Origin of the sequence: Serratia microhaemolytica (assembly GCF_004011885.1) — a bacterium.
GTDB lineage: Bacteria > Pseudomonadota > Gammaproteobacteria > Enterobacterales > Enterobacteriaceae > Serratia_G > Serratia_G microhaemolytica.
Genome location: NZ_SBEF01000032.1, coordinates 1 through 43,729 on the forward strand (window position 1 = coordinate 1; position 43,729 = coordinate 43,729).

Annotated in this window: 42 protein-coding genes, 1 pseudogene and 1 riboswitch; of the genes and pseudogenes, 33 read left to right on the top strand and 10 right to left on the bottom strand. The window is 45.9% G+C overall.

The genetic code is table 11. The features are described from left to right. Positions 1-111, top strand: a pseudogene (locus EOJ37_RS10545) (IS5 family transposase); the annotation flags it as partial. Positions 112-137: 26 nt separating this feature from the next. Here the strand turns inward: EOJ37_RS10545 and asnA are convergent. Then, complete coding sequence (asnA, locus tag EOJ37_RS10550; RefSeq protein ID WP_127959880.1) at positions 138-1,130, bottom strand: aspartate--ammonia ligase; 993 nt, start codon at positions 1,128-1,130, stop codon at positions 138-140. Between the two features lie 188 nt (positions 1,131-1,318). Between asnA and asnC the strand changes: the two genes are divergently transcribed. The 15 genes from asnC to glmS all read left to right on the top strand — a co-directional run bounded on the left by asnC (position 1,319) and on the right by glmS (position 16,354). Next, a complete protein-coding gene (gene asnC / locus EOJ37_RS10555) occupies positions 1,319-1,780 on the top strand; it encodes a transcriptional regulator AsnC (RefSeq protein WP_127959881.1) in 462 nt (153 codons plus the stop codon). 44 nt (positions 1,781-1,824) lie between these two features. Continuing rightward, positions 1,825-2,265: an FMN-binding protein MioC gene (gene mioC / locus EOJ37_RS10560; RefSeq protein ID WP_127959882.1), complete on the top strand. Its 441-nt coding sequence runs from the start codon at positions 1,825-1,827 to the stop codon at positions 2,263-2,265. A gap of 381 nt (positions 2,266-2,646) precedes the next feature. Beyond that, positions 2,647-4,539 (top strand): tRNA uridine-5-carboxymethylaminomethyl(34) synthesis enzyme MnmG, encoded by a 1,893-nt coding sequence (gene mnmG, locus EOJ37_RS10565; RefSeq protein WP_127959883.1) that lies wholly within the window; start codon positions 2,647-2,649, stop codon positions 4,537-4,539. A 31-nt stretch (positions 4,540-4,570) separates the two neighbouring features. Then, positions 4,571-5,194, top strand: a complete 624-nt coding sequence (gene rsmG / locus EOJ37_RS10570; RefSeq protein ID WP_127959919.1) for a 16S rRNA (guanine(527)-N(7))-methyltransferase RsmG — start codon at positions 4,571-4,573, stop codon at positions 5,192-5,194. Positions 5,195-5,833: 639 nt separating this feature from the next. Next, complete coding sequence (gene atpI, locus EOJ37_RS10575; RefSeq protein WP_127959884.1) at positions 5,834-6,226, top strand: F0F1 ATP synthase subunit I; 393 nt, start codon at positions 5,834-5,836, stop codon at positions 6,224-6,226. A gap of 21 nt (positions 6,227-6,247) precedes the next feature. Then, positions 6,248-7,024, top strand: a complete 777-nt coding sequence (gene atpB / locus EOJ37_RS10580; RefSeq protein ID WP_127959885.1) for a F0F1 ATP synthase subunit A — start codon at positions 6,248-6,250, stop codon at positions 7,022-7,024. 48 nt (positions 7,025-7,072) lie between these two features. Beyond that, positions 7,073-7,312: a F0F1 ATP synthase subunit C gene (gene atpE / locus EOJ37_RS10585; RefSeq protein WP_127959886.1), complete on the top strand. Its 240-nt coding sequence runs from the start codon at positions 7,073-7,075 to the stop codon at positions 7,310-7,312. 58 nt (positions 7,313-7,370) lie between these two features. Further along, the gene (gene atpF / locus EOJ37_RS10590) at positions 7,371-7,841 is read left to right on the top strand and encodes a F0F1 ATP synthase subunit B (protein WP_127959887.1); all 471 of its coding nucleotides are present in this window, start codon (positions 7,371-7,373) and stop codon (positions 7,839-7,841) included. A 14-nt stretch (positions 7,842-7,855) separates the two neighbouring features. After that, positions 7,856-8,389, top strand: coding sequence for a F0F1 ATP synthase subunit delta (gene atpH, locus EOJ37_RS10595; RefSeq protein WP_127959888.1), 534 nt, complete (start codon positions 7,856-7,858; stop codon positions 8,387-8,389). Between the two features lie 12 nt (positions 8,390-8,401). Then, positions 8,402-9,943 carry a F0F1 ATP synthase subunit alpha gene (gene atpA / locus EOJ37_RS10600; protein ID WP_127959889.1) on the top strand — a complete coding sequence of 514 codons (1,542 nt, stop codon included), beginning with the start codon at positions 8,402-8,404 and terminating at the stop codon, positions 9,941-9,943. A 58-nt stretch (positions 9,944-10,001) separates the two neighbouring features. Next, complete coding sequence (atpG, locus tag EOJ37_RS10605; RefSeq protein ID WP_127959890.1) at positions 10,002-10,865, top strand: F0F1 ATP synthase subunit gamma; 864 nt, start codon at positions 10,002-10,004, stop codon at positions 10,863-10,865. Between the two features lie 93 nt (positions 10,866-10,958). Then, entirely contained in the window at positions 10,959-12,341 is a 1,383-nt protein-coding gene (gene atpD, locus EOJ37_RS10610; protein ID WP_127959891.1) for a F0F1 ATP synthase subunit beta, read from the top strand. 20 nt (positions 12,342-12,361) lie between these two features. After that, on the top strand, positions 12,362-12,781 hold the full coding sequence (locus EOJ37_RS10615; RefSeq protein WP_127959892.1) for a F0F1 ATP synthase subunit epsilon: 420 nt from the start codon (positions 12,362-12,364) through the stop codon (positions 12,779-12,781). A 248-nt stretch (positions 12,782-13,029) separates the two neighbouring features. Next, positions 13,030-14,415, top strand: coding sequence for a bifunctional UDP-N-acetylglucosamine diphosphorylase/glucosamine-1-phosphate N-acetyltransferase GlmU (gene glmU / locus EOJ37_RS10620; protein ID WP_127959893.1), 1,386 nt, complete (start codon positions 13,030-13,032; stop codon positions 14,413-14,415). A gap of 109 nt (positions 14,416-14,524) precedes the next feature. Continuing rightward, positions 14,525-16,354 carry a glutamine--fructose-6-phosphate transaminase (isomerizing) gene (gene glmS, locus EOJ37_RS10625; RefSeq protein WP_127959894.1) on the top strand — a complete coding sequence of 610 codons (1,830 nt, stop codon included), beginning with the start codon at positions 14,525-14,527 and terminating at the stop codon, positions 16,352-16,354. 113 nt (positions 16,355-16,467) lie between these two features. On the opposite strand, the gene EOJ37_RS10630 is transcribed toward glmS, so the two are convergent. Further along, positions 16,468-16,764, bottom strand: coding sequence for a FaeA/PapI family transcriptional regulator (locus EOJ37_RS10630; protein ID WP_127959895.1), 297 nt, complete (start codon positions 16,762-16,764; stop codon positions 16,468-16,470). 665 nt (positions 16,765-17,429) lie between these two features. Here EOJ37_RS10630 and EOJ37_RS10635 point away from each other — a divergent pair. The 12 genes from EOJ37_RS10635 to EOJ37_RS10690 all read left to right on the top strand — a co-directional run bounded on the left by EOJ37_RS10635 (position 17,430) and on the right by EOJ37_RS10690 (position 28,767). Further along, positions 17,430-18,029, top strand: coding sequence for a hypothetical protein (locus EOJ37_RS10635; protein WP_127959896.1), 600 nt, complete (start codon positions 17,430-17,432; stop codon positions 18,027-18,029). A 94-nt stretch (positions 18,030-18,123) separates the two neighbouring features. Continuing rightward, entirely contained in the window at positions 18,124-18,843 is a 720-nt protein-coding gene (locus tag EOJ37_RS10640; RefSeq protein WP_127959897.1) for a fimbrial biogenesis chaperone, read from the top strand. 177 nt (positions 18,844-19,020) lie between these two features. Continuing rightward, on the top strand, positions 19,021-19,638 hold the full coding sequence (locus tag EOJ37_RS10645; protein ID WP_127959898.1) for a hypothetical protein: 618 nt from the start codon (positions 19,021-19,023) through the stop codon (positions 19,636-19,638). 59 nt (positions 19,639-19,697) lie between these two features. Beyond that, positions 19,698-20,270: a hypothetical protein gene (locus EOJ37_RS10650; RefSeq protein ID WP_127959899.1), complete on the top strand. Its 573-nt coding sequence runs from the start codon at positions 19,698-19,700 to the stop codon at positions 20,268-20,270. Between the two features lie 87 nt (positions 20,271-20,357). Continuing rightward, the gene (locus tag EOJ37_RS10655; RefSeq protein ID WP_127959900.1) at positions 20,358-20,945 is read left to right on the top strand and encodes a type 1 fimbrial protein; all 588 of its coding nucleotides are present in this window, start codon (positions 20,358-20,360) and stop codon (positions 20,943-20,945) included. 191 nt (positions 20,946-21,136) lie between these two features. Beyond that, positions 21,137-21,778: a hypothetical protein gene (locus EOJ37_RS10660; RefSeq protein WP_127959901.1), complete on the top strand. Its 642-nt coding sequence runs from the start codon at positions 21,137-21,139 to the stop codon at positions 21,776-21,778. Positions 21,779-21,892: 114 nt separating this feature from the next. Continuing rightward, positions 21,893-22,717 carry a fimbrial biogenesis chaperone gene (locus tag EOJ37_RS10665; protein WP_162473688.1) on the top strand — a complete coding sequence of 275 codons (825 nt, stop codon included), beginning with the start codon at positions 21,893-21,895 and terminating at the stop codon, positions 22,715-22,717. Positions 22,718-22,774: 57 nt separating this feature from the next. Beyond that, positions 22,775-25,381, top strand: a complete 2,607-nt coding sequence (locus EOJ37_RS10670) for a fimbria/pilus outer membrane usher protein (protein ID WP_127959903.1) — start codon at positions 22,775-22,777, stop codon at positions 25,379-25,381. A gap of 83 nt (positions 25,382-25,464) precedes the next feature. Beyond that, entirely contained in the window at positions 25,465-26,085 is a 621-nt protein-coding gene (locus EOJ37_RS10675) for a fimbrial protein (protein ID WP_127959904.1), read from the top strand. 90 nt (positions 26,086-26,175) lie between these two features. After that, a complete protein-coding gene (locus tag EOJ37_RS10680; RefSeq protein WP_127959905.1) occupies positions 26,176-26,802 on the top strand; it encodes a fimbrial protein in 627 nt (208 codons plus the stop codon). 417 nt (positions 26,803-27,219) lie between these two features. Then, complete coding sequence (locus EOJ37_RS10685; RefSeq protein WP_127959906.1) at positions 27,220-27,891, top strand: hypothetical protein; 672 nt, start codon at positions 27,220-27,222, stop codon at positions 27,889-27,891. A 159-nt stretch (positions 27,892-28,050) separates the two neighbouring features. Beyond that, positions 28,051-28,767 (top strand): fimbrial biogenesis chaperone, encoded by a 717-nt coding sequence (locus tag EOJ37_RS10690; protein WP_127959907.1) that lies wholly within the window; start codon positions 28,051-28,053, stop codon positions 28,765-28,767. Between the two features lie 164 nt (positions 28,768-28,931). Here EOJ37_RS10690 and phoU read toward each other — a convergent pair whose 3' ends face one another. From phoU to pfkA, 7 genes are all read right to left on the bottom strand, one after another. Next, the gene (phoU, locus tag EOJ37_RS10695; protein ID WP_127959908.1) at positions 28,932-29,663 is read right to left on the bottom strand and encodes a phosphate signaling complex protein PhoU; all 732 of its coding nucleotides are present in this window, start codon (positions 29,661-29,663) and stop codon (positions 28,932-28,934) included. 12 nt (positions 29,664-29,675) lie between these two features. Next, complete coding sequence (gene pstB, locus EOJ37_RS10700) at positions 29,676-30,452, bottom strand: phosphate ABC transporter ATP-binding protein PstB (RefSeq protein ID WP_420820633.1); 777 nt, start codon at positions 30,450-30,452, stop codon at positions 29,676-29,678. Between the two features lie 51 nt (positions 30,453-30,503). Beyond that, positions 30,504-31,382 (bottom strand): phosphate ABC transporter permease PstA, encoded by an 879-nt coding sequence (gene pstA / locus EOJ37_RS10705; protein ID WP_127959909.1) that lies wholly within the window; start codon positions 31,380-31,382, stop codon positions 30,504-30,506. Positions 31,383-31,385: 3 nt separating this feature from the next. After that, the gene (gene pstC, locus EOJ37_RS10710) at positions 31,386-32,342 is read right to left on the bottom strand and encodes a phosphate ABC transporter permease PstC (RefSeq protein ID WP_127959910.1); all 957 of its coding nucleotides are present in this window, start codon (positions 32,340-32,342) and stop codon (positions 31,386-31,388) included. Positions 32,343-32,503: 161 nt separating this feature from the next. After that, positions 32,504-33,553: a phosphate ABC transporter substrate-binding protein PstS gene (pstS, locus tag EOJ37_RS10715; RefSeq protein WP_127959911.1), complete on the bottom strand. Its 1,050-nt coding sequence runs from the start codon at positions 33,551-33,553 to the stop codon at positions 32,504-32,506. Positions 33,554-34,240: 687 nt separating this feature from the next. After that, entirely contained in the window at positions 34,241-35,230 is a 990-nt protein-coding gene (locus EOJ37_RS10720) for a sulfate ABC transporter substrate-binding protein (RefSeq protein WP_127959912.1), read from the bottom strand. A 377-nt stretch (positions 35,231-35,607) separates the two neighbouring features. Continuing rightward, a complete protein-coding gene (gene pfkA, locus EOJ37_RS10725) occupies positions 35,608-36,570 on the bottom strand; it encodes a 6-phosphofructokinase (protein WP_127959913.1) in 963 nt (320 codons plus the stop codon). A gap of 470 nt (positions 36,571-37,040) precedes the next feature. Here pfkA and oxyR point away from each other — a divergent pair, with 470 nt between their 5' ends. The 3 genes from oxyR to EOJ37_RS10740 all read left to right on the top strand — a co-directional run bounded on the left by oxyR (position 37,041) and on the right by EOJ37_RS10740 (position 39,100). Beyond that, positions 37,041-37,964 carry a DNA-binding transcriptional regulator OxyR gene (gene oxyR, locus EOJ37_RS10730; protein WP_127959914.1) on the top strand — a complete coding sequence of 308 codons (924 nt, stop codon included), beginning with the start codon at positions 37,041-37,043 and terminating at the stop codon, positions 37,962-37,964. 133 nt (positions 37,965-38,097) lie between these two features. Further along, positions 38,098-38,766: an HTH-type transcriptional repressor FabR gene (fabR, locus tag EOJ37_RS10735; protein WP_127959921.1), complete on the top strand. Its 669-nt coding sequence runs from the start codon at positions 38,098-38,100 to the stop codon at positions 38,764-38,766. Beyond that, positions 38,744-39,100 (top strand): YijD family membrane protein, encoded by a 357-nt coding sequence (locus EOJ37_RS10740; protein WP_127959915.1) that lies wholly within the window; start codon positions 38,744-38,746, stop codon positions 39,098-39,100. The genes fabR and EOJ37_RS10740 overlap by 23 nt, the downstream gene beginning before the upstream one ends. Positions 39,101-39,187: 87 nt before the next feature. On the opposite strand, the gene trmA is transcribed toward EOJ37_RS10740, so the two are convergent. Continuing rightward, positions 39,188-40,291, bottom strand: a complete 1,104-nt coding sequence (gene trmA / locus EOJ37_RS10745; RefSeq protein WP_127959916.1) for a tRNA (uridine(54)-C5)-methyltransferase TrmA — start codon at positions 40,289-40,291, stop codon at positions 39,188-39,190. A 144-nt stretch (positions 40,292-40,435) separates the two neighbouring features. Beyond that, positions 40,436-40,647: riboswitch (cobalamin riboswitch) on the top strand. 71 nt (positions 40,648-40,718) lie between these two features. Here trmA and btuB point away from each other — a divergent pair. Both btuB and murI read left to right on the top strand, forming a co-directional pair. Continuing rightward, entirely contained in the window at positions 40,719-42,605 is a 1,887-nt protein-coding gene (btuB, locus tag EOJ37_RS10750) for a TonB-dependent vitamin B12 receptor BtuB (protein WP_127959917.1), read from the top strand. Continuing rightward, positions 42,550-43,413: a glutamate racemase gene (murI, locus tag EOJ37_RS10755; RefSeq protein WP_127959918.1), complete on the top strand. Its 864-nt coding sequence runs from the start codon at positions 42,550-42,552 to the stop codon at positions 43,411-43,413. The genes btuB and murI overlap by 56 nt, the downstream gene beginning before the upstream one ends. Positions 43,414-43,729 lie beyond the last annotated feature (316 nt).

A 43,729-nucleotide genomic window follows, 5' to 3' on the forward strand; every position in this document is an offset into this window, starting at 1 on the left:
TTAAAAGAACATCGTCGCATTGCCACTCGCTCGGAGAAAACCGCCAGAAATTACCTTTGCATGCTTAAATTAGGCTCTGTTCGGTTGTTTTTAAAGCGGTTATTGGGTTAAGGGACACAGCCTAGTTTACCGTTGGATTAAAGCAAGCCATCAACGTTGGCGTAAACTTCCGGCGCCCAGACGCCACACTGTACTTGACCAATATGTGATAGTTGCAGCAACAGCATCACCAGACGTGATTGGCCAATGCCGCCGCCAATGGTTTGTGGCATCTCACCACGCAGTAGCGACTGGTGCCACTCCAACTGCAACCGGTCAAGATCATCGGTTAATGTCAGTTGATGTTGCAGTGCCGCAGCATCGACTCGTATTCCCATTGACGACAGCTCAAATGCGTCTTGCAGTACAGGGTTCCAGACAATGATGTCACCATTTAGCCCTGCCAAACCATCTTGCGCTGGAGTAGTCCAGTCGTCGTAATCTGGCGCACGCACATCATGGTAGCTGCCGTGGGATAATTTGCCACCAATGCCAACCAAGAATACCGCACCAAGCTCTTTGGCTATTGCTCTTTCACGCCCTTTGGCATCTAGCTCTGGGTAGAGTTGTAGCAGGGTTTCAGTGTGTACAAAGTGGATTTTTGACGGTAAGAAGGGCTTCAATCCATACTCACGGCTGACTGCCGCTTCGCTCTGTTTGATACAGTCATAGATAGATTCAACGGTTTGTTTCAGGTAGGCCAGGTTGCGCTGGCCATCACCCATAACACGCTCCCAATCCCATTGATCGACATACACTGAGTGGATCGGTGTTAACCGATCTTCATCTGGCCTTAGTGCTTTCATGTGGGTATATAACCCCTCTCCAGCCGCGAAATCGTGGCAACCGAGCGTTTTACGTTTCCACTTAGCTAATGAATGCACCACTTCAAAGGTGGCTTGTGGCAGGCTTTTTACTTTGACTTGTACCGCTTTTTCACTGCCTGACAGGTTATCTTGTGTACCGTCACCCAATCGACTAAGAATTGGCCCCTGGACTTCGATCAATCCCAAGCTGTTTTCTAGCTGTTTTGAAAAGAATGACTTAACGAAACTGATCTGTTGCTGTCTGTGAATAAACTGTTTTTTCATCGCGATGTCTCTTCAACCACTTGTCTGTTGAACCGTTCAGGCTGTTAGCCACTCGGCCTTGTTTTAACTGATTAAGCAACAAACAGGCAGATGAATTCAATATACAATAATAAATATTGCCTTTTTGCTTTTGATTACTCATTTTTATAGCTATAAAAATCAGTAATCATCATTTTAAAGGGGGTTTTATGGCCGAAATTTATCAGATCGATAATCTCGATCGTGGCATTCTGAATGCACTGATCGAAAATGCACGTACACCTTATGCTGAGTTGGCGAAAAATTTTGCCGTCAGCCCAGGTACGATCCATGTACGTGTTGAGAAAATGAAGCAGGCTGGCATCATCACCGGAGCACGAGTAGACGTTAACCCAAAGCAGCTCGGTTATGATGTCTGCTGTTTTATCGGTATTATTCTAAAAAGTGCCAAAGACTATCCTACTGTACTGAAAAAATTGCAAAATTTGGAAGAGGTGGTTGAAGCCTACTACACAACTGGGCATTACAGCATATTTACCAAGGTGATGTGCCGTTCAATCGATGGTTTGCAGCAGGTGTTGATCAACAAGATACAGACAATTGATGAAATCCAGTCAACGGAAACACTGATTTCACTGCAAAACCCAATCATGCGCTCAATTACGCTCTAAATATATCTATTAATCAATAATTTAATACTAAATAAGGGGAAGCAATGGCTGAGATTACCGTAATCAGTGGCAGTACCTTAGGTACTGCGGAATATGTTGCAGAGCAGTTGGCAGAAGAACTGGAGAACGCCGGTTTTTCAACCAGTTTGATCGAGGGTGCTGAGTTACATCAGTTGCCACTTTCTGGTCTATGGATTGTCGTTTGCTCGACTTACGGTGCAGGTGATTTACCAGACAATTTACAGCCGCTGTTTGAACAGATTAAACAGCAGCAGCCAGATCTTTCATCAGTACGTTTTGCCGCAATCGGGTTAGGCAGTTCCGATTACGATACCTTCTGTGGAGCGATCAGACAGATTGACGTTTTGCTACAGGATCGCGGTGCGATCAGGATCGGTGATCGAGTTGAGATCGACGTGATCGAGCATCCGTTACCTGAAGAATTTGCCTGCCAGTGGATCAAAAAGTGGCTTTTTTTACTTTGATTGATGAAAAAAACACCGATCAGTTGTGTATAAATCAGGGTACACTCAGTGTAAAAGCAGTAGTTATCCAAAGGACAACCTTGATGACTCATGCTGGTTGTGTATAACTACCCGTTTAGATCCCAGCTTATACCGCGCAGGATCACGCACGATCCACAGCAAATGATCCTGCTCAACGATATGATCAAAAACCCGAATTTTGACTTTTCCACAGAAGATCGTCTGCTTAATAAAAGATCCAATAAGAGATCTTTAAATAAAAAAGATCTTCTTTTTACTAACCACCGATCCTGCTCACTTGGTCGATCGACTAAATTTGAGTAGAATCGCCAGCCTGAACTGTTGCCATAAGCCAACCACTCCTTTTGAGGTGCTGTTTACATGTTTTATCCAGATCGATTTGATGTCATTGTTGTCGGTGGTGGCCATGCTGGCACCGAAGCTGCTATGGCGGCAGCACGCATGGGACATCAGACACTGTTATTGACTCATAACATTGATACTTTGGGTCAAATGTCCTGCAACCCTGCCATCGGTGGTATCGGAAAAGGACATCTGGTCAAAGAGATTGATGCACTGGGTGGATTAATGGCACATGCAATTGATCATGCAGGTATTCAATTCAGAACACTTAATGGCAGTAAAGGCCCGGCAGTAAGGGCCACTCGGGCACAGGCTGATCGTGTTCTCTATCGTCAGGCAGTACGCTGTGCACTGGAGAATCAACCCAATCTGATGATCTTTCAACAAGCAGTTGAGGATCTTATGGTACAAAATGATCAGGTTACTGGGGTTGTTACCCAGATGGGGCTGAAATTCCAGGCTAACGCCGTAGTGCTGACTGTCGGCACCTTTCTCGATGGCAAGATCCATATCGGTCTGGAAAATTACAGTGGTGGTCGGGCTGGAGATCCGCCAGCGATCGCGTTATCACGTCGCTTACGTGAACTGCCGTTGCGCGTTAATCGGTTAAAAACCGGGACTCCCCCGCGCATTGATGCTAGAACTATCGATTTCAGTCAGTTAACTGCACAACATGGTGATACACCAACACCGGTATTCTCTTTTTTAGGTGAAGTGAGCCAGCATCCACAGCAATTACCTTGCTATATCACTTATACCAATGAAAAAACGCATCAGGTGATCCGTGATAACCTCGATCGCAGCCCGATGTATGCCGGGATCATTGAAGGGATCGGCCCACGCTACTGCCCTTCGATAGAAGATAAAGTGATGCGTTTTGCCGATCGTAATGCGCATCAGATCTTCCTGGAACCAGAAGGTTTAACCAGTAATGAAATTTATCCCAATGGTATCTCTACCAGTTTGCCATTTGATGTACAGATGCAAATTGTTCACTCAATGGCAGGGATGGAGAATGCGCGTATTGTGCGCCCAGGTTACGCGATTGAGTATGATTTCTTTGATCCACGCGATTTAAAACCGACCTTAGAGAGTAAATTTATCCAAGGGTTATTTTTTGCTGGCCAAATCAACGGCACTACCGGTTATGAAGAGGCTGCTGCACAAGGTCTGCTGGCGGGATTAAATGCTGCACGTTATGCCAACCAGCAACCAGGTTGGTTCCCACGCCGTGATCAAGCCTATTTGGGTGTGTTGGTGGATGATCTGAGTACCCTGGGTACCAAAGAACCATACCGTATGTTTACCTCAAGAGCTGAGTATCGCCTGCTGCTACGTGAAGATAATGCAGATCTGCGTTTAACTGAACAAGGGCGTGAACTGGGGCTGGTGGATGAGCGTCGCTGGGTGCGTTATTGTGAAAAGCTTGAGCATATCGAGCAGGAGCGCCAGCGATTACGTGATATCTGGCTACATCCGCATTCAGAACAGGTTGAACAGGTGAATGCACTGCTGAAATCGCCACTATCACGCGAAGCCAATGGGGAAGATCTGTTGCGTCGGCCAGAAATGGATTATCAGCAACTCACTACACTTGCTGCTTTTGCACCGCCATTAGCTGATAAGCAAGCTGCTGAACAGGTAGAGATCCAGGTTAAATATCAAGGCTATATTTTGCGTCAGCAAGATGAGATCGAGAAACAGCAACGTAATGAAAATACCTTGCTGCCAGCCGATCTTGATTATCGCCAGGTTTCAGGGTTGTCAAACGAAGTGGTAGCAAAACTTAATGATCATAAACCGACGTCTATTGGCCAGGCATCACGTATTTCTGGCATCACGCCAGCGGCCATCTCGATTTTACTGGTTTGGTTAAAAAAACAGAATTTGCTACGCAGAACAAATCAGTAGGTTGCATGAGTCAATTGGGGATAACGGTATGATGCAACAAAAACTGGATCTGCTGCTTTCTGAAGCAGGAATAGTGCTTGGGCAGCAACAAAAACAGCAGTTGTTGGGCTATGTCATGCTGCTCGACAAGTGGAATCGTGCCTACAACCTGACTTCAGTGCGTGATCCACTGCAGATGTTGGTGCGCCATATCATGGATAGCATTGTGGTCAATCAGCACCTACAAGGTTCACGCTTTATTGATGTTGGAACCGGTCCTGGATTACCTGGCATCCCATTGGCGATTGTACGCCCGGAAGCACACTTTACCCTGCTGGATAGCCTAGGCAAACGGGTGCGTTTTTTACGTCAGGTGCAACATGAGTTAGCGCTGGATAACATTGAACCAGTACAGAGTCGGGTTGAAGTTTTTACACCGCAAGAACGGTTTGATGGCGTTATTAGCCGTGCTTTTGCCTCGTTGCAGGATATGCTCTCTTGGTGTCACCATTTGCCAAAAGTGGAGCAAGGGCGTTTCTATGCACTGAAAGGGGTTTCTCCACAACAGGAGTTGGCAGAACTACCCGCTGATGTTTTTCTGGAAGCATTAATCCCGTTGCAAGTACCCGAATTAGATGCTGAACGACACTTAGTGGTTTTACAGGTTAAACATTAAATAAATCAGTTGATTAGTTGAATTTTTACTGTTCGATAATCTAGTTTTTCAGCGATAAGTAGAAACCATCGCATTGATGATGTTATTAAAATTATAAATATGTAAAAAATATTAAAGTGATTGTACTGGGAATGCTGTTTTTTTAACTTTATGATGTGCGCCCTGGCTTGCTGTTGACGTGGTTAGTGGCGAGTGACAGCAGCTAGGTTGTCAGATCAATCACTGTTGCTTCCGTTTGCTGAACATGACAGTTCACACTTATCACTGATGTTGTGTGGTTAGGTTAGTGCTATCCTAGCGACCAGAAAAAACTGCCAAGTGATGATTACAGTGCAATTGAATTATTTATTGCTTTAAACTGTTTAATTAACCGTCAAGCAGTTGGGTTAATAACTGTGATGTATATCGCAATTATTTCTGTAATAGAGAAATAATCACCTAATAGATGTCTTGGTGTAGTGTTATCTGTCGATAAAAACGGATAAAAAAGCAGCATGCAAGTTGCTATTCGCATTTTCGTTAGTTATAGATTGAATTCGTTTGAGTGGTTCGTATAATTTTCTTGCTTTGCTGCTTGACTAGCATCACCAAACGCAGTTTTATACGTGATTCAAGATACCTCTTTAGGGTAATTAAACAATGACAACACTCTCTGTCTCGGCTGACAACAGAAAGTTTGCATTTCGTCTGTTGTTGCTACAGTGGGTGGTGGTGATTGTCATCAGTGCAGCTTTTGCTCTGAACAGTGTGCAATGGGGCTGTTCGGCGTTGGCAGGTGGTGTTGCTGCCTGGTTTCCCAACGCGTTATTTGTGCTCTATTCCTTGCGTTACCGACCCCAAGGGCAAGTGCCCAGGCGGGTTGTTTTGTCCTTAGCGATTGGCGAAGGAATAAAAGTCATGATCACCATTGTGTTGCTGATCTTGGCTGTTGGGGTGTTTAAGGCGGTTTTGTTGCCGCTTAGCCTGACCTATTTAGCGGTGTTAATGGTGCAGATCGTTGCACCCGCCGTGATTGACCGTTACCGAAATTAACTCAATAAGGGTAGAGGCACCATGTCTGCAGAGGGATTCAACAGTCCGCAGGAGTATATTAGTCATCACCTGACACAACTTCAGGTCGGCACTGGATTTTGGTCAATTAATATTGACTCTATGTTTTTCTCGATTGTTCTTGGCGTTGTCTTCTTGGCGATTTTCCATAAAGTTGCCAAAAGCGCTACCAGCGGTGTTCCCGGTAAGTTACAAACTGCCGTTGAGATGATCGTTGGTTTCGTTGATAGCAATGTCAAGGATATGTATCACGGTAAGAGCAAGCTGATAGCGCCGCTGGCACTGACAGTGTTTGTCTGGGTATTCCTGATGAACCTGATGGACCTGTTGCCGATTGACTTGCTGCCAAGTATCGCAACGGCTGTTGGCCTGCCCGCACTACGCGTGGTGCCAACTGCTGATGTGAATATCACGCTGTCGATGGCATTAGCTGTGTTTGTGCTGATTCTGTTCTACAGCGTCAAGATGAAGGGGATTGGTGGATTCGTTAAAGAGTTAACCCTGCAACCTTTCAAACATCCGGTTTTTATCCCAATCAACCTCATTCTTGAAGTGGTTAGCTTGTTGTCAAAGCCTGTTTCGCTTGGGCTGCGTCTGTTTGGCAACATGTATGCCGGGGAATTGATCTTTATCTTGATCGCGGGTCTGTTGCCGTGGTGGTCTCAGTGGTTGTTAAGTTTGCCTTGGGCAATCTTCCACATTTTGATCATTACGCTTCAAGCCTTTATTTTCATGGTGCTGACAGTGGTCTATCTCTCTATGGCCTCTGAAGAGCACTGATTTTGTTAAAAACTTGCACTTTTAAACTGAAATAAACTGGAGACTGTCATGGAAAACCTGAGTGTGGATATGCTGTACATGGCTGCCGCTGTAATGATGGGTTTAGCGGCAATCGGTGCTGCAATCGGCATCGGCATCTTAGGAGGTAAATTTTTGGAAGGTGCTGCACGTCAGCCGGATCTGATCCCTCTGTTACGGACACAGTTCTTTATCGTTATGGGTCTGGTTGACGCGATCCCAATGATTGCTGTTGGTTTGGGGCTGTATGTGATGTTCGCGGTTGCCTAGATCACTGCTACTGTCTGCAATCAAAACGACTTATTAACTTTTATAGAGGTATTGTGCTGTGAATATGAACGCAACAATCCTCGGCCAGGCTATTTCGTTTGTATTGTTTGTGTTGTTCTGCATGAAGTATGTATGGCCGCCGATAATGGCTGCCATAGAGAAGCGCCAGAAAGAAATTGCTGATGGCCTTGCTTCTGCGGAACGTGCCAAGAAAGATCTGGATTTGGCACAAAGCAATGCAGTCAGTCAGATGAAAGCAGCTAAAGCGGAAGCTCAGTTGATCATAGAGCAAGCAAATAAACGCCGAGCTCAGATCATGGATGAGGCGAAAGCAGAAGCCGAGCGGGAACGCAGCAAAATTGTGGCGCAGGCTCAAGCTGAGATCGAAGCTGAACGCAAGCGCGCTCGTGAAGAGTTGCGTAGGCAAGTGGCGATGCTGGCAATTGCTGGTGCCGAGAAGATCATAGAACGTTCCGTAGATGAAGCTGCTAACAGCGACATCGTTGATAAACTGGTCGCTGAACTGTAAGGAGGGAGGGGCTGATGTCTGAACTGATTACCGTAGCTCGCCCCTACGCCAAAGCAGCTTTTGACTTTGCCGTTGAGAACCAGAGTGTAGAACAGTGGCAGAAAATGATGGAATTTTCCGCTGCTGTCACCACCAATGAGCAGATGGCCGAGTTGCTTTCTGGGGCTGTGGCGCCAGAGGTTTTGTCGCGCACCTTTATTGCCGTTTGTGGTGATGTGCTCGATCAATATGGCCAGAACTTTATTCGTGTTATGGCTGAAAATGGACGTTTACTGGTTCTTCCTGCGGTGCTGCAACAGTTCATTGAACTACGCGCCGCGCTAGAGTCCACCGTTGAAGTTGAAGTGTGCTCTGCGATCGCCCTCAGTGATGAACAGCAGGCCAAGATTGCAACTGCGATGGAAAAACGCCTGTCACGCAAAGTTAAGCTGAATTGCAATATTGACAAGTCTGTACTGGCTGGCGTGGTGATCCGCGTTGGCGATATGGTGATTGATGGTAGCCTGCGTGCTCGTCTTCAACGCCTGTCAGACGTCTTGCAGTCTTAAGGGGACTGGAGAATGCAACTGAATTCCACCGAAATCAGTGAACTGATCAAACAGCGGATTGCTCAGTTCAATGTTGTGAGTGAAGCTCACAACGAAGGTACTATCGTTTCCGTCAGTGACGGAATCATCCGCGTACATGGCTTGGCTGAAGTGATGCAAGGTGAGATGATCTCACTGCCGGGTAATCGTTATGCTATTGCCTTGAACCTCGAGCGCGACTCTGTCGGTGCGGTGGTGATGGGGCCTTATGCCGACCTTGCGGAAGGTATGAAGGTGAAATGTACCGGTCGTATTCTGGAAGTGCCAGTCGGTCGAGGCCTGCTTGGGCGTGTAGTTAACACCCTCGGTGCACCGATTGATGGTAAAGGGCCGGTTGAGCATGATGGCTTCTCTCCTGTCGAGACTATCGCACCGGGCGTTATTGACCGTCAATCGGTCGATCAGCCCGTGCAGACAGGTTATAAGTCCGTTGATGCCATGATCCCAATTGGTCGTGGTCAGCGTGAGTTAGTGATCGGTGACCGTCAGACAGGTAAAACTGCGCTGGCGATAGATGCGATTATCAACCAGCGCAATTCAGGCATTAAGTGTGTGTATGTCGCGATTGGTCAGAAAGCTTCAACTATTGCCAACGTGGTTCGTAAATTGGAAGAGCATGGCGCGCTGGCAAATACTATTGTCGTGGTTGCCACAGCATCTGAATCGGCAGCACTGCAATATTTAGCACCTTACGCGGGTTGCGCAATGGGCGAATATTTCCGTGATCGTGGTGAAGATGCGCTGATCGTTTATGACGATCTCTCTAAGCAAGCGGTTGCTTATCGCCAGATTTCGCTGTTGCTGCGTCGTCCACCAGGCCGTGAAGCCTATCCGGGGGATGTTTTCTATTTACACTCACGTTTGCTGGAGCGAGCTGCTCGCGTCAATGCTGATTACGTTGAAGCATTTACCAAAGGTGAAGTAAAAGGGAAAACCGGTTCATTGACTGCGCTGCCAATCATTGAAACCCAGGCGGGTGACGTTTCTGCCTTCGTTCCTACCAACGTGATCTCAATCACTGACGGTCAGATCTTCCTGGAATCTAACCTGTTTAACTCAGGTATTCGTCCAGCGGTTAACCCAGGTATTTCGGTTTCGCGTGTTGGTGGTGCTGCTCAGTGTAAAATCATCAAGAAATTGTCCGGTGGTATCCGTACCGCACTGGCACAGTATCGTGAACTGGCTGCGTTCTCTCAATTCGCCTCCGATCTTGATGATGCTACACGTAAGCAGCTCAATCATGGACAGAAGGTAACCGAATTGCTGAAGCAGAAGCAGTATGCACCAATGTCCATCGCCCAGCAGGCGCTAGTATTGTTTGCTGCTGAGCGTGGCTATCTGAATGATGTTGAAGTTGCTCAGGTGGTCAATTTTGAAGCTGCATTGGTGGCTTATGCTGACCATGAATATGCCGAACTGCTTAATGAAATTAACCAGACTGGTGCCTACAACGACGAAATCGAAAGTAAGTTGAAGGCGTTACTTGATAACTTCAAGGCAACTCAGACCTGGTAACGCACAGTGGCCTGTATGCTGAAAAGCGACAGGCCATTGGCAATGAGGAGAAGCAGAAATGGCCGGCGCAAAAGAGATACGTAGTAAGATCGGCAGCGTACAAAATACGCAAAAGATCACTAAAGCGATGGAGATGGTCGCCGCTTCCAAAATGCGTAAATCGCAGGATCGTATGGCGGCCAGCCGTCCTTATGCAGAGACCATGCGCGAAGTGATTGGTCACTTGGCGCTTGGTAATCTGGAGTATAAACACCCCTATCTTGAAGAGCGCGAAGTGAAGCGCGTTGGGTATTTGGTGGTGTCTACTGACCGTGGTCTCTGTGGTGGTTTGAACATTAATCTGTTCAAGAAACTGTTAGTAGAGATGAAAGGCTGGTCTGAAAAAAGCGTTCAAACAGATTTGGCGCTGATTGGTTCAAAAGCAGTCTCTTTCTTCGCTTCAGTCGGTGGCAATGTAGTTGCCCAGGTTACTGGCATGGGGGATAACCCCTCCCTGTCTGAGTTGATCGGCCCGGTGAAAGTGATGTTGCAGGCTTACGACGAAGGTCGTTTAGACAGACTGTACATTGTCAGTAATAAATTTGTTAATACCATGTCCCAAGAGCCGCAAATTATGCAACTCCTTCCTCTGCCTCCTTGTGAGAACAGTGATTTGAAGAAGAATGCTTGGGATTACCTGTATGAACCCGATCCAAAAGTGCTGCTTGATACTTTATTGCGCCGCTATGTGGAATCGCAAGTTTATCAGGGCGTCGTGGAAAACCTGGCCAGTGAGCAGGCCGCACGAATGGTCGCGATGAAAGCCGCAACCGATAACGGCGGTAGCCTGATCAAAGAGTTGCAGTTGGTATACAACAAGGCTCGTCAGGCCAGCATCACTCAGGAACTCACCGAAATCGTTTCGGGAGCCTCCGCGGTTTAACCAGGTTATTACCCAGCTAGGGTTGTGCTAAAGCAATTAACGCTCTAACAATTTGAAATATAGCGGGTAAACGAATTACGTAGAGGATTCAAGATGGCTACTGGAAAGATTATCCAGGTAATCGGCGCCGTAGTGGATGCCGAGTTCCCTCAAGACAGCGTACCGAAGGTGTACGATGCACTTGAGGTTGCAAACGGCACCGAAAAATTGGTGCTGGAAGTGCAGCAACAGTTAGGTGGTGGTGTAGTACGCTGTATCGCGATGGGTGCTTCTGACGGTTTGCGTCGTGGTTTGCCAGTGACCGATCTGCAACGCCCAATTGAGGTTCCCGTCGGTAAAGCGACCTTAGGTCGTATCATGAACGTGTTGGGCGACCCAATTGATATGAAAGGTGACATTGGCGAAGAAGAGCGTTGGGCTATCCACCGTGCTGCGCCAAGTTATGAAGAGTTGTCCAACTCACAGGAACTGTTGGAAACAGGTATCAAAGTGATGGATTTGATCTGTCCGTTTGCTAAAGGCGGTAAGGTTGGTCTATTTGGTGGTGCGGGTGTGGGTAAGACCGTCAATATGATGGAGTTGATCCGTAACATCGCTATCGAACACTCTGGTTACTCGGTTTTTGCTGGAGTTGGCGAGCGCACCCGTGAAGGTAACGACTTCTATCACGAGATGAAAGAGTCCAACGTACTGGATAAAGTTTCTCTGGTGTATGGTCAGATGAACGAACCACCAGGCAACCGTCTGCGTGTTGCACTTACCGGCTTGACGATGGCGGAAAAATTCCGTGACGAAGGGCGCGATGTATTGCTATTCGTTGATAACATCTACCGTTATACCTTGGCAGGTACTGAAGTTTCGGCACTGCTTGGTCGTATGCCTTCAGCGGTAGGTTATCAGCCGACTCTGGCGGAAGAGATGGGGGTATTGCAAGAGCGTATCACCTCAACCAAAACCGGTTCGATTACCTCTGTGCAAGCGGTTTATGTTCCAGCCGATGACTTGACTGACCCGTCTCCAGCGACCACCTTTGCTCACCTTGATGCCACGGTGGTATTGAGCCGTAATATCGCATCGCTTGGTATCTACCCAGCGGTTGATCCACTCGACTCTACCAGTCGTCAGTTAGATCCATTGGTAGTTGGTCAAGAACACTATGATGTTGCTCGTGGTGTGCAGTCGATTTTGCAGCGCTATCAGGAACTGAAAGATATTATCGCGATTTTGGGTATGGATGAGCTGTCGGAAGATGACAAGCTGGTTGTTTCCCGTGCGCGTAAAATCCAGCGTTTCTTGTCTCAGCCTTTCTTTGTGGCAGAAGTGTTTACTGGTTCGCCGGGTAAGTTTGTCTCACTGAAAGATACCATCCGTGGCTTTAAAGGCATTATGGACGGTGAATATGATCACCTGCCAGAACAAGCATTTTACATGGTTGGTACCATTGAAGAAGCAGTGGAAAAAGCCAAGAAGCTGTAATGGCGTGAGAGGAGGGTGATATGGCTATGACTTACCACCTGGATGTTGTCAGTGCTGAAAAACAGATGTTTTCTGGCCTAGTGCAGAAGATCCAGGTAACAGGTAGTGAGGGCGAACTAGGGGTCTACCCTGGTCATGCTCCGTTACTGACCGCCATCAAGCCTGGCATGGTACGTATTGTTAAGCAGCACGGTGAAGAAGAGTTTATTTACCTATCTGGCGGTGTCCTTGAGGTGCAGCCAAGCGTAGTCACTGTGCTGGCCGATACTGCTATCCGTGGGGAAGATCTCGATGAAGCGCGTGCGCTGGAAGCTAAGCGTAGAGCGGAAGAGCAGATCCGTAACTCTCATGGTGATGTTGACTATGCTCAAGCGTCGGCTGAATTGGCAAAAGCATTGGCGAAACTACGCGTTATCGAGTTAACCAGAAAGGGGCTGTAGTTGGCCTCTCCCCCTGTAAAGGGGGAAGCAGGGGTGGGACTTAGCGTCATTCTGTTCTGTCAGCTCAGTTGGTGCATTGTCTCGCCCTAACCCCTCTCCTTTATCAAGGGGAGGGATCCTGAATCCCCCCTCTTGCTCTATAAATCACCTAATCCTGCATTAGTAAAATTCGCGCAGAAAAATATGTAGCAATTTTTTCTGCAAAAGATTCTACTTTTCCCTATTCAAATCGGGTTATCGAGTCATTTATGTCTAATTCATCCAGATCTCATCATCCAATCAGTGTTGTTATCCTGGCAGCAGGTAAGGGAACGCGTATGTATTCAGACGTTCCTAAAGTGCTGCACCTACTGGCAGGTAAGCCACTGGTTCAGTATGTTATTGATGCGGCCATGGAGCTAGGGGCGGGAAATCTCCATTTGGTTTATGGTCATGGTGCTGAGCTGTTACAAAACCGTTTAAAAAATCCAGCACTCAACTGGGTGTTACAAGCAGAGCAGTTGGGGACAGGCCATGCTATGCAGCAGGCAGCCCCCTATTTTGCTGATGATGAAAACATATTAATGCTTTATGGCGATGTACCACTGATCTCGGTTGAGACGTTAAGCTGTTTATTAGCAGCAAAACCGCAGCATGGTATTGGATTACTGACGGTGAACTTGGCTGATCCGACTGGTTATGGTCGTATTGTGCGTGAGCAGCAGGAGATTGTTGGCATCATTGAACACAAAGATGCCAATGATCAACAACGACAAATCAAAGAAGTAAATACCGGCATTATGGTCGCCAATGGTGCTGATCTAAAACGTTGGCTGGCAAAACTGAACAACAACAACGCGCAAGGTGAGTTTTATGTCACTGACATTATCGCCTTAGCGCACAGTGAAGGAGCCAGAATTAACGCGGTACACCCAGCACAGCTTTACGAAGTTGAAGGGGTAAATAATCGATTGCAATTGGCACAGCTTGAACGGGCTTATCAGGCAGAACAGGCAGAAAAATTACTGCTTTCTGGAGTGATGTTGCTTGATGCTACGCGTTTTGATCTTCGGGGTGAGTTAGAACATGGGCGTGATATCACCATCGATACTAATGTCATTATTGAAGGCAAGGTTAAGCTGGCTGATGGTGTGAAAATTGGTACCGGTTGTGTGTTAAAAAACTGCCAGATTGGTGCAGGGTGTGAAATCAGCCCTTACTCAGTATTGGAGGATGTGGTGGTTGCTGCTGGTTGCACCATTGGCCCATTTGCTCGTTTGCGCCCTGGAACTACATTGGCTGAAGGTGCGCATGTTGGTAATTTTGTCGAAATGAAGCAGGCTCATTTAGGCAAAGGTTCTAAAGCTGGACACTTGAGCTATTTGGGTGATGCTGAAATCGGTGCTGGGGTAAACATCGGGGCTGGCACTATCACCTGCAACTATGACGGTGCCAATAAGCATAAGACAGTAATCGGTGATGATGTTTTCGTTGGTTCAGATAGCCAATTGATTGCACCAGTAACATTAGCCAGTGGTGTAACAGTGGCGGCCGGTACTACAGTAACGCGTGATGTCGCTGCTGACGAACTGGTGCTAAGCCGAGTGAAGCAGAAGCATGTGCAAGACTGGAAACGGCCAGTGAAGAAACGTTAGCTCACAGAGTTCATTATTTTATCTTTTTTATTAAATAGTTACTTTGTCTGGTTGGAGTTATATCCAGGCATCACTAAAGTGATGATCAGAACTTAATCAGGAATAAAAAATGTGCGGAATTGTTGGCGCAGTAGCGCAACGTGATATTGCCGAGATCTTGTTACAAGGGCTACGCCGATTAGAGTATCGTGGTTATGACTCTGCCGGATTAATCGTGGCTGATGGCTCTGGTCAGGTGAACCGTTTACGTCAGGTGGGTAAAGTACAAGCGCTGTTTGATGCTACCCAACAACAGGAACTGCGTGGTGGTACAGGTATTGCTCATACTCGTTGGGCTACTCATGGTGAACCGACAGAAAAAAATGCACACCCGCATGTTTCAGATAACATTGCGCTAGTGCATAACGGCATCATTGAAAACTACCAATCACTGCGTGATTCATTGATTAATAAGGGGTATCAGTTCAGTTCACAGACTGATACCGAAGTTATTGCTCATTTAATCCATTGGGAACAGCAGCAGGGCGGTAGCCTATTGGAAGTAGTGCAGCGTGTGATCCCACAATTACGTGGTGCTTATGGCATGGTGATCATGGATTGCCGTGATCCAGAACGTTTGATTGCCGCCCGATCAGGTAGCCCACTGGTGGTTGGTTTAGGTGTAGGGGAAAACTTTCTTGCTTCAGATCAGTTGGCACTGTTGCCGGTAACACGGCGCTTTATCTTTTTGGAAGAAGGGGATTTAGTCGAAATAACAAGGCGTAGTGTACATATTGTCGATCAACAGGGTAACAGTGTCGAGCGTCAGGAGGTAGAGTCCCAGGTGCAGTATGATGCGGGTGATAAAGGTATTTATCGCCACTACATGCAGAAAGAGATTTTTGAACAACCCATGGCGTTAAAAAATACCCTTGCAGGGCGTGTCAGTCATGGAGCAGTTAACCTAGATGAATTAGGTTTGGCGGCAGATCAACTGTTAGCTAACGTCAGCCATATACAAATTATAGCTTGTGGCACCTCCTATCATGCTGGCATGGTGGCGCGTTACTGGTTCGAGTCGTTGGCTGGTTTGCCTTGTGATGTTGAAATTGCTTCTGAGTTTCGCTATCGCAAACCAGCAGTTAGGCCTGGTAGTTTACTGATCACCCTTTCACAGTCAGGTGAAACAGCCGATACACTGGCTGCCCTGCGTCTCTCTAAACAGTTGGGGTATCTTGGTTCTTTGGCAGTATGTAATGTGCCAACGTCTTCCCTGGTACGTGAATCTGATCTGGCATTGATGACTAAAGCGGGAGCTGAAATTGGTGTCGCCTCGACCAAGGCTTTTACCACTCAATTGGCGGTATTATTGATGCTGGTTGCGCATTTGGGCCGGTTAAAAGGGATGGATCAACTGCTGGAACAACAGATTGTTCATGGTTTGCAGGTACTACCTGCACGTATTGAACAGATGTTGTCGCTGGAGAAGCGCATCGAAGCGTTGGCAGAAGATTTTTCGGATAAACATCATGCACTGTTTCTTGGCCGTGGCGATCAATACCCCATCGCAATGGAGGGAGCGTTGAAATTGAAGGAGATCTCCTATATTCACGCAGAGGCTTATGCTGCCGGTGAGTTAAAGCATGGCCCACTGGCGTTGATTGATGCTGATATGCCGGTGATTGTAGTGGCTCCGAACAACGAGTTATTGGAGAAGTTGAAATCAAACGTTGAAGAAGTGCGTGCGCGTGGCGGGCAACTTTATGTGTTTGCTGATCAGGCTGCTGGGTTTGTTGATTGTGAGGGGATGACGATTATTGCCTTGCCTCATGTTGAAGAGGTTGTTGCTCCAATCTTCTATACTGTGCCACTACAGTTACTGTCTTACTATGTAGCGTTAATTAAGGGCACTGATGTGGATCAACCACGCAACCTAGCTAAGTCGGTTACTGTTGAGTAATTGCTATCAATAAAAACAGCAACTTACTTTTCTAAGCAAGTTGCTGTTAAATTTATGATTTTTTAAATAATCCTCAATTTAAATAAAAACTACGTCTTTGTTACACGTTGTTGCTAAGCATGCTGATGCGTGGATGAACTGCCTTGACGTAGCGGATACCAGCGAAGCGAGTTTTTTATCGAGCAGTCACTGACCATTATTTGATTTTGTTTAACCAAATCAAGTAATAAAAGTCTTGCTTTGTAGATACTGATATCATGCGCATCAGCAATTTGTCGCGTTGAGGGCCACTCCTGTTGTGGAGGCGGCATCCCTTGTTCAGCGCAGGAAGTGATACTAAGAAGGTGTTTCAAAATCTTCTTATGTAGCAGACTCTGCGAAATTTGTTTTTTACTAGTAAAAACAACCATATTCTAAAGCTCCCTGAGTTATTAAAAGTGACAACAGACATAAATAGTGTTTTAAAAATAGGTAAATCAATTAGCCACCACAGCGTTTTTGAACCATGGTAATTTTTGTTTTTATGTAACTACTTGTTTTTATTATTCAGATAACAGTCCTCAGCAGCATCAATACCACACCAGACTGATTACAGATTTTTACAGGCTATCGCCATTATTGCGAATAAGTTTTTTAAAGAAATCAAAAAACGAGATAAAACACTAGTATTGCAATTTTTGTAGAGTTTTATTCTGATTTTTTAGTTTTTTTTGTCATCTTCCAGTTTAATATTTTTTATTTCTATATGTTTCCCTTTAAGGGGTTTTTTTATCTATCCCTTTTTGTAACAATCCTCTCGTCCACAACAAGACCTGCTGGTGCTCCAGAATGACTTCAAGAGGTAGCTAAACAGCGATCGCGATCGGATGACAACACACTCTCTCAAGTAGCAGTTGTTAGCTTTTTCAACAGGTTAATGAGAATGAGTGACGAACTGCGTCTTGAAGAGCAGTGGATTCATCAGTAAGTAGGTTTTGTATGTGGCTGGGGGGAATCGATAACCGATTCTCTAATGGATAAAAATTGCATTTGTTTTTAATAGTTAAATTTTTGCAAAAATTGCTAAGGATTTTATATGTCTAAGTTCAAATTTGGTATGGTGCCTGCTGCTGTTGCTCTGTTAGTTGCTGCTGGTTCTGCAAGCGCTGCTGTTGTTAATGTTACTGCTAACGTGCAGGCTGTAGCTTGTACTATCGCGGTTAGCAAAACTGACATCAACCTGGGTAGCTACATCCCTGCTCATTTTGCTGGCGCAACAGTTAACGCTACTACTGGTGCTGTAACTCCAGTTGCTAATAGCCAACAAGATTTTTCTGTTGAACTGAAAGATTGTGCTGGTACTCCAGAAGCTGAAGCTGCTGCTTCTGTTAAGATCAGCGGGCCTGTTGTTGCTGGTTCATCAGACAGAATTTTCAACAAAGTGACTTCTAACGTTGGTGCTGTTGTGAGTTTAGGCAATGCGGGTGCTGTTGATTTTACCGCAATACAAAATGGTCAAAAAGTTGAGATTGCCAAGGCTGCACCTGCAACTCCAGCCCCAGGTCCTCAGTTGACTGACTACAACAACAAGTCAATCGTTATGCGTGTAGGTTTGGCTACAACAGCAGCTGATGTTGCTACTGTTCAAACTGGTTTGATTGATGCTCCTATCACTCTGGACTTCATGTACAACTAATTGAAATTGGCTTTTCTGGTGTTTTTATCCAGAAATTAAAGCTTTGTAAGCGGGTTGTCATGCATAACCCGCTTTTAATTCGGAGTTATGTATCGTGCGCTGTTTTCCTTTTTCTTCTCTGGTGTTAGGGCTGCTGTTTTCATCCGCAGTTGCTGTGGCTGCGGGAGGTGTTGGCCTTAATACTACACGGGTGATTTATCCAGAAAATGCTAAAAGCGTTACGGTATCGCTGCGCAACACAGATGAAAGTCAATCTTATTTAGTGAAGGCTTCACTAAGTGCTGATCCCGAAGTGTTTTCTGCTGTTCCATTCGTTATTACCCCTCCGATTTTCAGAATGGAGCCAAGCTCAACCAATCTGATGCGTATTGCTTTTAAGGGTGGAAATCTACCTCAAGATCGTGAGTCGGTTTTTTACCTTAAAACCACAGCCATCCCCAGCTATAGCGCGCAGAATAGTCGGCTACAGAACAATTCGAAATCAGCAATGGTCAGTTTTGCAACAGCCAGCACAGTAAAGTTTTTTTATCGTCCAGCCGGTTTAGCTGACGATTCTGAGAGTGCGCAGAAAAATTTAAAATTTTTTGCGGTGGAAGGTGGAATCAAGGTTGAAAACAGTTCCCCTTACTTTGTTTCATTTCAATATATAAAGGTTAATGGTAAGACGTTGACGATAGCTGATGATGCTCAGGTTAAAATGCTTTCTCCATTCAGCAGTAAAGTTTACTCTGCGAAAGAGAGGCAAGGTAAAGTTGATTGGGTAACCATTGGTGATTACGGTGGTTATAACATTCACAGCTCAGTAATTAAATAAAAATTAAAAAATTGCTTTTTAAGCCACATTGATGGCTTTTGAATTCATCAGGAACTTCATTAGTGTACAAACCATAATGACAGTCGCAGTGTCTGAGTTGATACTTGTTAGTTGATAGCTTTGACGTGTTCTGTAGGCTGACAATGTGATCGTAATGAGATAAGGAATTTACAAAAGATGAACAAAATTAAGTTATTAATATTAACCACCAGCGTTTCTGCACTACTTTCATCAGCCAGTTTTTGTACAGCTGCGCCTATCGCTACTACTGTGACGATAACTACTAATTTGTTTGTGCCAAGTTGTCAGATTGCAGTGGCGGGCGGCGACAATAAGACGTTAGCTTTGCCTGACAGGAATATTAATACTCTTGATGGTTCACAGCCGATAGGTCCAACCAGTACTAGCCTTTCGGTTGCATTGACTAATTGTAGCTGGACAACTAATGGAGCGGTTTCTGGGCCTCAAGTCACCGTTCAACCAGCGACTAACAGCGCTGTTGTAACATCAGGTTCATCCGCTAATAACAAGTTAATTAAGTCTACGTTAACAGGAACTGGGTATTCGAAAGGATTTGCGATTGGTATTTTTAAAGAGAATTCTTCGAGCACGGTTGCGAACTTGATCAGTTTTACCAGTAATACAGCTACTATTCCTTTTGGAACCACGTCTACTGTTGCGCAAAACATAACCAAGAACTTTAATGTCGGCGTGTTTTGTGAAAGTAGTACTTGTAATGGAGTGGCTGCTGGTTCATTGGCAGTCAATCTGACATTCACTTTTAGCTATAATTGATTGAAATCTATTTTAAGACTTAGTGTTTAAAATTGATAGCGTGTGGAGATGCTAATAAGATGAAAAAAAATAAAAAACTAATATTAGCTGGCAGTTTAGCGGTTCTGCTTTGTTCTGCTGGGCAGCCAGTGGCTGCCCCTTCACTGCAGTTTGATATCAGCACCAACATATTGAGAGCATCCTGTATTGGTGGTTTTGTTTTCAGCAACGTAACATTAGCTGATAGAAATATCGGCTCATCACATCCCAACCAATGGGATCCTGTTGGTCCATTAGGGAAGCTGTATGTGCTACTTGAGCAGTGTAGTGTACCTCCAGCGAAACTCAAATTTACTAGGGCTGTGGGGACATCAAGTGATCCGACCGAAAAGTCAATCATTTATAATGATGGTAATACTACCAATTTTGGTTTGGTTCTCTATAACACTGATAAGCCAACTACTGGTAGTAAAGTGAATGTAGTTGATTTTGGCCTTGCTGATTCATCGGTCACAGTTGATCCAAGTCTGTTTACTCAAGGTTCAGCTACATTGATCTATGCGGTGGGTGTTGTTTGTCGTAAGGCAGGTTGTGCTGGTGTTTCTGGTGGGGAACTTTCAGCACAGATTACCTTAGAAATTATTTATAAATAAAATGGATTGGGCGCTATCTATCGCTTGGTTGAGGATAAAAACCACAGGAGATTTCTTCAGTGGTCATGCAGGAGTAAGGGTTAACGCATGAAAAAGTCAAACTATTTAATGTCAGTGCTTTGCTGTATGGCAACTTTGTTGCCGGTGGGCGAGTTGACAGCTGCGGACTCTCAGCTAATTACTTTCAATATTTCTGTGGTTGCTGGCTCATGTACCATGACTTCCAGTAAAAAGGCTATCACCATTAATGATTCTACTTTTAGTGCAAATCCTGGTAACTGGGGACTTCTTGCTAGCAGTTCTCTGTCAATATCATTAAGTAGTTGTTCAGGAAGTACTTCCGGCTTGACTGTTGGCCCTGTATTGACGTTAAGTTTAGCTCCGGGGACCACAACTTTGGCTAGTAGTAATAACAAGCTGTTTAGGGATAGTAAAAGTACCTCTACTGGCTTTGGTATTGGTATCTATAAAACCGCTACTACCTCGGCGGGAGAAACTAATTTGGTACCAAACAATGGTACGATAGCATTGGGCAGTAATGGAGTTTCGTGGTCTAGTTTGCAGAAGACCTACACTTATGCGGTTGGTGTTTTGTGTGCTTCTAACTGTACTTCAATTGTTCCAACTGGAGGTAGCCTTTCTGCCTCAGTAATTTTCACTTTTACCTATAAGTAAGTTTGTTGAATAACATAACAGTAAAGGTGATGGTAAATATTTTGATGTGGGCATGTTGATTTTTTGCCGTGTAGATGATGATTGAGTTTAAAGAGTACTAGGTTGGTGGAGTTAATGGCTTATTGACATCACAACTGTATCCCCCTAGATGTTGGCGCTTCGCTCGTTACTCTAAAAGAGAAGATTTAGTTATGAAAAAGTTTAATTACTTAGCGCTGATGGTCTGCTGTGTTGCCAATGTGATAGCAGCGGATGCAGTTGCTGCTAATGTCGCAATCGCGACTAACCTTTTCCGTGGGTCTTGTGATATGTCGGTTACTCCGACCAGTCTGCAATTTAATTCAGTTGATTTAAATCCTGTGGAAAGTAATTTTGTTCCTAAGGCTGATGGTTATCGTTCTATTGGTTCACCAATAAATATGACTGTTCAGCTAACTTGCTCAGGGGGGGATGCTGATCCCTCGGGCGATGCGCCAAAACTCTCGGTAACGCTTGGTGCGGGGACTTCGACTTACGTTACTGGTTATCTTATCCGTGATGCTAGTGCATCAACTTCCAGTGGTTTTGGTTTTGCTATCAACAAAGGGTATAAAGATAAAAATATCGACTGGATATTGAGTATGTCAAATGAAGTCGGTCGCGAAGAGTCGTTGGCTTTATACGCTGCTGGAGAAAGACCTCGGTGGGATACGATAAGAGATGATAAAGGTCGTTATACCTTACCTATTGTTGTAGCTTGTCGTGGTGGTAGTGTTGCCAATGTAAACTCTTGTGAAGGTGCTAGACCTGGGACGTTAAAAGCGAGTATGAGTGTTAATTTTTACTATCAATAATAATTATTGGTTGATGAAGTATGGCTCATTTTTTGATGATCTATTTTATCGCCGCTTATCAGGGCGTTTTGCCTGAAGATGAATATCTCGCTTCATGAGACAAGAAGGTGTGTAATGTCTATTTTGACAAAAGATTTCGCTGGTGATTTGAAGTTTAATTCTAAAAAAAACTGGCTAAAAAGAATAAACAATCAAGTCAAGGTAATGGCAACAGTACTTGCTCTTTGGGCAGTCAGTGATGCCGCACATGCTGAATTACCAGGTATTGGCTACTCATTTTCGCGTGTGGTGTTGATGGCTGATGAAAAGGCTACCTCGGTATCGGTGAGAAATAATACCGATAGCACCTACTTGATGCAGACGCAAATCCAGTATGCTGATGGTGCTACTGGTTTGCCGTTAGTCAAAAAACCTGAAGGAACACAACTCCCTTTTATGGTTTTGCCGCCGTTGAAGCGTGTAGAGCCACACACCGATCTACCACTACGGATTATTGCTGTTCCTGCGGTTGCTGCACGGTTGCCGAAAGATCGTGAGTCACTGTTTTTTATTTCAGTAAAGGCGATCCCTTCGGTAACCAAATCCGAGAAGGGAGAAGAACAAACTGGTCGCATGGTATTGGCGTTAGTCAACAGTATTAAGCTTTTTTACCGTCCAAGTGGTCTGCAAAAGCAAGCTGTAGAGCAGATGGCTGGCTCTCTCAATTTTGTTCGCCAAGGTAATAAAGTGAAGGTAATTAACCCCTCTGCCTATTTTGTTACTTTTGCCTCACTCAGTGTTGGTGGCAAACAGTTATCTGGTGAACAGTTGCGTGCAATGGTGCCACCGATGGGCGAACAGTTTTTTGATTTACCTACAACTGTCGGTTCAGAAGTACGCTGGCGGCTGATTGATGAGTATGGTCTGACGACCAATGAACAACATACAACGATGAAGTAACAACGTGGTGTTCTACACCAGGATGGTAACTTACACCTTGATATTGGGAACGATGCCATGAAACTAACCAAAACTTTTTATCAGCAAAAACCTGCGCGCGAATGGTGCCTGCATCCGTTGACGCTGGCATTGTGTCTCTTAGGGTTGCAGGCAACAAATGTCTGGGGACGTGACTATTTTGACCCTGCTTTTTTGAGCAGCGGTGACGGCAGTATTCCGGTTGATCTTTCTGAATTCGAAATTGCAGGTAATATTCCTGAAGGTCTTTATCTTGTTGATATTTATCTAAATAAAGAGCTTGTTTCTTCTCGAGAAGTCAATTTCATCAAAGATGAGGCAGGTAAAGTTCTGCCGGAGCTGACGCCACAAGAATTGCAGGAGATGGGTGTTGCAGTTGCAAAGATTGAAGCACTAAGTGTACTACCACCTAATCAACCTGCTGGTGATTTGACAGCATTGATACCTTATTCGCAGGTAGATTTTGATTTGTCACAATTACGCTTAAATATCAATGTACCGCAAGTCAATATGGATCGACGTGTCGGTGGTTATGTCGACCCAAAGCTGTGGGATAACGGCATACCGGCTATGCTGTTCAACTACAATCTCAATGCTTCACAGAGTAAAGTTGATGGTCAGGCTGGCGGTAGTGGCATGACTACACAGAACTTTTTTGCTTCAATGAATGGTGGTATCAATTTGGGGCCTTGGCGTTTACGTTCCAGTCTCTCTCACACCATGTCAAAGACCAGTGTTTCTGGTAATGATCGTACTAATCGGCAGACGCGTTGGGGCAATGTCTATCTGCAACGTGACATTCAAGTGCTTAACTCTTCACTTACTTTAGGTGAGATCAGTACTGGTGGTAGCATCTTTGACGGTGTGAGTTTTCGCGGTGCCAAGCTAGTTTCTAGTAGTGATATGCTGCCGAGTAGCCAGCGTGGTTTTGCTCCGGTTATCAGCGGGATTGCCAAGACAAATGCATTGATAACGGTGACTCAGAATGGCCGTGTTATTTATCAAACCAACGTTTCGCCAGGCCCCTTTACTATCACTGATATTACCCAAGCAAGTAGTGGTGACTTGATAGCGACAGTAGCAGAGGAAGATGGCAGCAAGCAGATTATTACTCAGGGTTACTCCACCCTGCCAGTGATGCTGCGTCCTGGTGGAATGGAGTATGAGTTAAGCCTTGGTCGAGTTGACAGTGGTGGTAATACCGAAGGATCTCGTTCCCCTACCTTTATTTTAGGTACTGTAACTTATGGTTTACCCAGTTATGTCACCCTGTATGGTGGGGTAATTGCGGCTAGTGATTATCAGTCTTTGGCGCTTGGTACAGGTCTCTCTCTTGGTAACTGGGGGGCATTCTCGACCGATGTGACCGGTTCAAGAACCAAGTTACCGGGACATGATGGTTCAGTTCAGGGTGCAGCTTTCCGTGCTCGTTATTCAAAGAGTATGTTGACCAGCGGCACTTCACTTGATCTTACCGCTTACCGCTATGCAACCAGGAATTTCTATTCTCTCTCTGAAGCAACAACGGCAGGCTATCGTTGGCGTGAAGATTGGGCACCTTGGTTGGGTGAACGCAAACGCAGTAGTTGGCAGACCAATATCAGCCAGAGTTTGGGTAAATGGGGTTCTATCTATCTGCGTGGTAGCCGAGATGATTATTGGGGCACTAAACGGGTAGTAAACAGTATCAGTGCTGGTTTTAGCAGCAGTGTCAAGCGCATTGGTTACAGTATCAACTATAGCGAAAACCACAGCAAAGATTATAAAGGTGATTTCCCGGTTAATCGTCAGGTATCAGTTTCAGTCAGTGTGCCGTTCAGTCTGTTTAGTAATGCAGAGATGGCGCGTAGTGTCAGCGCTAACTACTCACTGAGTAACGATAATAGTGGCCGTACTACTCACCAGCTTGGCGTTGGTGGAAGTTTGCTCAATAATAAACTGAGTTGGAACCTTTCACAGAGTCGAGACAATCAGGGTAGTGGTACTTCTGGTAATTTGGGGCTTTCTTACTCAGCAGATTTGGCTAGCATGAGTTTGGGTTACGGTTATACGCGTACTTCACGCACAATCAATGCTTCAGCTTCTGGTGGTGTTTTGGTTCATCGTAATGGTGTGGTGTTGACTCAATATATTGGTGACTCTATTGCTTTGGTGAGTGCTCCAGGTTTTTCTGGTGGTAAGCTCTCGAACAGCAGTGCTAGAACTAACCGTTGGGGTTATGCTGTGGCGCCTTATCTGCAAAACTACCAGCGTAATGTGATTAGCCTTGATCCGAGTACATTACCGGATGGCGTTGATTTAATTACTAATAGTGTTACGGTTTATCCAACCAAAGGCGCAGTAGTTGAAGCGAAGTTTAAGACTCGCGTAGGGCGTCAAGCGATGTTAGTGCTGAGTTATGCCGGTAAACCGGTGCCGTTTGGTGCGATGGCTTCACTACTTGATTCTGAAGATGGTCAAAACAGCAGTATTGTTGGGGATGGCGGTATGGTTTATCTCTCTGGGTTACCAGATGCAGGCCAGTTGCATGTTCAGTGGGGTCGCGCTGAAAACCAGCAGTGCCATGTTGCATTTGATTTTGGCAAGAGACGTGCGGCAGATAGTGATGCAATGACTATTGTACAACAAGATCTACAGTGTGATTAGTCAGGTATCACATTAGAGATAAAGTTTTTTAAATTATTTGCATATTGCTGATTTGCAAATAGCAATGAGTGAGGGTAATTAAAATGAAAAAAAACAGTAAATTATCGCTGGTTGCCGGTTTTACCGTTGCGCTGCTTTCAGTACAGCCATTATCTGTTGGTGCAGCTACTACACCATTATCAAGTGTCATCGTTGATCTTGATGCAACTATCGTTGGTGGTTCGTGCCAGATAAGTGCTAGTACAGTTGATTTTGGTGATATCAAGCTACAGAGTGAACCGGTAAATTACAAACCAATTGCACTGGCTGATCTTAATATTGAGTTGGCTGGTTGTAGTGGTTATGGTACCCCAACACCAAAGTTGCTGTTTGAGCGTGCAGCAGGGACTGAGGCTGTTGGTACAAATAAGTTTATTTTCGCTAAGCCAGATGTTACACAAAATAAAGCACAAGGGTTTGGTTTCGCTGTTTATAAGCAAGGTGTTGATCCAAATACTACCAGTGCTGGCAAATTGGATACCATGGTGTCGGTCGATCCTGCTACTCCTGAGCCAATAAGTTTGACCGCGATAGATCCTAGTGGCGGGGCTGCTGGATTGAACGGGACATACACTTTTAGAGCGGGTGTCGCCTGTGTTGATTGTAGCTCTTCGGTGGAAGGTTCTCTGATGGGCAGCTTGGTAATTAAGTTTTCTTATAATTAACATTGGCTGCTTGATTCATGTTTCAATCAGAGATAGCGGTTCGGAAACTTTAATTAAAGTGGTTTAATCTGAACTTGAGTAATAGACGATATGAATAAGGATAACTTTGGTATGAAACGCTCGAGCTGTGTAGTGTTGGCCGTTTGGTCCATAGTGATGCTGTTTTCTGCCAATTTGCGAGCTGCAGAAACGCAAATGGATTTCAAGGCCAATATTGTGGCTGGTTCCTGTGAGATTTCCGTGGAAGATGTTGATTTTGGTACAGTGTTTTACACAAAACCCAAGAATGTATCCCAGGCGAGCTATTTTGGCGTAGTGAACGGAGGTACTAAGAACTTGACAGTTGGCTTCAAGAATTGCAGGGGAGCAAATTCAGTCAACAATAGTATTCGTAAACCGTACTTAATGTTTACGCCATTAAATTATACGACTATTGGTGCATCTTCTTATGCTATTCGCGGTAACAATTCTACATCTCAGGGCTTAGCATTTATTTTGCGTAACCTAGGTGTCGGTAGCGTGTGGGTCGAACTAAATCGACCTGTTGCTTTACTCGATGGAATCTCCGACTGGGACAGCCTGAATCAGGAAAAAAAGGTATATGAGGTGGCGATTGTGTGTCACGAAAAGCCGTTACATACACTCACTCCGAATTGCAGTAATGTCAGATCTGGTTCGCTTGTGATGGATATGGAGATCTCCTTCTTGTACCAATAACTTGATTTATTTAATTTTGTTGTTTTGTTGTTTTGTTGTTTTGTTGTTTTGTTGTTTTGTTGTTTTGTTGTTTTGTTGTTTTGTTGTTTTGTTGTTTTGTTGTTTTGTTGTTTTGTTGGATTATGTTGTTAGGTATGAACGGTGGGGTTATCCAATGCTGTTATTTCCCTGGTGCTCACCAAGGTTTAGATGAAAGATAAATGACACAAGGGTAGATAAGATAAATGAAAAAAATTAAATTTTATCACCTTACTGATTGGTTTTATTGTAGTAGCGTTTTCGTCAGCAGCACAACTGGCCTCTACCTAACTTGCTTTTAGCTACCGTTAGTTGTGTCGTTAAATTTAAATTACGTTGTTTTGTCTGTAAAGTTAGTTGAATAACAGGTGTGTTGTAACTATTTGAGAGTAAAGGGATATGAAAGGAAAAATAAAAACAAACCTTCTTATGTTAACTGGCGGCTTTATTGGTGCTCTATTTTCGGTAGCGCTGTCAGCTGCTGATATGCCTAGTACTCAGGTTGATTTTAATGCTAATGTGATTGCCGGAACTTGTGAACTATCAGCAGAGAAACCACAATTTCCAACGGTTATATTAGAACAGAAACCAGAGAGTATGAAACCGTTGGCAATTGCTAATTTAGTTGTAACTTTAACTAATTGTAAAGGTTCTTCTAAAAACAGTAACCGGCAAATATTTTTAAGCTTTGGGCGTAGTGCGACCACTACCGGGCTTTTGACCGATCACTTAATAAACTTTTATTTTAAACTGATAGTCCATCGTACTATCAATGGAGCTAAAGGGTTAGGGTTTGGTGTTTATCAGCCTGGCACAACAAATTTCGTTGAAGCCAATATGATTAATTTACAGTCTCATGACCATACGGACTCTGGTTACTCTGGTGAGTATATGCTGTATTCAGCTGGCGAGTTAGCTAGCAAGGGAGGGCAGTTCTCCGATTTGACTGGCTCACGTTTTACTTTTCCTGTTGGCATCATGTGCCAAAATGTGGCGAATGACTCTCAGTGTGATAAAGTCACTGCCGGGCAGTTGAAGGCAGGATTGATGGTTAAATTTAATTTTCGGTAGTTGCTGTATTTACTTACAGGAAAATCGATAAAAACGTTACCGATTGCTCGCTGGAGTATGTAAAGTTAGTACAAGTGTTGGTGAAAACGTCGAGATAACACAATATTTTTCCAGCATTTGGCGGCATTTTAGTAACGTACTAAGTTTGAGGTTAATTTTATGTGGAAGTCTTGGGTTGTGTCAGCAGCACTGTTGATGAGCAGTGCATCGGTTTTTGCCGAGGGTGGAGTCAGTTTTAGCCGTAACAGGATGGTACTTAACGAGGGTGAGAAGGCGATCAGTATTTCTGCCTATAATCACGGTGAGAAAACCTATCTACTACAGGCTGGAGTCTCAGCAAAACCCGATCAGGTAGTGAAGGCGCCGTTTGTGGTTACACCACCATTGGGTCGGTTGAACCCAAATGGTACTAATGTATTGCGTATTATTGGTAGTGGTAGCAAATTACCACGCGATCGTGAATCGGTGTTTTATTTTCATGCCACGACAATACCCGCTAAAGATGTTGAAAATAATGAAAAAAATACTGAGGGTGCAGTTGGTGCTCAGCTTTCGGTGGCGATGAAAGTCGTGTTCAAACTGTTCTATCGGCCAAAAGGTTTGCCGATCACCATCACTCAGGCGCAGAGCATGATGAGTTTTGTACAGCAGGGCAAAGAGATTGTTATTAAAAACCCCACCCCTTATCATCAATCGTTTGCTCTGTTGAAGCTCGATGGGGTTGAGAAAGAGTTATCATCCAGTCAATCGATGGTTGTGCCAATGGGTGAAGTCAGGATCCCAGTTGATAGAAAGGTTGCTAACATTACCTGGTCATTGATGAACGATTATGGTGGTATGACACCAGAAGTTACTCAACCAGTAGTGAAGGAATAGTGATACAGGTGAGTTAATTACCAATTTTTCAATTGGCTAGTTTTCTGTGTTGTGTTGGGGGTTGCGCAGTGGTTGCTGGCAACCCCCTTTTGCTATTTAGTTTTCTGTTATTGTTAGCGCTGCTAGCGCTTTTGTTATTGCGTCATATCACTTTGGGTTGGCAACTAGCTCGATTTGTCTTTTCTATTTTCAGCCAGTAATTTATCCAGTGCATCACCGCTGATATGGCGGAAATCCTGCCCTTTGACAAAGTAAAAGATGAATTCGCAGATATTCTGACAGCGGTCGCCAATACGTTCGATAGAGCGAGCACAGAACATGGCAGTAAGTACGCTCGGAATAGTGCGAGGATCTTCCATCATGTAGGTCATCAGTTGACGGACAATGCTCTCATACTCCTGATCAACCTTTTTATCTTCACGATAGATGCGAATCGCTTCGTTGAGATCCATGCGTGCAAAGGCATCGAGAACATCATGCAGCATCTGGACGGTATGACGGCCAAGAGACTCCAGATTAACCAGCAGTGATTGATGTTGCTGAGAGAACTTTTCCAGTGCGGTACGACAGATTTTATCTGCTACATCACCGATGCGTTCTAGCTCGGCAATGGTTTTGATAATAGCCATAACTAAGCGCAGATCGCTGGCTGTCGGTTGACGTTTGGCAATAATACGCACGCAGGCTTCATCAATCGCGACTTCCATCATATTAACCTTGGCATCACCTTCAATCACACGTTTAGCCAGCTCACCATCCTGATTGTGCATGGCGTTAATTGCATCGGTCAGTTGCTGTTCAACTAGCCCGCCCATAACTAACACCTGTGTGCGGATGTGCTCCAGTTCAGCGTTGAACTGACCAGAAATGTGTTTGTTTAAATTTAGAGTATCCATAGTGCAGCCCCATCAGCCATACCGGCCAGTAATATAATCTTCAGTCTGTTTTTTCTGTGGTGCAGTGAATAGTGAGTCAGTATCACTAAATTCAATCAGTTCACCCAGATACATAAATGCGGTTGAATCAGAGCAGCGTGCTGCCTGCTGCATATTGTGGGTAACAATCACCACAGTGTAGTCAGATTTTAGTTCACTGATCAGCTCTTCGATTTTGCCGGTAGAGATCGGATCAAGTGCAGAGCAGGGTTCATCAAGGAGTAAAACTTCAGGGCGAATAGCAATGCCGCGCGCAATACAGAGCCGTTGTTGCTGGCCACCAGAGAGACTGTAGCCGCTCTGATGCAGTTTATCTTTGGTTTCATTCCACAGCGCTGCCTTGGTTAACGCCCACTGTATACGTTCATCCATATCGGCGCGTGACAGTTTCTCAAACAGCCGCACGCCAAAGGCGATATTGTCATAGATCGACATCGGAAACGGCGTCGGCTTTTGGAACACCATCCCTACTTTGGCACGTAGTAGAGCGATATCCTGATTATCTGTCAGGATATTTTCACCATCAAGCAAGATCCCACCTTCAGCGCGTTGTTCCGGATAGAGCTGGTACATTTTATTGAAGGTACGTAGCAGGGTGGACTTACCGCAGCCTGATGGGCCGATAAAGGCGGTCACTTTATTTTTGGCAATATCCAGCGTGATATTTTTCAGTGCGTGGAACTTGCCGTAGTAGAAATTCAGATCACGAACCTGAATTTTGCTGCTGGAAGCTGGGTCAACCATACTCATCGAGTGTTCTCTCTTTTCACTGCGCCAACTCACTGGCGGCTAGATTTTTTATCAGTGTTTTTTCTTGGCAAAAATGACACGCGCCAAAATATTCAGTAGCAGCACACATAGTGTGATTAGTAGCACACCAGCCCACGCTAACTGTTGCCATTGTGCAAATGGACTCATGGCAAATTTAAAGATGGTGACTGGCAGGTTGGCGATTGGCTGCATCAAGTCGGTGCTCCAGAACTGGTTCGACAGTGAAGTAAACAGCAATGGAGCCGTTTCACCAGCGATACGTGCAATCGCCAGTAGTACCCCGGTGATAATGCCGGAAATAGAGGCTTTCAGTGTGATAGCGTAGATGATGCGCCACTTTGGCGTGCCGAGAGCATAAGCGGCTTCACGCAGCGTATCAGGTACCAGTTTCAGCATATTTTCGGTGGTGCGGATCACAATCGGTACCTGTAGCAGTGCCAAAGCGATGATGCCTGCCCAGCCTGAAAAGTGTCCCATTTTCACCACCACCACGCTGTAGACAAACAGACCAACCACGATAGAAGGGGCTGACAGCAGAATATCATTAATAAAACGGATCACCTCTGCCAGCCAAGATCGACGGCCATATTCGGCAAGGTAGATACCAGCCATAATGCCCAATGGGGTACCGAAAATAGTGGCCCAAAGGATCAGCAAGCCACTACCAGCAATGGCATTGGCTAACCCACCGCCAGCACTGTTAGGTGGTGGTGTCATTTCGGTAAACAGCGCAAGAGACATACCATCGATGCCTTTACTCACGGTAGAGAACAGGATCCACAGTAGCCAGAACAGGCCAAATGCCATCGTTGTTATTGATAGGAAAAGTGCGATGCGGTTTTTTTGTCGCCGCCATGCCTGCATTTTACGCCGACTCTGTGCCAGAGCCTCTATATCTGTCATTGTCATGTTCTAGCGCCCCTGATTTTTATCTAAGCGCATTACCATCAATTTTGATAACGCTAACACAATAAAAGTGATCACAAACAGGATCAGTCCTAACTGCATCAACGCAGCAGTGTGTAGCCCTGATTCTGCTTCGGCAAATTCATTTGCCAATGCGGAGGTGATGCTGTTACCCGGCATAAACAGTGAGAAGCTATCGAGCTGGTAGGTATTACCAATGATGAAAGTAACTGCCATGGTTTCACCCAGCGCACGGCCCAGACCGAGCATAATGCCACCAATCACACCGTTTTTGGTGAAGGGCAAAACAATGTGCCAGATTACTTCCCAAGTGGTGCAGCCGATACCATAGGCAGACTCTTTCATCATCACCGGTGTTTGCTCAAACACATCGCGCATCACTGAAGCAATATAAGGGATGATCATGATCGCCAGTATCACACCTGCAGCAAGTATCCCGATGCCGAAGGCTGGCCCGGAGAACAGTTCGCCAACAATTGGAATGCCAGAGAGCACATTCCCTAGCGGGGTTTGAAAATATTCAGCAAATAGCGGTGCAAACACGAACAATCCCCACATGCCATAAACAATACTGGGGATGGCTGCCAGCAGCTCAATGGCGATACCGAGTGGCCGTTTCAGCCAGTTTGGTGCCAGTTCGGTAAGAAATAGCGCGATACCAAAACTGACCGGTACGGCGATAATCAGTGCAATCAGTGAGGTGACCAAGGTACCGTAGATTGGCACTAAAGCACCAAACTGCCCAGCCGGTGCATCCCACTCTTTTGTCCACAGGAAAGCAAAACCAAACTCCTGCATACTGGGCCAAGAAGCAATAAGCAGTGAAATGATAATGCCGCCGAGCAGGAATAAAGTAATCAGCGCCGCCAGTTTTACTAGGGCGCTGAAGATAATGTCACCGTTTTTACCGGGTGCTTTGATAGTCGGCTTTTGTTCAGCCATAGATCACTCTTCTGTTTAAGATCACACCCCAATCAACCGGGGTTGACACCCTTGTTAGCCAACCTTGCCACCCATCGGATCCGTTATTGCTGAGTGGCAAAGTTAACTACTTGGGTATGGTTAGCGAAACGATGTTCGGTAACTTACTTTGATTGCCACTTTTAAAATAGTGGGTTACCTGAACTGTCTTTGATGTTGCTTCTCCAGGCTGCACGGATCTGATCGATGACTTCGGCCGGCAGTGGCGCATAATCTAATTCAACCGTTTGTTCGGCACCACTTTTATATGCCCAATCGAAGAATTTCAGCACTTCTGCAATCTGTTGTGGTCTTCTCGGTTGTTTGTGTACCAGAATAAAAGTGGTTGAAGTGATTGGCCACGCATTGTCACCTGTCCGGTTGGTCAGATCTTGTGCGAAGCTCTGGCTCCAGTCTACCTTTTTGGCAGCAGCACTAAAGCTCTGCTCCGTTGGTCGGATTGGCTGACCATCAGCCGAGATCAACTTAGTGTAGGCGAGATTGTTTTGTTTGGCATAAGCGTATTCAACATAACCGATAGCGCCAGGCAGGCGTTGCACGAATGCGGCTACGCCATCATTACCTTTGCCCCCTAAGCCCGTTGGCCATCTCACGGTGGAGCCGACACCGACTCTATCACGCCACTGTTCATTGACTTTGGCCAGATAGCTGGTGAAAACAAAGGTAGTGCCGGAACCATCAGCACGGCGTACCACCGCAATATTTTGATTAGGCAGGTTTACCCCAGGGTTAAGTTTGGCGATTGCCGGATCGTTCCATCTTCTGATGTTACCTAGGTAGATATCGCCGAGTGTTTGGCCATCAAGTACCAGTTGGCCTGAGCTGATGCCAGGAATGTTAACGGCCAGTACGACACCACCAATTACCGTTGGAAACTGAAATAGCCCCTCTTGTTCTAGCCGCTCATCGGAGAGTGGAGCATCAGTGGCCCCAAAATCAACGGTATTGGCGATAATCTGCCGAACCCCGCCTGAAGAGCCAATGCCTTGATAATTAACTCTGTTACCCGTTTCTCTTTGATAGGAATCAGCCCACTTGGCGTAAACTGGTACTGGAAAAGTGGCTCCAGCACCCGTCACGCTAGCGGCAGCAAATGCCGAGACTGAAGCTAAAGATAACGCTGCTGCGGCAATAGTGGCAATAGTGGCAATAGTGTTTTGAATCAGTTTCATAACCTCTCCTACGGGGTTTTTACAATCAAGCTGCGCTAGTCTTTTAGACAAATTCTGGCAATAATCACCAAGTTGATAGCAGCCCGATACTGACTAATTTTAGCTAACTCAACAAATTATCCCGTCGGATCTCTTTCACCACTATTGACGAAGTGCTCTGAAAAGCATGACAGCGCGGCATACAGAGTTTGTCGGGTTGGCAACACCTACAGGGATAGTGTTTAAGTATTGCTGCTGAGGGAAAAATAGGACAGTTTGATGACAGTAAAATGTATGAAATATGACAGTTATATGACAACCGAAGGTGTCTTAATTTTAACCATTTAAAATCAATGATATAGGTTTGTTGTGACATCTCGCCGGTATTCAGCAACACGATTTGGCACCTTCCGTGGTGCAGGGCAAGATCACGAACGTTTTTTAACCAAAAACAGTATTTGACCTGAGCACGTGTTGATGTTTTTCCCCTTATCAAAGCAAAAGCATTGTCTCGCTCCTCCCCCTGCAAAGGGGGAGGCTGGGAGGGGGTATTTCAAAATAATCAAATGCGTTAACACCCCACCCTAACCCTCCCCTTATTAAGGGGAGGGAACTACCTGGCTCCTCGTATTGTGGCAAAGGACAAACTTTAGTTAATAATCGATTAAAAAACGTTCATGCGTTTGCCCTGTTCCGTGATGCGGTTAATCAGCGTTGGCTGATTTCATCAAATACGCCGCCAGTAGCAAAATGCACCTTGTGCGCGTTGTTCCAGCCCCCAAAGGTTTCATCAATGGTAAACAGCTTCAGTGTCGGAAACTGATTGGCAAATTGCGCCATCACTGCTTGATCACGCGGGCGGTAGTAGTGTTTTGCCGCAATGCGTTGTCCTTCGCTGGAGTAGAGATATTGCAGATAAGCCATGGCAATGGGGCGGCTACCGCGTTTGTCGACCACGCTATCGACCAGCGAGACCGTCGGCTCCGCCAGGATCGATTCGCTCGGGGTAATGATCTCAACATTACCTTTGCCAAGTACTTTTTCTGCTAGCAACGCTTCATTCTCCCAGGCGATCAGCACATCACCAATATTGCGCTCAACAAAAGTGTTGGTGGCTGCCCTGGCGCCAGCATCTAACACCGCGACATTTTGGTACAGCTTTTTGACAAACTGTTTAGCGCTGGCGTGATCAGCGCTCTGATGGTGCAGGGCATAGCCCCAGGCGGCGAGATAGTTCCAGCGTGCTCCGCCAGAAGTTTTTGGGTTCGGCGTGATGATAGCGACACCGGGTTTTAGCAGGTCATCCCAATCGTGGATCTGTTTCGGGTTACCTTTGCGCACCAGAAACACGATGGTTGACGTATAAGGCGCCGAATTTTCTGGCAAGCGGTTGATCCAGGTTTTGTCAATCCGCCCCCGTTCGGCAATGGCTTCGACATCATAAGCCAGCGCCAGCGTGACCACATCGGCTTCGATACCGTTAATCACTGCCGTTGCCTGTTTGCCAGAGCCGCCATGTGATTGGCGCACCACAATCTTATCGCCATGCTGCTGCTGCCAATAGCGACTAAATGCTTGGTTATATTCTTGATAAAACTCACGGGTGGGATCGTATGAGACATTCAGCAACGGGATCTCTTTGGCTACAGCATTGACCATGAGTAACCACAACGCTAGCACTACACTCAATTTAGGCATGGCAAATCCTCACTATAAGGGCATAGTTAAATTTTCCACTAAGCCTGCCAGAAATCGTTTTGATGATTAAAGAATAAAAAACGTGTTGATAGATTTTGAGGGAATATATTACCGAATGGCACCTAGCTGATATCACCAAACAGCAGCACGGTACAACAAGCAAAAACCGCGCACAATGGCAGTCGAAACGCGCTGCTGTTGGCAAAAATCACAGCAGAGCGTGAGGCGCTAAAAAAACCGGCGAAGCGTCGGGCAAAAGCCTAACGAGGGGTGATTGTGCAGATAACGCGCTAAGGCGGGTGAAAATTAATCGCTGCTGGCTTATACAGAGAAGAGCCCCCGGTTTGTGGAGGCTCTGAGTGTTAACGGTTAGTCGATCAGTAAAGCTTTTTCGCGGTTTCCAGCCAATCGCCTTTGAATGGGCGCTTCATGTTTTCGATGGCATCGATAATGTCGTGGTGTACCAGTTTCTCATTCTGGATACCGACGCAGCGACCACCATGCCCTTGAATTAGCAATTCAATAGCATAAGCACCCATGCGCGAGGCGAGGATACGGTCATACGCTACCGGTGGCCCACCGCGTTGGATATGGCCTAGCACCGTGGCGCGGGTTTCGCGTTTGGTCTCTTGCTCAATGTGACGTGCCAGCTCTTCGATATCGCAGATATGCTCGGTGATTGCCACAATCGCGTGTTTTTTACCTTTGGCGATACCGGCTTTGATCTCTTCTACCAGATCATCGCGATGAAATTCGATTTCTGGCAATACGATAAACTCACAGCCACCGGCAATCGCCGCAGCCAGGGTGAGATCGCCACAGTGGCGCCCCATCACTTCAACAATCGAGATACGTTGGTGCGATGATGAGGTATCGCGCAAGCGGTCAATGGCTTCGACCACGGTTTCTAGCGCGGTAAAGTAACCGATGGTGTAGTCAGTACCTGCCACGTCGTTATCAATGGTGCCGGGTAAGCCTACACAGGGAAAACCCTCTTCAGTGAGACGCTTTGCCCCCATGTAGGAGCCATCACCGCCAATCACCACCAGTGCGTCGATCCCACGCCGTTTCAGGTTTTCAATCGCCTTGGCGCGTACCTCAGGATCTCTAAATGAGGGAAAACGGGCTGAGCCAAGAAATGTTCCGCCACGGTTGATCATGTCAGAGACACTGTAGCGATCCAGTCTTTCCATGCGATCTTCATACAATCCTAGGTAGCCATCGTGAATACCAAATACTTCTAAATGCTCAGACAGCGCAGCACGTACTACGCCACGAATTGCGGCGTTCATCCCTGGGGAGTCTCCTCCACTTGTCAGTACACCAATTTTTTTAATCATCTTTACCTCTGAACTTGCCTAATGGTTCACGCTTGGTCGGCTATTCTGGCGAATTTTCTGACAAAAAACCGACATTGCTGTTTTGATTGTCGGATATTATCGCAAAAAAGAATAGCTGAATTGATTCATGTCACGTATTTTCAATGAAATAGCATTGTATGTTACATTTGACTCGGTGCAGCAGTTATCGCAGCACAGGGTGACTTTGTTGGCTTGATTATAGCTCTTGGTGTTGGCTAACCGTATCGCTAAGTGTATCTGACCAATAATCTAGTGTTACATGTTGTTGGTGAGTGGGGATGGTTGCAGGGTGTCGATGGAATGGCAAACCGAATAGGCTGGTATAACAAATTGTTATAAAGGATGCGTTATCATATAGATATTGATTGTTTATTTTTTTATTGATAGCTCTAATCATTTGTTGCTATCTTATCTATAGTTGCTAACTATCGTGGTCTAGGGGAAAGTGGATGAACATTCGTGACTTAGAATACTTGGTTGCTTTGGCAGAGCATCGTCATTTTCGACGTGCAGCAGATTCGTGTCATGTTAGTCAGCCTACTCTGAGTGGGCAGATCCGTAAGCTGGAGGAGGAGCTTGGTACCATGTTGCTAGAGAGAACCAGCCGCAAGGTGTTGTTCACTCAGGCAGGATTAATGTTGGTCGATCAGGCAACGATGATCTTACGTGAAATTAAAGTATTGAAAGAGATGGCTAGCCAACAGGGAGAGGTGATGGCCGGGCCGTTACATATTGGCTTGATCCCGACAGTTGGCCCCTATCTGCTACCCCATATTATTCCAACGCTGCACAAGATGTTTCCTAAGTTAGAGATGTACCTGCATGAAGCACAAACCCATGCGCTGTTGGCTCAGTTGAGTGGCGGTAAACTGGATTGCGCGATTGTGGCGCGGGTGAAGGAGACTGAAGATTTTATCGAGGTGCCGTTGTTCGATGAGCCGATGAAGTTAGCGGTCTATTCCGATCATAAATGGGCCAAGCGCGATAGCATTGCAATGCCAGATTTGGCTGGTGAGAAGTTGTTGATGTTGCAGGATGGCCACTGTTTACGTGATCAAGCTCTCGGCTTCTGCTTTCAGGCTGGCGCGGAAGAGGATGGTCATTTCCGTGCTACCAGCCTGGAGACATTACGTAACATGGTGGCTGCAGGGAGTGGTATTACTTTGCTTCCAGCCCTGTCTGTGCCGCGTGAGCGTGAACGTGATGGGGTGTGTTACCTCGATTGCCAACAGCCGGAACCTAAGCGCACTATCGCTTTGGCTTATCGTCCTGGTTCGCCGTTACGCAGTCGCTATGAGCAGTTGGCCGAAGTGATCCGTAACCATATGAAAGACCACCTTAATGGATTATCTAAAAAGAAGAAAACAGCGTAGGCGTAGAATTGTTCGGTGGTAACGCTATCACCGTGAGCGAACTTGGCGTTTTCGTGCTGGCAGGTTGCCGGGAAGTCACTTGCAGTGAGTAATTAACAATGACGTTGAGAGAATGGGGCTATCCATTATGTATATGGGAGTTAGAGCACAGCAAAAACAGCGGACGCGTCGCTCTCTCATTGAGGCTGCTTTTAGTCAACTTAGCGCTGAACGCAGTTTTACCAGTTTAAGTTTGCGTGAGGTTTCGCGTGAGGCCGGTATTGCACCGACGTCGTTCTATCGACATTTTCGCGATATGGATGAGCTTGGCCTAACGATGGTTGATGAAAGTGGCTTGATGTTGCGTCAACTGATGCGTCAGGCTCGTCAGCGGATAGCGAAAGGCGGTAGCGTTATTCGTACGTCAGTGTCCACTTTTATGGAGTTTATTGGCAACAATCCGAATGCTTTTCGGCTATTGTTACGAGAGCGTTCTGGAACTTCGGCGGCGTTTCGCGCTGCTGTTGCGCGTGAGATACAACATTTTATTGCTGAATTGGCTGATTATCTTGAGTTGGCAAATCATATGCCGCGTAGTTTTACTGAGGCTCAGGCTGAGGCAATGGTGACCATTGTGTTTAGTGCAGGTGCCGAAGCGTTGGATATTGATGTTGAGCAGCGTCGTCAACTTGAAGAGCGATTGGTATTACAGTTACGTATGATTTCCAAAGGGGCTTATTATTGGTATCGTCGTGAGAAAGAAAAAGCTTCTTTGTCTGGTTTATCAATGGGAGGAGTAGATGAAAAAAACCAAACAAGATAGTGGTACGTTGCTGCTGGCATTAGTTGCGGGTTTATCGGTGAATGGTTCATTTAGTGCATTGTTCAATTCATTGGTGCCGTTTTCTCTCTTTCCTTTGCTTTCGCTAATGTTGTCTGCTTATTGTCTGCACCAGCTTTATCTTGATCGTGCTATGTCTGAAGGAATGCCCAAGTTGGTTACTGCCTGTTTTTTATTGGGTATTTTTATCTATAGCGCCATCATTCGTACTGAATTCCCACAGATGGGTTCCAATTTTATGCCGGTAACCCTTTGTGCTGTGTTGTTGTTGTGGATCGTTGTTAAACTGCGCGCACGTGGTTCATCAACTGATTAGTGTCATCAGTAGTCGTTGCGCTCAAACTGTTGCACGTTTGCAATTCTCTTTTCAAGTGCGGATCGGCAGGCATAGCCTGCCATCCAGTTAGCTCACTCTTTCCAGCAATACGCCACACTCAATATGTTCGGTATAAGGAAACTGATCAAACAGCGCCAAACGGCTAATTTTGTGCGTCTGGTGTAGTGTGTTGAGGTTGGCGCATAGGCTATTCGGGTTGCAAGAGATATAGAGAATGCGCGGATAGGTCTGCACCATTTTTACTGTTGCGTCATCTAAACCACTACGAGGTGGGTCAACAAAGATGGTTTCACAGTTGTAGCCCGTCAGATCAACCCCTTTTAGTCGGTTAAATTGACGTACTCCTTGCATTGCTTGGGTAAATTCTTCTGCTGACATGCGGATGATTTGCACATTATCAATCTGGTTGGCAGAGATGTTGAATTGTGCCGCTGCCACCGAAGGTTTGGCGATCTCTGTGGCCAGTACCCGGTCAAAATTGCGCGCCAGTGCTAGCGAGAAGTTACCATTGCCGCAATACAGTTCTAGTAGATCACCTTTCGCGCCTTCAGTGACCGCCAGTGCCCATTCAAGCATCTGAATGTTCACAGCGGCATTCGGTTGGGTAAAGCTATTCTCAACCTGGCGATAGATCATGTTACGGCCAGCGACTGGCAGTATTTCATCAACATAATCTTGATCTAACGTGATTTTCATCTTTGCCGCTCGACCAATCAGTTGTAGGTCAAATCCTTGTGCGCGCAGTGTGTCGCGCAGTTGGTTTGCTTGTTGTTGCCACTGTTGATCGAGTTGCCGATGGTAGAGCAATGAAGCGATGATTTTTCCACTGCGCGTCGAGAGGTAATCGATCTGGAATAGTTTATGGCGTAGCACTTGATTGGGCTTGATTGCGCTAAGCAGAATAGGCATCAGCTGATTAATCAGTTCGCTGGCAGCAGGCAGAGAGTCAATGCGAATACGCTGCTTGGTGTGCGGATCAAACATAATGTGATAAATATCATCCTGGTCATGCCAGATGCGAAATTCGGCACGCATACGGTAGTGTTTAACCGGCGAGCGAAAAACCTCAGGTTTTGGTGCACTAAAGGGTGACATCATCGTGGTTAGACGCGCGGTTTTTTCGGCTAGCTGCGCATCGTAATGTTCAGTTGGCAAAATCCCAAGGGGCATATCAGTTCTCAGTTAGCGTGGTGAGTTGAGCGGGAATTGTAGGGTATCGACTTTGCAGAGTCGATGTCTGCTGTTGCAACTGTGCCAATTGTTGCTGACAGGTGTTGCCTTCTTGCACTAGCCTGGCTATTCATTTTTGTTCGTTGTAGCATGACGTTCCGGTCTTAGTTGCTATGTTAAAAGGGAATCCAGTGTGGATCTGGAGCTGACGCGCAGCGGTAAGGGGAAGTCACGGCGATAGCGTATCTACAGTGAGAACGCAGACACTATTTGTTATTGAATGGGAAGTCATCGCCCGGTGCGGGAGTCATCCGCAAATCCCAAGCCCGAAAACCTGCCGGTATCGGTCGCAATATCTGTAGCTGTCGCGAATTATCGGCTATGGTTGTGCGGCATCCGTTAACTTGAGTTTGGATGCTTGGCATTAATGATAAACAAAACTTTTTTACCGGCGCTGCTCTGTTTGCCGGCCTCTCCGCTATTGGCTGATGACGCTATCATGGCGGCGAATAGCGATAATCTGGTGGTGATAGGTAATCGCTTTCCTCAACCACGCCCCTCTGTTTTGGCTGCTACTTCTGTAGTTACACGCCATGATATTGAACGTTGGCAAGCCAAGAGTCTGATTGATGTGATGCGCCGTTTACCAGGTGTGGATATTGCACAAAATGGCGGTATTGGACAGCCTTCTGCCATTTTTATCCGTGGTAGTGAGGCGCGTCATACTTTATTGCTGGTGGACGGCGTCCGTTTAAATCAGGCGGGGGTTACCGGTTCTTCGGACATCAGTCAGATCCCGCTTTCTTTGGTTCAGCGTATCGAGTTTATCCGTGGGCCGCGCTCAGCTATTTACGGTTCCGATGCGATCGGTGGGGTGATCAACATCATCACTACACGTGAGAACACGGGCAGCAAAATTTCTGCCAGTGTTGGTTCGCACGGTTATCAATCCTATGATGCGGGCACGCAAACAGCTTTGGGGGATTCCACGGTCGTCACTCTGGCGGGTAACTACACTTATAGCCGAGGTTATGATGTGGTCGCTGGTTTGCCTGATAGCTCAGGAACGCCTGCTCAGCCTGATCGTGATGGTTTTCTCAGTCGAGCGATCTATGCTTCAGTGCAGCAGACATTTAATCCACAGTGGCGCGGTTTTTTCCGAGGCTATGGTTACCACAATCGCACAGCCTATGATGGTTTCTACAGTTATAACGATCCGGATCACTTGGATGCGCTACCCAATACTCGTCAGCTAGATAGCTATACTTGGCAAGGTGGCCTGAATTATCGAGCGGGTCGCTATGGTAGCCAATTACTGGCAAGCATTAGTCACAGTAAAGACTATGATTTCGATCAGCGATATGGTCGTTATAGCCGATCAGCAACCCTGGATGATGTGACTCAATATAATCTGAACTGGGGGAACACTTTTCAGTTTGCACAGAGTACAATCGGCACCGGTATTGACTGGCAACAACAAACGCTCAGTTCTGGTTATTCCCAGCTGAGTCATAGCAATAACTGGCATAATACCGGGATATATTTAACAGCACTGCGGCAAATTGACACACTGACTGTTGAGGGTGCGCTGCGCGCTGACAATAACTCGCAGTTTGGCTGGCACCATACTTGGCAAGCCAGTACAGCATGGGAACCGGTGCTAGGCTATCGTGCGTTGTTCTCTTACGGTACCGCTTTTAAAGGCCCTAACCAGAAACAGTTATATGGCGGTAGTTGGGCTAATCCCGAACTGCAACCGGAGCAGAGTCGGCAGTGGGAAGTCGGTTTTGAAGCGTCACTGGATACATTTACTTGGCGACTTGCGGGTTATCATAATGAAATTCACCATCTTATTGACTATGTTTTAAAAGGTGGTGATTTTGCCTACTACAATATTGGTCAGGCGGTAATTAGAGGTATTGAATTGAATGCCTCGTGGGATATGGGGCGTATGAGGCATCAATTATCCTACGACTATAGCGATCCGCGTGATGCAGAAACCAATCAGAAATTGTTGCGGCGGGCAAAGACACAGATCAAATATGAATTGAATGGAGAGCTTTACAATTTCGATTGGTCATTGACTTATCTATATATTGGCGAGCGTTATGATAGGGACTACAGCATTTTTCCCAGTCCAACGCTCAAGTTGGGCGGCGTCAGCTTGTGGGATCTGGCGGCTGCATATCCACTCACTTCTCACCTGACAGTTCATGGTAGAATCGCCAATCTGTTTGATAAAAATTACGAGACGGCTTATGGCTACGCAAAACCAGGAAGAGAATACTACCTTACAGGCAGCTATACCTTCTAAGCGGATTGCTACTCCACGTCCATCGGTGCTGATTTTTGATTCTGGTGTGGGTGGTTTGTCTGTCTATAAGGAAGTCCGGCAGTTACTGCCGGATGTGCATTATATTTATGCATTTGATAATGTGGCGTTTCCATATGGTGAGAAGTCGGAACAGTTCATTATCGAGCGGGTTCACCAAATTATTAGTGCGGTGGGCGCTCTCCATCCACTTTCACTGGTCATTATTGCCTGTAACACCGCCAGTACAGTTTGTCTGCCAATACTGCGCGCGCGCTTCTCTTTCCCAGTAGTGGGGGCGGTGCCAGCGATAAAGCCAGCAGCGAAATTAACAGCTAACGGTATTGTAGGGTTGTTAGCGACGCGAGGAACCGTTCAGCGCAGTTATACTCATGAGCTAATTCAGCGCTTTGCGTCAAATTGTAGAATAGAACTGCTGGGGACTTCCGAGTTAGTAGAGCTAACCGAAGCGAAATTACACGGTGAAGCAGTGCCGTTGGAAAAGCTAAAAAAAATTTTGCAACCTTGGCTAAGTATGCCAGAACCACCGGATACCATTGTGCTGGGATGTACGCATTTTCCACTACTGTCTGAGGAGCTAAAGCAGGTGCTACCGCAAGGGACGCGATTAGTCGATTCTGGCGCAGCAATTGCTCGCAGGGCAGCTTGGTTGCTTGCTCATCAAAAAAATGTTCATTCAACCGAAGCACAAGGTCTTGCCTACTGCTTGGCTCTTGATACTTACGCTGAGGCACTACAACCGGTTCTGCAAGGATATGGTTTTAGCTCATTAAAGGAGTTAACGCTATAACCTGCTGACGATTAACACTTCTATCTGAGTGGTATCAGTGTGGTGATAGGTGTTTCGATAGGGAAATAGTGAGCTCGGCGCTGACTGCTTCCTCGATTTATTGAGTAAAATGAATTTTTTTGCATCTGGGGGGTTGCCAGATGGAGAGAACTGCTTATAATGCGCCACCACTGACTCGGGAGCGAAAGGCAAGTTTGCAAAAGTTCCGTCAGTCGAGAGAAAAACCTGAAAAACGGGGTTGACTCTGAAAGAGGAAAGCGTAATATACGCCACCTCGAGCCAGCCGGCGAGCCGGTGAACTCAACGCTCTTTAACA

Coding starts and splice junctions, on each gene's coding strand:
- oxyR (WP_127959914.1), top strand. CDS start 37,041: ATGAACATTCGTGACTTAGAATACTTGGTTGCTTTGGCAGAGCATCGT.
- EOJ37_RS10630 (WP_127959895.1), bottom strand. CDS start 16,764: ATGGTTGTTTTTACTAGTAAAAAACAAATTTCGCAGAGTCTGCTACAT.
- EOJ37_RS10690 (WP_127959907.1), top strand. CDS start 28,051: ATGTGGAAGTCTTGGGTTGTGTCAGCAGCACTGTTGATGAGCAGTGCA.
- EOJ37_RS10680 (WP_127959905.1), top strand. CDS start 26,176: ATGAATAAGGATAACTTTGGTATGAAACGCTCGAGCTGTGTAGTGTTG.
- atpD (WP_127959891.1), top strand. CDS start 10,959: ATGGCTACTGGAAAGATTATCCAGGTAATCGGCGCCGTAGTGGATGCC.
- glmU (WP_127959893.1), top strand. CDS start 13,030: ATGTCTAATTCATCCAGATCTCATCATCCAATCAGTGTTGTTATCCTG.
- phoU (WP_127959908.1), bottom strand. CDS start 29,663: ATGGATACTCTAAATTTAAACAAACACATTTCTGGTCAGTTCAACGCT.
- glmS (WP_127959894.1), top strand. CDS start 14,525: ATGTGCGGAATTGTTGGCGCAGTAGCGCAACGTGATATTGCCGAGATC.
- EOJ37_RS10635 (WP_127959896.1), top strand. CDS start 17,430: ATGTCTAAGTTCAAATTTGGTATGGTGCCTGCTGCTGTTGCTCTGTTA.
- murI (WP_127959918.1), top strand. CDS start 42,550: ATGGCTACGCAAAACCAGGAAGAGAATACTACCTTACAGGCAGCTATA.
- EOJ37_RS10675 (WP_127959904.1), top strand. CDS start 25,465: ATGAAAAAAAACAGTAAATTATCGCTGGTTGCCGGTTTTACCGTTGCG.
- EOJ37_RS10665 (WP_162473688.1), top strand. CDS start 21,893: ATGTCTATTTTGACAAAAGATTTCGCTGGTGATTTGAAGTTTAATTCT.
- EOJ37_RS10670 (WP_127959903.1), top strand. CDS start 22,775: ATGAAACTAACCAAAACTTTTTATCAGCAAAAACCTGCGCGCGAATGG.
- EOJ37_RS10740 (WP_127959915.1), top strand. CDS start 38,744: ATGAAAAAAACCAAACAAGATAGTGGTACGTTGCTGCTGGCATTAGTT.
- EOJ37_RS10615 (WP_127959892.1), top strand. CDS start 12,362: ATGGCTATGACTTACCACCTGGATGTTGTCAGTGCTGAAAAACAGATG.
- atpB (WP_127959885.1), top strand. CDS start 6,248: ATGTCTGCAGAGGGATTCAACAGTCCGCAGGAGTATATTAGTCATCAC.
- EOJ37_RS10655 (WP_127959900.1), top strand. CDS start 20,358: ATGAAAAAGTCAAACTATTTAATGTCAGTGCTTTGCTGTATGGCAACT.
- EOJ37_RS10650 (WP_127959899.1), top strand. CDS start 19,698: ATGAAAAAAAATAAAAAACTAATATTAGCTGGCAGTTTAGCGGTTCTG.
- pfkA (WP_127959913.1), bottom strand. CDS start 36,570: ATGATTAAAAAAATTGGTGTACTGACAAGTGGAGGAGACTCCCCAGGG.
- mnmG (WP_127959883.1), top strand. CDS start 2,647: ATGTTTTATCCAGATCGATTTGATGTCATTGTTGTCGGTGGTGGCCAT.
- trmA (WP_127959916.1), bottom strand. CDS start 40,291: ATGCCCCTTGGGATTTTGCCAACTGAACATTACGATGCGCAGCTAGCC.
- EOJ37_RS10685 (WP_127959906.1), top strand. CDS start 27,220: ATGAAAGGAAAAATAAAAACAAACCTTCTTATGTTAACTGGCGGCTTT.
- asnA (WP_127959880.1), bottom strand. CDS start 1,130: ATGAAAAAACAGTTTATTCACAGACAGCAACAGATCAGTTTCGTTAAG.
- mioC (WP_127959882.1), top strand. CDS start 1,825: ATGGCTGAGATTACCGTAATCAGTGGCAGTACCTTAGGTACTGCGGAA.
- pstA (WP_127959909.1), bottom strand. CDS start 31,382: ATGACAATGACAGATATAGAGGCTCTGGCACAGAGTCGGCGTAAAATG.
- rsmG (WP_127959919.1), top strand. CDS start 4,571: ATGCAACAAAAACTGGATCTGCTGCTTTCTGAAGCAGGAATAGTGCTT.
- fabR (WP_127959921.1), top strand. CDS start 38,098: ATGGGAGTTAGAGCACAGCAAAAACAGCGGACGCGTCGCTCTCTCATT.
- EOJ37_RS10645 (WP_127959898.1), top strand. CDS start 19,021: ATGAACAAAATTAAGTTATTAATATTAACCACCAGCGTTTCTGCACTA.
- atpA (WP_127959889.1), top strand. CDS start 8,402: ATGCAACTGAATTCCACCGAAATCAGTGAACTGATCAAACAGCGGATT.
- pstC (WP_127959910.1), bottom strand. CDS start 32,342: ATGGCTGAACAAAAGCCGACTATCAAAGCACCCGGTAAAAACGGTGAC.
- atpE (WP_127959886.1), top strand. CDS start 7,073: ATGGAAAACCTGAGTGTGGATATGCTGTACATGGCTGCCGCTGTAATG.
- pstB (WP_420820633.1), bottom strand. CDS start 30,452: ATGAGTATGGTTGACCCAGCTTCCAGCAGCAAAATTCAGGTTCGTGAT.
- atpG (WP_127959890.1), top strand. CDS start 10,002: ATGGCCGGCGCAAAAGAGATACGTAGTAAGATCGGCAGCGTACAAAAT.
- btuB (WP_127959917.1), top strand. CDS start 40,719: ATGATAAACAAAACTTTTTTACCGGCGCTGCTCTGTTTGCCGGCCTCT.
- atpH (WP_127959888.1), top strand. CDS start 7,856: ATGTCTGAACTGATTACCGTAGCTCGCCCCTACGCCAAAGCAGCTTTT.
- EOJ37_RS10660 (WP_127959901.1), top strand. CDS start 21,137: ATGAAAAAGTTTAATTACTTAGCGCTGATGGTCTGCTGTGTTGCCAAT.
- atpI (WP_127959884.1), top strand. CDS start 5,834: ATGACAACACTCTCTGTCTCGGCTGACAACAGAAAGTTTGCATTTCGT.
- EOJ37_RS10720 (WP_127959912.1), bottom strand. CDS start 35,230: ATGCCTAAATTGAGTGTAGTGCTAGCGTTGTGGTTACTCATGGTCAAT.
- pstS (WP_127959911.1), bottom strand. CDS start 33,553: ATGAAACTGATTCAAAACACTATTGCCACTATTGCCACTATTGCCGCA.
- asnC (WP_127959881.1), top strand. CDS start 1,319: ATGGCCGAAATTTATCAGATCGATAATCTCGATCGTGGCATTCTGAAT.